This is a genomic window from Companilactobacillus formosensis (assembly GCF_005405305.1).
In the GTDB taxonomy this organism is placed as follows: domain Bacteria; phylum Bacillota; class Bacilli; order Lactobacillales; family Lactobacillaceae; genus Companilactobacillus; species Companilactobacillus formosensis.
Genome location: NZ_BJDU01000004.1, coordinates 57,672 through 115,342, shown reverse-complemented (window position 1 = coordinate 115,342; position 57,671 = coordinate 57,672). Strand labels below are relative to the sequence as shown.

General features: G+C 36.9%; 53 protein-coding genes, 4 tRNA genes and 1 riboswitch (2 of these 58 cut by a window edge). Of the genes, 14 read left to right on the top strand and 43 right to left on the bottom strand.

The genetic code is table 11. The annotated features are described in order from the left end of the window. Positions 1–316, top strand: the 3' portion of a protein-coding gene (pnuC, locus tag FFM65_RS05925; RefSeq protein ID WP_119318092.1) for a nicotinamide riboside transporter PnuC. Its footprint begins 473 nt before the window's first position; the window shows 316 of its 789 coding nt (coding positions 474–789); its start codon lies beyond the left edge, outside the window; the stop codon is at positions 314–316. A gap of 149 nt (positions 317–465) precedes the next feature. Here pnuC and FFM65_RS05920 read toward each other — a convergent pair. From FFM65_RS05920 to FFM65_RS05865, 13 genes are all read right to left on the bottom strand, one after another. Further along, positions 466–537: transfer RNA gene (locus FFM65_RS05920), tRNA-Gln, on the bottom strand. A 5-nt stretch (positions 538–542) separates the two neighbouring features. Beyond that, positions 543–625: transfer RNA gene (locus FFM65_RS05915), tRNA-Tyr, on the bottom strand. A gap of 111 nt (positions 626–736) precedes the next feature. After that, complete coding sequence (locus FFM65_RS05910) at positions 737–2,326, bottom strand: SLAP domain-containing protein (RefSeq protein WP_119318091.1); 1,590 nt, start codon at positions 2,324–2,326, stop codon at positions 737–739. A gap of 67 nt (positions 2,327–2,393) precedes the next feature. Next, positions 2,394–2,552 (bottom strand): hypothetical protein, encoded by a 159-nt coding sequence (locus FFM65_RS12145; RefSeq protein WP_162897940.1) that lies wholly within the window; start codon positions 2,550–2,552, stop codon positions 2,394–2,396. 128 nt (positions 2,553–2,680) lie between these two features. Then, entirely contained in the window at positions 2,681–4,156 is a 1,476-nt protein-coding gene (locus tag FFM65_RS05905) for a peptide MFS transporter (protein WP_119318090.1), read from the bottom strand. A gap of 143 nt (positions 4,157–4,299) precedes the next feature. Next, the gene (gene glpK, locus FFM65_RS05900) at positions 4,300–5,805 is read right to left on the bottom strand and encodes a glycerol kinase GlpK (protein WP_119318089.1); all 1,506 of its coding nucleotides are present in this window, start codon (positions 5,803–5,805) and stop codon (positions 4,300–4,302) included. Between the two features lie 299 nt (positions 5,806–6,104). Further along, positions 6,105–7,613 (bottom strand): glycerol kinase GlpK, encoded by a 1,509-nt coding sequence (gene glpK / locus FFM65_RS05895; protein WP_119318088.1) that lies wholly within the window; start codon positions 7,611–7,613, stop codon positions 6,105–6,107. A gap of 110 nt (positions 7,614–7,723) precedes the next feature. After that, on the bottom strand, positions 7,724–10,264 hold the full coding sequence (locus FFM65_RS05890) for a YfhO family protein (RefSeq protein WP_119318087.1): 2,541 nt from the start codon (positions 10,262–10,264) through the stop codon (positions 7,724–7,726). 414 nt (positions 10,265–10,678) lie between these two features. Next, positions 10,679–11,023 (bottom strand): hypothetical protein, encoded by a 345-nt coding sequence (locus FFM65_RS05885; RefSeq protein ID WP_119318086.1) that lies wholly within the window; start codon positions 11,021–11,023, stop codon positions 10,679–10,681. 107 nt (positions 11,024–11,130) lie between these two features. Further along, a complete protein-coding gene (locus tag FFM65_RS05880; protein ID WP_119318085.1) occupies positions 11,131–12,471 on the bottom strand; it encodes an FAD-dependent oxidoreductase in 1,341 nt (446 codons plus the stop codon). 1,383 nt (positions 12,472–13,854) lie between these two features. Continuing rightward, a complete protein-coding gene (locus FFM65_RS05875) occupies positions 13,855–15,120 on the bottom strand; it encodes an NAD(P)H-dependent oxidoreductase (RefSeq protein WP_119318084.1) in 1,266 nt (421 codons plus the stop codon). Positions 15,121–15,130: 10 nt separating this feature from the next. Further along, entirely contained in the window at positions 15,131–15,739 is a 609-nt protein-coding gene (locus FFM65_RS05870) for an NADPH-dependent FMN reductase (protein ID WP_119318083.1), read from the bottom strand. A 99-nt stretch (positions 15,740–15,838) separates the two neighbouring features. Next, a complete protein-coding gene (locus FFM65_RS05865; RefSeq protein ID WP_119318082.1) occupies positions 15,839–16,768 on the bottom strand; it encodes an FAD:protein FMN transferase in 930 nt (309 codons plus the stop codon). Positions 16,769–16,921: 153 nt separating this feature from the next. On the opposite strand from FFM65_RS05865, the gene FFM65_RS05860 reads away from it, so the two are divergent. After that, complete coding sequence (locus FFM65_RS05860) at positions 16,922–18,739, top strand: FAD-binding protein (RefSeq protein ID WP_119318081.1); 1,818 nt, start codon at positions 16,922–16,924, stop codon at positions 18,737–18,739. Positions 18,740–19,004: 265 nt separating this feature from the next. Here the strand turns inward: FFM65_RS05860 and FFM65_RS05855 are convergent, their stop codons facing one another. From FFM65_RS05855 to FFM65_RS05835, 5 genes are all read right to left on the bottom strand, one after another. Further along, entirely contained in the window at positions 19,005–19,904 is a 900-nt protein-coding gene (locus tag FFM65_RS05855; protein ID WP_119318080.1) for an LAPAL motif-containing putative phage structural protein, read from the bottom strand. A gap of 130 nt (positions 19,905–20,034) precedes the next feature. Next, positions 20,035–20,107, bottom strand: a tRNA-Thr gene (locus tag FFM65_RS05850). A 78-nt stretch (positions 20,108–20,185) separates the two neighbouring features. Next, positions 20,186–20,258, bottom strand: a tRNA-Asn gene (locus FFM65_RS05845). Positions 20,259–20,322: 64 nt separating this feature from the next. Next, positions 20,323–21,612, bottom strand: a complete 1,290-nt coding sequence (gene serS, locus FFM65_RS05840) for a serine--tRNA ligase (RefSeq protein WP_119318079.1) — start codon at positions 21,610–21,612, stop codon at positions 20,323–20,325. Between the two features lie 367 nt (positions 21,613–21,979). Next, positions 21,980–23,428 carry an amino acid permease gene (locus tag FFM65_RS05835; RefSeq protein ID WP_119318078.1) on the bottom strand — a complete coding sequence of 483 codons (1,449 nt, stop codon included), beginning with the start codon at positions 23,426–23,428 and terminating at the stop codon, positions 21,980–21,982. A gap of 182 nt (positions 23,429–23,610) precedes the next feature. Beyond that, positions 23,611–23,782: riboswitch (Lysine riboswitch) on the bottom strand. 91 nt (positions 23,783–23,873) lie between these two features. Here FFM65_RS05835 and FFM65_RS05830 point away from each other — a divergent pair. After that, a complete protein-coding gene (locus tag FFM65_RS05830; protein WP_119318077.1) occupies positions 23,874–25,391 on the top strand; it encodes a helix-turn-helix domain-containing protein in 1,518 nt (505 codons plus the stop codon). A 123-nt stretch (positions 25,392–25,514) separates the two neighbouring features. On the opposite strand, the gene FFM65_RS05825 is transcribed toward FFM65_RS05830, so the two are convergent. From FFM65_RS05825 to FFM65_RS05795, 7 genes are all read right to left on the bottom strand, one after another. Further along, positions 25,515–27,797: a hypothetical protein gene (locus FFM65_RS05825; protein WP_119318076.1), complete on the bottom strand. Its 2,283-nt coding sequence runs from the start codon at positions 27,795–27,797 to the stop codon at positions 25,515–25,517. Between the two features lie 171 nt (positions 27,798–27,968). Then, positions 27,969–29,084 (bottom strand): DUF916 domain-containing protein, encoded by a 1,116-nt coding sequence (locus tag FFM65_RS05820; RefSeq protein ID WP_119318075.1) that lies wholly within the window; start codon positions 29,082–29,084, stop codon positions 27,969–27,971. Positions 29,085–29,088: 4 nt separating this feature from the next. Further along, entirely contained in the window at positions 29,089–30,069 is a 981-nt protein-coding gene (locus tag FFM65_RS05815) for a WxL protein peptidoglycan domain-containing protein (RefSeq protein ID WP_119318074.1), read from the bottom strand. Positions 30,070–30,153: 84 nt separating this feature from the next. Beyond that, positions 30,154–31,248 carry a DUF3324 domain-containing protein gene (locus FFM65_RS05810; RefSeq protein ID WP_119318073.1) on the bottom strand — a complete coding sequence of 365 codons (1,095 nt, stop codon included), beginning with the start codon at positions 31,246–31,248 and terminating at the stop codon, positions 30,154–30,156. A gap of 114 nt (positions 31,249–31,362) precedes the next feature. Next, on the bottom strand, positions 31,363–32,193 hold the full coding sequence (locus tag FFM65_RS05805; RefSeq protein ID WP_119318072.1) for a WxL domain-containing protein: 831 nt from the start codon (positions 32,191–32,193) through the stop codon (positions 31,363–31,365). A 125-nt stretch (positions 32,194–32,318) separates the two neighbouring features. Beyond that, a complete protein-coding gene (locus FFM65_RS05800; protein WP_119318071.1) occupies positions 32,319–32,801 on the bottom strand; it encodes an LPXTG cell wall anchor domain-containing protein in 483 nt (160 codons plus the stop codon). A gap of 114 nt (positions 32,802–32,915) precedes the next feature. Then, positions 32,916–33,428, bottom strand: coding sequence for a GNAT family N-acetyltransferase (locus FFM65_RS05795; RefSeq protein ID WP_119318070.1), 513 nt, complete (start codon positions 33,426–33,428; stop codon positions 32,916–32,918). A 93-nt stretch (positions 33,429–33,521) separates the two neighbouring features. On the opposite strand from FFM65_RS05795, the gene tpx reads away from it, so the two are divergent. Continuing rightward, the gene (tpx, locus tag FFM65_RS05790; RefSeq protein ID WP_119318069.1) at positions 33,522–34,019 is read left to right on the top strand and encodes a thiol peroxidase; all 498 of its coding nucleotides are present in this window, start codon (positions 33,522–33,524) and stop codon (positions 34,017–34,019) included. Positions 34,020–34,063: 44 nt separating this feature from the next. Here tpx and FFM65_RS05785 read toward each other — a convergent pair whose 3' ends face one another. Next, the gene (locus tag FFM65_RS05785) at positions 34,064–34,825 is read right to left on the bottom strand and encodes a flavodoxin family protein (protein ID WP_119318068.1); all 762 of its coding nucleotides are present in this window, start codon (positions 34,823–34,825) and stop codon (positions 34,064–34,066) included. A 113-nt stretch (positions 34,826–34,938) separates the two neighbouring features. Between FFM65_RS05785 and FFM65_RS05780 the strand changes: the two genes are divergently transcribed. The 3 genes from FFM65_RS05780 to FFM65_RS12140 all read left to right on the top strand — a co-directional run bounded on the left by FFM65_RS05780 (position 34,939) and on the right by FFM65_RS12140 (position 37,345). After that, positions 34,939–35,580, top strand: coding sequence for an SDR family oxidoreductase (locus tag FFM65_RS05780; protein WP_119318067.1), 642 nt, complete (start codon positions 34,939–34,941; stop codon positions 35,578–35,580). Between the two features lie 181 nt (positions 35,581–35,761). Continuing rightward, positions 35,762–37,099: an NCS2 family permease gene (locus tag FFM65_RS05775; protein WP_119318066.1), complete on the top strand. Its 1,338-nt coding sequence runs from the start codon at positions 35,762–35,764 to the stop codon at positions 37,097–37,099. 87 nt (positions 37,100–37,186) lie between these two features. Next, entirely contained in the window at positions 37,187–37,345 is a 159-nt protein-coding gene (locus tag FFM65_RS12140; protein WP_161936670.1) for a hypothetical protein, read from the top strand. A gap of 445 nt (positions 37,346–37,790) precedes the next feature. Here FFM65_RS12140 and FFM65_RS05770 read toward each other — a convergent pair whose 3' ends face one another. The 3 genes from FFM65_RS05770 to FFM65_RS05760 are packed head-to-tail and all read right to left on the bottom strand — an operon-like array spanning position 37,791 to position 40,382. After that, positions 37,791–38,669 (bottom strand): shikimate dehydrogenase, encoded by an 879-nt coding sequence (locus FFM65_RS05770; RefSeq protein ID WP_119318065.1) that lies wholly within the window; start codon positions 38,667–38,669, stop codon positions 37,791–37,793. A 12-nt stretch (positions 38,670–38,681) separates the two neighbouring features. Continuing rightward, the gene (locus FFM65_RS05765) at positions 38,682–39,521 is read right to left on the bottom strand and encodes an SDR family NAD(P)-dependent oxidoreductase (protein ID WP_119318064.1); all 840 of its coding nucleotides are present in this window, start codon (positions 39,519–39,521) and stop codon (positions 38,682–38,684) included. 15 nt (positions 39,522–39,536) lie between these two features. Further along, positions 39,537–40,382 carry a sugar phosphate isomerase/epimerase family protein gene (locus FFM65_RS05760; RefSeq protein WP_119318063.1) on the bottom strand — a complete coding sequence of 282 codons (846 nt, stop codon included), beginning with the start codon at positions 40,380–40,382 and terminating at the stop codon, positions 39,537–39,539. 134 nt (positions 40,383–40,516) lie between these two features. Here FFM65_RS05760 and FFM65_RS05755 point away from each other — a divergent pair, with 134 nt between their 5' ends. Then, positions 40,517–41,422: a LysR family transcriptional regulator gene (locus FFM65_RS05755; protein ID WP_119318062.1), complete on the top strand. Its 906-nt coding sequence runs from the start codon at positions 40,517–40,519 to the stop codon at positions 41,420–41,422. A 467-nt stretch (positions 41,423–41,889) separates the two neighbouring features. After that, on the top strand, positions 41,890–42,258 hold the full coding sequence (locus tag FFM65_RS05750; protein ID WP_119318061.1) for a hypothetical protein: 369 nt from the start codon (positions 41,890–41,892) through the stop codon (positions 42,256–42,258). A gap of 77 nt (positions 42,259–42,335) precedes the next feature. On the opposite strand, the gene FFM65_RS05745 is transcribed toward FFM65_RS05750, so the two are convergent. Beyond that, entirely contained in the window at positions 42,336–44,255 is a 1,920-nt protein-coding gene (locus FFM65_RS05745) for a heavy metal translocating P-type ATPase (RefSeq protein ID WP_119318060.1), read from the bottom strand. A 122-nt stretch (positions 44,256–44,377) separates the two neighbouring features. On the opposite strand from FFM65_RS05745, the gene FFM65_RS05740 reads away from it, so the two are divergent. After that, positions 44,378–44,737: an ArsR/SmtB family transcription factor gene (locus FFM65_RS05740; RefSeq protein ID WP_010020872.1), complete on the top strand. Its 360-nt coding sequence runs from the start codon at positions 44,378–44,380 to the stop codon at positions 44,735–44,737. 314 nt (positions 44,738–45,051) lie between these two features. On the opposite strand, the gene FFM65_RS05735 is transcribed toward FFM65_RS05740, so the two are convergent. From FFM65_RS05735 to FFM65_RS05690, 10 genes are all read right to left on the bottom strand, one after another. Further along, positions 45,052–45,429 (bottom strand): hypothetical protein, encoded by a 378-nt coding sequence (locus FFM65_RS05735; RefSeq protein WP_119318059.1) that lies wholly within the window; start codon positions 45,427–45,429, stop codon positions 45,052–45,054. After that, complete coding sequence (locus tag FFM65_RS05730) at positions 45,422–45,757, bottom strand: acetyl-CoA carboxylase (protein ID WP_245954236.1); 336 nt, start codon at positions 45,755–45,757, stop codon at positions 45,422–45,424. Before FFM65_RS05730 ends, FFM65_RS05735 begins: the two co-directional genes overlap by 8 nt. After that, positions 45,735–47,033, bottom strand: coding sequence for a Y-family DNA polymerase (locus tag FFM65_RS05725; protein ID WP_119318057.1), 1,299 nt, complete (start codon positions 47,031–47,033; stop codon positions 45,735–45,737). Before FFM65_RS05725 ends, FFM65_RS05730 begins: the two co-directional genes overlap by 23 nt. A gap of 96 nt (positions 47,034–47,129) precedes the next feature. After that, a complete protein-coding gene (locus FFM65_RS05720) occupies positions 47,130–47,639 on the bottom strand; it encodes a PadR family transcriptional regulator (RefSeq protein ID WP_119318056.1) in 510 nt (169 codons plus the stop codon). 51 nt (positions 47,640–47,690) lie between these two features. Further along, positions 47,691–48,227, bottom strand: a complete 537-nt coding sequence (locus FFM65_RS05715) for a phenolic acid decarboxylase (RefSeq protein WP_119318055.1) — start codon at positions 48,225–48,227, stop codon at positions 47,691–47,693. 255 nt (positions 48,228–48,482) lie between these two features. Then, positions 48,483–48,716, bottom strand: coding sequence for an antitoxin of toxin-antitoxin stability system (locus tag FFM65_RS05710; RefSeq protein ID WP_119318054.1), 234 nt, complete (start codon positions 48,714–48,716; stop codon positions 48,483–48,485). A gap of 108 nt (positions 48,717–48,824) precedes the next feature. Then, a complete protein-coding gene (locus FFM65_RS05705) occupies positions 48,825–49,646 on the bottom strand; it encodes an SPFH domain-containing protein (RefSeq protein WP_057814322.1) in 822 nt (273 codons plus the stop codon). Positions 49,647–49,656: 10 nt separating this feature from the next. Further along, entirely contained in the window at positions 49,657–49,989 is a 333-nt protein-coding gene (locus FFM65_RS05700) for a HicB domain-containing protein (RefSeq protein WP_010020902.1), read from the bottom strand. A 71-nt stretch (positions 49,990–50,060) separates the two neighbouring features. Continuing rightward, entirely contained in the window at positions 50,061–50,870 is an 810-nt protein-coding gene (locus FFM65_RS05695) for a glycosyltransferase family 8 protein (RefSeq protein ID WP_119318053.1), read from the bottom strand. A gap of 255 nt (positions 50,871–51,125) precedes the next feature. Then, positions 51,126–52,100, bottom strand: coding sequence for a DUF3644 domain-containing protein (locus FFM65_RS05690; protein ID WP_119318052.1), 975 nt, complete (start codon positions 52,098–52,100; stop codon positions 51,126–51,128). 166 nt (positions 52,101–52,266) lie between these two features. Between FFM65_RS05690 and FFM65_RS05685 the strand changes: the two genes are divergently transcribed. Then, complete coding sequence (locus FFM65_RS05685) at positions 52,267–52,677, top strand: peptide deformylase (protein ID WP_119318051.1); 411 nt, start codon at positions 52,267–52,269, stop codon at positions 52,675–52,677. A 46-nt stretch (positions 52,678–52,723) separates the two neighbouring features. Here FFM65_RS05685 and FFM65_RS05680 read toward each other — a convergent pair whose 3' ends face one another. Both FFM65_RS05680 and FFM65_RS05675 read right to left on the bottom strand, forming a co-directional pair. Further along, complete coding sequence (locus tag FFM65_RS05680; RefSeq protein WP_119318050.1) at positions 52,724–54,379, bottom strand: Nramp family divalent metal transporter; 1,656 nt, start codon at positions 54,377–54,379, stop codon at positions 52,724–52,726. A gap of 38 nt (positions 54,380–54,417) precedes the next feature. Beyond that, positions 54,418–54,858 (bottom strand): universal stress protein, encoded by a 441-nt coding sequence (locus FFM65_RS05675; RefSeq protein ID WP_059075212.1) that lies wholly within the window; start codon positions 54,856–54,858, stop codon positions 54,418–54,420. A 414-nt stretch (positions 54,859–55,272) separates the two neighbouring features. On the opposite strand from FFM65_RS05675, the gene FFM65_RS12135 reads away from it, so the two are divergent. Next, the gene (locus FFM65_RS12135; RefSeq protein WP_161936678.1) at positions 55,273–55,422 is read left to right on the top strand and encodes a hypothetical protein; all 150 of its coding nucleotides are present in this window, start codon (positions 55,273–55,275) and stop codon (positions 55,420–55,422) included. A 67-nt stretch (positions 55,423–55,489) separates the two neighbouring features. Beyond that, positions 55,490–56,161 (top strand): metal-dependent transcriptional regulator, encoded by a 672-nt coding sequence (locus FFM65_RS05670; protein WP_119318049.1) that lies wholly within the window; start codon positions 55,490–55,492, stop codon positions 56,159–56,161. A 241-nt stretch (positions 56,162–56,402) separates the two neighbouring features. Here the strand turns inward: FFM65_RS05670 and FFM65_RS05665 are convergent, their stop codons facing one another. Then, complete coding sequence (locus FFM65_RS05665) at positions 56,403–56,828, bottom strand: MarR family winged helix-turn-helix transcriptional regulator (RefSeq protein WP_059075214.1); 426 nt, start codon at positions 56,826–56,828, stop codon at positions 56,403–56,405. A gap of 103 nt (positions 56,829–56,931) precedes the next feature. On the opposite strand from FFM65_RS05665, the gene alsS reads away from it, so the two are divergent. Then, positions 56,932–57,671 carry the start of an acetolactate synthase AlsS gene (gene alsS / locus FFM65_RS05660; protein ID WP_119318048.1) on the top strand. 940 nt of this gene lie beyond the right edge of the window, so only the first 740 of its 1,680 coding nucleotides appear in the window; it begins with the start codon at positions 56,932–56,934; its stop codon lies beyond the right edge, outside the window.

Below are 57,671 nucleotides of genomic sequence, written 5' to 3'. Positions count from 1 at the left end.
AGGAATCTTCTGGTTCTTGGCGACCTTTATTATTTATTTCATCGTTTTATTCTTCAGTAAACATTTGAATGGCGTCCAAGTTTACTTAGATGCTACTCTTTTGCCATTAGGAATTGTTGGACAAGTTCTAATGACTTATGGTTATCGTTCCCAGTGGATTGCTTGGATCACTCTAGATGTCATTAACGTCATCATCTGGTTCAACCAATTGCAAGTAGTTAGCCCTGCTTCCACTTCGATGTTCGTTCTACAAATAATTATGTTGATCAATGCCATTTATGGCGCTTATCTGTGGTTTAAACCTAGTGATCAATAAAATTATTTAAAACATTCAATATAACCGTCAAAAGCAATTATCCATCGTGTAGTCACTTAGGCATCGACAATCGTCGGTGTTTTTTCTTTGTGGAATAAAAAAAGCCGTCAAACAAGTTTATTCTTGTTGACGACTAACTGGTAAATAAATTGGGTTAGCTGGATTCGAACCAGCGCATGACGGGATCAAAACCCGTTGCCTTACCGCTTGGCTATAACCCAATGAATGGAGGGGAGTGGATTCGAACCACCGAACCCGAAGGAGCGGATTTACAGTCCGCCGCGTTTAGCCAGACTTCGCTACCCCTCCATGTGTTTACCACATGTCTTTATCCGACTTAATTATATTACCGAAAATAACAGACCATTTCAAGAGTTTTTTGCAAAAAAAGATGAATCATTTTCAGATTCATCCTTTTAACTATCTGATAACGTCGACATTATCGGCTTTGACGAACTCATTTGTCGCTACACGATAATAATCTTCATTATTAATTTTAATTACTTTATCAATCTTCCAATCAGTTTTGACAGCCAAAGCACGATTAGTTACTGTATCGCCGTGAGAATTATCTAGCGAAATGTAATCAGTACCACCATGAGTTCTGACTACTGAATCTTTATCCTTGTATAAGTAAATATCAGAAGCTTTGACGAATTCATTAGTTGCCACACGGTAGTACTTCTCGCCTTTGATAGTCATGTACTCGTCAGTTTGCCAATTTGAGTCTGGTGAAAGAGCAACAGTCTTACTTAAGTTGCCATCTTCATCGTAAATGTCGGCAGAATCTTGATCTGGGTATGTGGTTAAGGTTTGAAGTTTGTGTGTGAATTTGGAAGTTACTGTTGGTGTTGATGGATTTTTAGTGTAGTAAATTGTGTAATTATTTTCCATTCTATTCCCATTTTGAATAACCGCCAAAGATTTTTCACTTTCCGACACGTCTAGTTCATATGGACCATCCTCATTAGGATCACCATTAAATGTTTCTAATTTTACTTTGACTGTATTAGGATTTGCAGTATATCCAGAAACGGTTGGAGCTTGAAAAGTTAATATTTGACCTACATATGAAAAAGCATCCTCTTCAACTACTACTGCTTCTATAAAAAGCTTCTTTCCAGAAAAATCAGGAGCAAGCATAGAACTGTAATCTCCTGAGAGTGCATCATCGTACTCTAAGTGATTACCATTTGGCACAACATCCTTATTAGAATATACTCCGAAAGTCAAATTTGATTTTTTCAGATTTTTCTCTCTTATTTTCAAATTCCAAGTACTAATATCTGTTCCACCCTGTGGATATTCTGATTGATTTTCTTTTTCATCATTTGGGTTTATCCAAGAATCCGCATCAAGACCTGAACCCTTGGATAAATCCAAACCAGAAATCTTGATTTGATATAATCGATTAGTTTTATCAAATATATTCTCTATATTGTCATTTGAATTCGAAAAATTACTTATATCCACCTCATGTAAACAATAATCATCAGAAAACATTTTTGAAAGATTTAGCTCTTTTTCCTGATTAGGTTCAAAACTACTTAAATTCACATTAATAAGAGATTCATCTTTCGAAAACATCCCTTCAAAACTATCAACTTCAGACACATCCAACTTATTAAGCCCATCAATTTCAGTTACATTTGTCATATTTGCAAATAAATAACTAGAATCACTTGGAAGTAGTAATTTACTATTATTATTAGAGTTAATTACGACCTTATTAATTTGTTCATAATATTGAGCCCACGGAACCGTGAGACTTCCCTTTTCATCATCAGATATTTCAGTACCATTTAAATAAAGTACATTATCTTTAATCGACCAAGAAGCATTATCTCCCCATTTTTGTTCATCAACATTAAGAGATTTACTCTGTTCACCTGTTGTGGTTCCAGTAGAACTTTGATCAGAATCGTCAGCCAAAACATTCAACTGCCCCATGCCGAAAATCCCAATAAAAACAGCTAAACTATAAATTAAAGTTTTAACTAATTTCTTCATAAAATCACCCCTTCTATAATTGTTAACCTTTTCATTCAGATTATTATAGTCCTAAATAGAAGTATTTTTATATCAAAAATAAAAAAATTGCTACCTTATTTACTCTTAAGGTAACAACTTTTTGATCATTATTAATCTGTGCAGCTTTGGTAGTTTGAGCAATTCCCAAGACTATCGCTAGTGCTGCAATGAAACTAAGAATCAACAGCTCGATTTTCTTCCTCATGAACACTCGCTCCTCCACAAATGTTTATATTAATATTGTAAACGATTTCATAAGAAATTTTAAATATTTTTTATCAGAAAATAAAAAAGCCATAACCGAAGTTATGACTTAGTTTAATATACAAATTTTTAGTTAACACCGGCCATCAATTTCTTGATCTTAGGTACAAACATAATCAAGATAATTGCGGCAACTAATGTAACGATACCAGTTACACCAAAGAACATCATTTCGTTTTGTGGGTTTCCTGGTTCGAATAATTTAACTAATTGAGCATTGGCAGCTTGTCCAGCAGAATCAGCTAGGAACCACATACTCATCATTTGACCTCTGAAGGCCTTAGGAGCAAGTTTAGTTGTGGCTGACAAACCAACTGGAGAAATCAACATTTCACCAATTTCAATAATACCCCAACTTAGCACTAGCCATAGTGGACTAACTTTATCACCAGGAGTCAAGCCAATCAAAGGAATGATCAAAACAAAGTATGAAATAGCTGTAGCAACTAATCCCATCCAGAACTTAGATGGTGATGATGGTTGACGCTTAGCTAGTTTAATCCATAACCATGCAAAGAATGGTGTATAGATAATGATGAAGAATGGGTTAAGCATTTGGAATTGTGGAGCTGACAAATGCAAACCAGCAAAGTTTAATTGAGTTTGTTCAGCAGCGAAAAGTGCCAAAACAACAGAACCTTGTTCTTCAATTGCCCAGAAAATTGCAGCAGCGATGAACAATGGGATATAGGCAAATACACGTGATCTTTCGATCTTTGTAACCTTTTTACTTGTTAGCATCATTACGAAGTAACCAACAGGCAAAGCGATACCCAAGATACTCAAGATAGTGATGAAGTTATCAACTGTGAAAGCATTCATAGCCATCATAGCTACAACAATAATAACAAATGCAATTACACCAATGATGACACGCTTGTAGAATTTACTACGTTCAGCATCAGTAATTGGATCGGGAGCTTGTAAACTTTCTTTAGGAAGGTACTTACGACCATCCCACCAGTAAACTACTAATCCTAAGAACATACCAATAGCAGCTAATGAGAAACCAGCGTGGAAATTAAAGTGATTCCACATCGTTGTAACGGCTTGTGGAGCAATAAGTGAACCCAAGTTGATACCCATAACGTAAATACTGAAACCAGAATCACGTCTTGGATCTCCCTCAGTATACAATCCACCAACCATTTCAGATACGTTTGGCTTCAATAAACCAGTACCAATAACAATAAGTCCAATTGATACAAACAAACCAGTTTCGCCCATTGGGAGTGACAATACGATATGACCAAACATGATCAAGACACCACCCCAGAAGACAGTTCTTCTAGGTCCCAAAAGTCTATCACTGATAAATCCACCAAGCACACTAGACATATAAACTAGTGAACCGTAGATAGACATGACAGATGCTGCAGTGGTACGGTCCATACCAAGTCCGCCCTTTGTTACAGCATAGTACATGTAGAATAGCAAAATGGCACGCATACCATAGTAACTGAATCTTTCCCAAAATTCAGTTAGGAATAATGTACGTAAACCTATCGGTTGACCGAAGAATCCTCGGTCTTTCTTTTCGTCCATTAAAAAATTCTCCTCACATTACACAAATAATATATTTATATTAAACTTACAAATCAAAAGTGTCAAAGCATTTTTTAATAAACAGTTCTCAAATCCTTATATATCAATAAAAAAAAATAAGAGCCTTTTAATATAGGTTCTTATTATTTAGCATTATGTTTGAAGGCCATTGTTGCTTTAACAGCCTCTTTCCAACCATCATAAAGATCATTTCTAAGAGATTCTTTCATTTTTGGTTGATACATTTTCCCTGTTTGATAGTTCTTCTTAATATCATCGATATCTTTCCAGAAACCAATTCCTAAACCAGCCATAAAAGCTACTCCTAGTGAAGTAGTTTCCAATTCTGATGAACGTTGGAGAGAAATTCCTAAAATGTCAGCTTGAAATTGCATTAAATAATCATTGGCAGATGCTGCTCCATCGACTTTTAAGACTTCAATTGGCATCTTAGCATCAGAACTCATCGTTTCAATGATATCTTTTGTCTGATAAGCAATTGCCTGCAACGTGGCTTTGACTAAATCTTTATCAGTTGTACCTCGAGTAATCCCAAACATCGTACCGTGTGCTTGGTTATCCCAATAAGGTGCACCCAAACCGGCAAAAGCTGGAACAACATAGACTTCATCATGATCAGTTGAACTTTTGGCATAATCTGAAGTTTGTGGAGTATTGTTGATCAAACGCATATCATCACGCAACCACTGTAACGCCGCGCCAGCAACGAATACACTACCTTCTAGGGCATACTTGATTTCACCGTTGATACCGTAAGCTATCGTCGTCAACAAATTATTGTCAGACAAAGCCGGTTTATCTCCAGTATTCATAACAGCAAAAGCACCAGTTCCGTAAGTATTTTTGACCATACCTTTTTCAAAAGCCATCTGTCCAAAGAGTGACGCTTGTTGCGAACCAGTCATCCCTGAAATTGGAATCTCCGAACCATAAAATTGATAATTCTTCGTTATTCCAAATACTTCTGAATTCGATTTAACCTCTGGCAACATAGCCTTAGGAATATTAAAGAGCTTTAATAAATCTTCATCCCATTGCAAAGTGTTGATATTGAACAGCATCGTCCGACTAGCATTGGCATAATCGGTCATAAAGCTGGCTCCGTCAGTCAACTTCCACAATAACCACGTATTGATAGTTCCAAAGAGCAATTCACCTTTTTCAGCGCGTTCTTGAGCACCTTCAACGTGATTGAGAATCCAACGGATTTTAGTAGCTGAAAAATAAGGACTGATAATCAAACCAGTCTTTTTATGGATTTCATCTTTGAAACCAGCCTTGATCATGTCATTAGCCAAGTGAGCAGTTTGTCGACTTTGCCAAACAATAGCGTTATAAATTGGCAAACCAGTCTCCTTGTCCCAAACAACTGTTGTTTCTCTTTGGCTAGCAATCCCAATTGCTTTGATTTGATCAGGTTTAATACCTGAATCAATCAAAGCAGTAGCGATAGTCGTTTGTACGGCATTCCAAATCAGATTGGGATCATGTTCGACCCAACCGGGGTTCGGTAAAATTTGTTGAATTGGATGTCTGGCAACAGCTACCTTTTTACCACTGTGGTCAAAAATAATAGCCCGAGCCGTCGTTGTCCCTTCATCAATTGCTAAAATGTATTCTTTTTCCATTGTTAACTCCTAAACACGAAAAAAGGCGTCTCCGCCTTTATGATTCTTAAATAAACTAAGGTTAGCATTAATTTTTCGTCACTATCGACTAAATCATATTTTTTACTCTTTATCTCAAGAAATAAAAAATTGAATCACTTTTTAGTCCGGAATAGCAAAGAAAATTGGCTCAGTAGTGAAAGGTCGAGCTTGAAGACTTTGCCCGTACTTGGGCTTAGCAAAGGCTCCAAGTCGTGCCCACTACGTTCCAGCCAAATTTTCTTTGCTATGGAGGACGGAATACTACATTAACTAAATTTTTACTTTGTTGCCTTATATTTAAACTTTCTTGTTGCACTAACTGCTTCTTTCCAACCTTCATATAGATAATCAGCACGTTTAACATCCATTTCTGGTTCGAAAGTAGCACCTGTTGCGTACTGTTTCTTAATATCTTCTAGACTATCCCAATACCCTACTGCTAGTCCAGCTAAAAATGCGGCACCTAGAGCGGTTGTTTCCAAATCTTTGGCACGTTGAACGGGTGTCTGTAAAATATCAGCTTGGAATTGCATCAAATAACGATTATTTGCCGCACCACCGTCAACTTTAAGAGTTGGAATATCGATGCCGGTATCACGTTTCATTGTTTCAATTACATCACGACTTTGATAAGCCAACGATTGCAACGTTGCTTTGATGAAATCGTTCTTTGTCGTTCCTCTAGTCAAACCGAAGACTGCACCACGAGCATCAGCATCCCAATAAGGTGCACCCAATCCGGTAAAAGCTGGTACAACATAAACTTCATCGTCATCATGCGAACTCAAAGCAGCTTCTTCCGATTCCGGAGCTGAATCAACCAAATGCATTGCATCACGTAACCATTGAATGGCTGAACCGGCTACGAAGATACTACCTTCTAGAGCATAGTAAACTTTACCATTAATACCATAGCCAATTGTCGTTAACAAGTTGTTGTCAGATAATTGGGGCTTTTCACCGGTATTCATCACGATAAAAGCACCAGTTCCGTATGTATTTTTGACCATTCCTGGTTCAAAAGCCATTTGTCCAAACAATGCTGACTGTTGATCACCAATCATACCAGCAATTGGAACCTCTGACCCATAGAAATGATAATCTTTTGTTTTAGCGTAGACTTCGGAATTAGGATGAACCTCTGGCAACATTTCCTTAGGAATATTTAACACTTTCAGAATATCGTCATCCCACTTGAGGTCATGAATATTGAATAGCATCGTCCGACTAGCATTCGAGTAGTCCGTTACATGAGCGGCTCCACCAGACAATTTCCAAAGAATCCACGTGTCGATTGTTCCGAAGAGCAGCTCACCTTTTTCAGCGCGTTCTTGGGCTCCGTCAACATGATCTAGAATCCAACGAATCTTCGTAGCTGAGAAATAGGGATCAATCAATAAGCCAGTTTTTTCATGAATCATATCACCATAGCCATCTTTTTCCAATTTAGCGGCGATATCTGAAGTTTGTCGACTTTGCCAAACAATAGCGTTATAAATTGGCAAACCCGTCTTCTTATCCCAAATAATAGTAGTTTCACGTTGATTGGTAATTCCAATTCCCTTGATTTGTCTAGGTTTGATGCCGGATTCAATAAAGACATTGGCGATTGTCGATTGAACGGCATTCCAAATTTCATTAGCATCGTGCTCGACCCAACCAGGTTGTGGAAAATGTTGCGTAAATTCACGTTGGGCATCAGCAATTTTCGTCCCAGCTTTATCAAAAATAATTGCTCGGGTACTAGTAGTTCCTTCATCGATTGCCATAACATATTCACTTGACATTATTTCACCTCATTCATTAATGTAAACGCTTCATACCAAAATATTATAACATCTCCAGAATAATGCAAATAATTCTAGCTATTTTTCTAATATTTTGTTTTATAGGTCATTTAATTATATTTTTTAGTTCTATAATTTAACAATTCAAAGCCAACAAACAGAATAATCGATACAACTGAAACTATCCAACCAATTTTAAGCCCTGGCACTTGATAGTTCAATTCCACTTTATGTTGTCCTTTGGTTAAATTAATTGCCATTAAGTTATCGACTACTTGATGAATTTTGACCTTCTGACCGTCAACTGTGGCACTCCAACCGTCATCGTAAGGAATGCTGAACAACATTGGTCCTGCCTTTTTGACATTGATAGTTCCACGAACCGTATCGTGATTTAAGTCAGAGCTAATTTTCAAAGAATTATCTTGGAATTTGTACAAGGACTTTAAGAATTTCGGTTGATCCAATGACTGGAAATATTCAGGATTCAAATCAAAAGTCTTTTTCGTCAAAATTTTCACTTGGACTTTTTGATTCTTCTTAAAATGTCCTAAACGCAAAGTAGCTGCCTTGTAAACATTCATATTACTAGTTTTGACACGCTTGCCATCAACGTAAATCTTAGTTTTGTCGTAATTCAATGGTGCTTTATAAAAGTATAACGGTCCACTAGCGCGGGTAGTCATTTGATACGTATAAAGTGTCTTATCGTCAGTTGTCGTTTGTTTCATGCTATTGAGCGTAGCATTTTTTAAATATTCAGTACTATTGCCGTTCAAAGCTTGCCACAAACGATCTTGATTGTCCAAAGCATGACCATTCTTCATTTTATATCCATAAACATCCTTATCAACCATGAAGCCTAATGACGGCGCATTGTAATTCTCTTCAACGTAATAATGATTATCCCACTGACGAACTCGATAATAAACGCCCAACAAGGCATTGGTTAAATTTGTCCCACCGAAATAACTGATACGACGGACATTAATACTGTAGTAACCCAAATTATTCATTATTTCCAAAGTTTTTTGATTCAAAGTAGAGCTGTATAAGCTTAACCCATTGATATTGAATAAAATCGGATCATTATAATTGTTGTACTTTTCTGGAAAAGCCTTATTCAGACCTGATTTAGAAACAATTATTCGATGTCCCAAATGACTTCTTGCCTTCACATCAGCGAGGATATTATTTTCTTTCTTAAATTCTTCTCGATAAACTAGTTGATTGCCTAGTCCTGCAGTACTAATAACTGAATTAAAATTTGCCACAATTTCAAACATCATCATCAGCATCAACAAACCGAAGAATTTTTTATTACTATTAAGAACTAACAAGATTACACCGGAAATAATGATGCAAATAATACTTAACCAAAAGAAATAGCCATTGTAATTATTATCAGGAATCGCAAAGCCAAGTTTCTCAATAATCTTGGGCAACAACCACTCCGTCGAATAACCAATGCAAAGCAAAATTCCTGCTACACAAGTAGATTTGATGATTGTTGATTTATCTTTGAAAGCACCAGCTTCAAAAGCTTTATAAGCAATAAAAATACATACGAACGAGAAAATAAAGCTATTTCTAAATGGGAAGCCTGCTGGATTTTGAAACATGTGCCAAACTGTATTGAATGTCGTCACAAACATACTGATTAATAAAGTGCCTAATAAAAAAGTAGAATTTTGTTTATCCTTATTATTAACCCGAGAACTGAAGAAGTATGCTAACAACAAAATCAGAATTGTTGAGGTCATAAAAACTGACGGACCATGTTCCAATCGTTGCTCAAAAGTATTCCCACCAATTCCTAATTCCGTCAAGGCTTCCAGGCCAAATCTAGCTGATGGCAAATAATTCATAACATTAAAGGAAGTTTTGCCCGTCTTCATCATCCCAACTAGAGTTGGCAATAAGACCACCGCCGAACTCAAGCCAGCCAAAATTGAAGTGATCAAATAGTTACTAATAATCTTCCACTTATTATTTTGATGGAAGAGATTCGTCTCAAATCCTGTATAAATAAAGAAGCACAATGAAAAAATACAGAGCATGTATCCTAGGTAATAATTGAAAATAATTGCTAAAAGAATTGAACAATAATATAGGACATATTTTTGCTCTTTAATGACTCGCATAACGCCTATTGCTACCAAAGGTAACATTATCAAGGCATCCAGCCACATTAAATCATAAAAGTATGACGCTACGAATCCACAAAAACTATAAGCTAAAGTGAAAATATAGTTGGTAAACTTAATTTCTTTAGAGTATTCCTTCAAGAAATAAGCCATCGCCACACCCATTGAAGAAATCTTCAACATGATGATAATATTCGCTGCTGCAGGAATTCCCATTGGACTAAAGAAAACCAGTAACAAATTAAAAGGTGACAGCAAGTAGTAACTCATAACTGGGAAGAAATTATCTCCCAAAGACTGACTAAACAAATAAAAGTGCAGGTTACCAGAAGCTAACTGGCGCCGTAATTCAGTCAAGAAGGTCAGATATTGTGTTCCCAAATCACTACTCAAAAAATTATTGCTACCAAAAGGTACTAATTTAAAATACGCAAAAATAGCTGAAATAATAACAAGATTAAGAAAAAACGCTCCAAGATAATACCGGACATGACGTTTAAGCATATTTATATCTCCTTACTAACTATCCAAATAATATGGGATAAACTGAATAATTGCAAAAAAGATGCCAAACAAAAAAGGCTTGCTTGCGCAAGCCTGTCATCATATTATTTTTCATAATGTCTACCTCTTGATTTAACGTAATTTAAGTTTTGTTTTGAATGTGTGTGAATAGTTTTTAATTCTTGTATTTTTGTATTTTTGATTAGTATGATTCTAGTTTAAAAATTTCTTACCATTGTAATTTCTGATCATCTTAGTACAAACAGTTGCTAAGACGGAAACACCAGTAAGCACGAGCAAAGGATGTTTTTTCATAAAATTCACCTCGTTTTTTGTATAGCCATATTTGACTATGTATACATAGTACCGAGATATTATGAAAAAGTTTGTACTAAAATTTGAATTATTTGTGAATTAACTAAGAGGTGGTCGGTGCTTATCTATATTATTGCGAAATTCTTCCATCATAGCTTGATCGACTTCTGGTATGTCACTTAATTTTCTCAGCAGCCATTGCCCCAAGACGAAATATTGTCCTTCTTCTAGAGTGAACTTCTGGGCGTAAACGTACTGAATTGCTTGCTCGTATTTTTGGTGCATCAACAGTTCAGTTATATCACGATGGATCTTGTCACCTTGACCTTGTTGCTGTTCAAAAATCACTTCTGTCTTCTCGCCGTCTTTTTTACCGACCATATAACCAAAGCCTTCCGCAAACGACTTGATTTGACGCATGATGAGATCACTGTCTTCAGCCATAATATTCCCTCCACTTTACTCACAGTATAGGAAGAAATAGATTTTTTAGCCACAAAAATACCCGAATACCACATTTAATTTGTGATATTCGGGTATTTATAAATTAATTATTTATCAGCTTTTTCCACAGCAGCTCCAGCTAAGGCACTGACGTAGTTAACTGGCTTGTCAAAGTTAGGTTGGAACAAGAAGTCGACCATGGACAACTCATCAATCGTAACTTTCTTTTGGATAGCTAATGACAAGAGGTTAGCAGATTGTGATACATCATACATACTTGTCAAAGCGCCACCGAGGATTTCTCTTGTTTCTGGATCCCATACGAGGTTCATCAAAACAGGAGTAGTTGTCAACATAAATTCTGGACGATAATTGTCTTCTAGAGATACGCTATCAACTTTCTTACCTAGAACTTCAGCGTGTTCCTTAGTCAAACCACTAGCAGCGTAAGTTCTGCCAAATAGTTCAACCGCTGAACTAGCCTGTGTTCCCATGTAAGGTGCTGTGTCTTTTTCGATATTCTTACCAACTAAGATACCTTGACGAACTGAATTAGTTGCCAAAGGAATGTATTGGTTGTCACCAGTTGGATTATAGTGAACGGATGCAGCATCACCAGCTGAGAAGACGTCTTCTTTACTTGTGTGCATGTATTTATCCACAATTAAAGCACCATTTGGCAAAGTTTCGAATTCGTCAGCGAACATCTTTGTATTAGGACGGAAACCGACACACATAACAGCGATATCAGCTTCATAAGTATTTTTATCAGTTTTTACAATTACACTATGATCTGTTTCTTCAAATGATTGAACTTTTTCTCCCATACCGAGTTTTACACCATTATCAAGGTAATCTTTTTCGGCAACAGCTGACATGTTAGGGTCAAGGTTCTTACCTAAAACGTGTGGCAAAGCATCAATCAAAGTAGTTTCTTTACCAAGAGTAGCATAACCTTCAGCTAATTCAGCACCGATGTAACCGGCACCAATAACGATGGCACTCTTGATATCTTTAGCATTTTCTTTCAATTCATTAGCGTTAGTCCAATTCTTGCAAAGCATTACACGGCTTGAATCAATACCTGGAATTGGAGGGATAACTGGAGCTGAACCAGTAGTAATGACCAACTTGTCATAATCTTGCTCAAAAGTTTCCCCACTAACTAGATTTTTAACGGCTAGTTTCTTATTATCGAAGTCAATATTTGTAACATCGTGTTGCATGTGCATATGTGCACCAAGTTCTGTCAAAGCTTCGGGACTAGCATAAAACATCTTATTAGGATCTGAAACACGGTCACTTACCCAAAGTGCGATCCCACATGATAGGAAAGAAAGATTATCATTTCTTTCAAAAACAGAAACTTCCCAATCTGGGTGTTCTTTCAAAATATTCATTGCTGAAAAAGTTCCTGCATGTGTACAACCTACGATACTTACCTTCATAATAACTACCACCTTTTACGATTTAATATCATTATAGTTAATATTTTAACATAATTAAAGCGTTTACATACTATATTAAAAAATATATACAGAATATAAATAAATCTAATTAAAAGTATAAACCACCTCACTTACACCCCATAAAATGCTAAAGTGTCGTTTAATTCCTCTCAAAACGAAAAAATAAACTTAACATTATAATCACATAAATTAAAGTATTTGTGAAACTAAAAACAAATAATTATTTTTTTCTAAAATGAATTTAATTGTTTAAACACATGTGCTATATTATAACTGTGAAAGAGATAGAGATATGATCAATGCAATTCCTTCCTTTTTTAACTCTAAAGGTTGCGATACATCCTCATATCGTAACCGAATAGCTTACTCGCATTCAGGATAAAGTTGCCCCCCTCAATCAACTTTATCCTCCCCCTCAAATGCGTTATCCCATTACAATAATTTACTTTGAATGCTTTCATTAATTAATTACAAATCCCTCTCTATTTGACAAATATGGAAACCTCATAAGCATTCATACCTTTATCTCTGACACTACTGGTAATGCCGTTACACATTAGGTGTAACAAAAAAACAAGCCCGTCCCCCCAGATGAGCTGTTTTTTTTTGCTCTTTTTTCTAATAGATCACACAATAATTTTTATGGGTAATTCATTATATCAAAAAAATGGTCTATACATCGTGAAAAATTCCACAATGAACTAAATATAATAACACGTTATTTACATATTTATTTATTCAAAATCAAAAAATTATTTTTTCTAAAAGTGAATATACATGTTTAAACATATATGCTATATTATTAACTGTGAAAGGGGCAAAGATATGAAATGCAATTCTTCTTTTTTAACCAAAGAAGGTTGCGATACATCCTCATATCGTAGCCAAAAAAACTCATTCGCATTCAGAACAAGTTGCCCCCCTCAATCAACTTGTTCTCACCCTCAAATGCGTTTCCCATTACAATAATTTACTTTGAATGCTTTCATTAATTAATTACAAATCCCTCTCTATTTGACAAATATGGAACCCTCACAAGCATTCATAACTTTGTCCCTGACACTACTGGTAATGCAGAAAAAACAAGCCCGTCCCCCCAAGACGAGCTGTTTTTTTTTGCATTTTTTTATTCGAATAATAATTCTTGATTTATTCTATTAGATTTCATCTAAACGTTGTGCAGACAAACGTATTGGTTATATATGGTTAAACACATTTGGCCTATTTTGTGATAAGCTGCCGACTAGATTCCATATATATTTAGTTTTATCGCAATTATTTCATGCAGCGATACAAAAAGTCCCGTTAGATTGTAAGTAAATTACCTTCTAACGGGATATTTATTAATCAACTTATAAAAATTTAGTTCTTCGAAGCACTTGATGTAGCATCTACTTTTACTTCTGGTTTAACCGCGGGTTCTTCAGCTGATTCTGAAGCGCCGGAGTTTGCATCAACTGCTGGTTTATCTTCAGTTTTAGAAGCACCGGACGTAGCGTCCAATTTAGCATCTGGATCTGGAACTAGTTTTTGACCAGTTTGTTGCAAGTATTGGTCAACGATTGGCTTGATATCAACAGCCCATTCATTAACACCCTTGTAATTGTCATTTTCGTCATGCATTGCTTTGTAATAGTGCATTACGTGATGATCTGAATCACCACCAGGTACTGGCATTGAAACTAAATCAGTCTTGCCACTTCTCAAGTCATAGATAACTTGCTTAACGTGTTTCATAACGCGCTCGATATTAGGGTGAACCTTGTCTAAAGCATCCCCAACTTGAGCAGGAACACGTTTAGCCAACATGTCTTCAGCTTTGCCAACTTTGTTGTAATAAATAAATTGATTATTTTCATCAACGTAAGTCAATTCAACTGGCATAGTCTTTAAGAAATAGTTCAATTGATCAACTGTCAACAAACCACTGTCTAATTTGACATAAGTACCACCTTCAACAGCGTTGACTTTCTTAGCAGCTTTGTCCAACCAGTCGTCATCATTCATATCGATACCTTGAATAGTTGTATCGGTTCCCTTCTTAGCGGAAAGGTCTTCGTCTTGGTAGCCGTTTGATTGACTGATCAAGTTGATAACTTTGGCAAATTTGATAAAGTTTTGCAAAGTAGTTTGTAAGAAATCAACTGTTCTTTGATCCTTCAAATCGCCATTTTCGTCAAAAGCAGTCTTAACGTCGCCTAATAAGAATTCATTACCAGGCAAGACAACTGCATTAACACCAGGTGCTTCAAGGATTTGTCTCAAGTGTAGTTGGGCACGTGATGACCCTTGAGTATGGTATGAAGCTCCGACAATCATTACGGGTTTGCCATCGAAAGGATGTACTTCATAAGATAGCCATTCGATAACGTTCTTCAAGGCTGCAGGAACAGTGTGATTGTGCTCCGGAGTAGCAATGATAACCCCATCGGCAGCTGAAATTTTCTTGCAAAGATTTTGAATAACGGGGCTGTTTGTTTGGTCGTCATCTTGGTTGAACATTGGTACTTCATTGATATCCAAGACATCAACGTCGATTAGTCCTGTAAAATGTTTAGCGATAAAGTTTAATAATGTACGATTATATGATTGATCAGCAATTGATCCAGCAATTCCAACTAATTTCATACTATCCCTCCTAGTCTTTGTCCCATGAAAATGTGGCAGCTTTTTGCTTTGTAGCATCTTTTGCATTATTCAATTGTTTTGAAATATTAACGAATTGAAGAAAGTCTTGGAATAGGCCATCCAATTCTTTAACGATATCCTTATCCTTCAAGTTGCCATCATCATCAAAGGCTTGTAGTGAATGTCCCAAAAGAAATTCTGAGCTAGGCATAATTCTAGCTTTGATTTCTGGTGAATCGAGGATTTGGCGTAGTTGAGCTTGGGCACGTGATGACCCAAGAGATCCATAAGAAGCACCGGTAATCATAACAGGTTTGTCGACAAATGGATGGATTCCATATGAAAGCCAAGCTAAGGCACTCGACAAAACAGCCGTTACAGAGTGATCGTATTCAGGAGTAGCAATAATGACACCGTCAGCGTCCTCAATTTTCTTAGCGATGTCTTTAGCCAGTTGTGGCACGTACTTGTCTGCACTCTTCTTAAAGATTGGCAAATCCTTGATTTCAACTAATTCAATCTCAGCCAAATCTTGGAAATGTCTCTTCATATATTTCAATAATTCACGGTTGGTTGATTTTTGGGAATTTGATCCCACAATAGCGATAAATTTATTCATATCCTTAATCATCCCACTTCTATTTTATTGTCATGTTAATTGTAAAATGTTTCACTAGGTAAAGCAATATAATTATGTGATTGTTTTCATATAATATAGTTATATTTTTTTAAAATTATCTTTTAGACCACTCGTTACAAAGGTTTCTAAGTCTTTCGTAATGAAAACAGCTTCAATTCCTTCTTGTGCTTCAATCAAAGCCATTCCACGGTCGATGCCTTGATAAAAACCAATTGTCGACCAAATTTCACCATCGATTGACTTGTCGCTAATAATTGTCACACTAGCAAGGTTATTCTTGATTGGGTAACCGGTCTTTGAATCAAACATGTGGTGATATTCATGACCATCAATTACCAACTTGCGCTCATAAATGCCTGACGTACCAATTGATTTCTCAGGAATATGTACAACGCCTAAGGAAACATCTCTTGGTTTAACTGGATTTTGAATGCCGATATTCCATAACTTATCCTCATGCAAACTGTCGCCGACTAATAAAACATTGCCACCCAAATCAATAATTCCTGTCTGAACGCCACGCTTTTGCCAAAGTTTTTTGATTTCATCAGCGATATAGCCTTTAGCAATACCACCGAGATCAATCTCCATACCTTTTTCCTGCAAAAATACGCTCATATCGGCGTCGTCGAGGATTATTTTTTCTGGGTCGATAATTCGTAAGCGCTCCTTGATATCTTTGTCACAAGGCTTGTTAGCACCCTTAAAACCAATCTTCCACAATTTAACTAATGGCCCGATTGCCACGTTAAAGCCTAAGTGCTTACGACTAACTAAGACAGCCCTTTTAATTAAATTATACGTATCTTCTGGCACTTGAATCGGCTTGATACCAGCAAAATGATTGATCGACATGACTTCTGATTGTTCGCGATTGACGGTCAACTTATCTTCAAAGTTTTGAATCAACTTATAGCCAGCTTCTAAATCAGCCGTACTACTAGGTTCTGCCACTGACAGATTGATCACCGTTCCCAATGCATAATAGCTCTTGTTAATTAGCCCCATTGAACCTTCCTCAATTCATAAAAAAATAATTTACGATAGTGAACACCCTCTATCATAGTCTTTTGTGTCGTTTACGACAAAGGTAAGTTATTCACAATATCCATAAATAGAGTTATATTAATCCTAACATTTAGAGGAATTGGAGTGAATGAAATGTTTGAGGATTCAAAATTAAATTGGAACGCAACTTATGACGTAATTGTTTTAGGATTCGGTGGTGCTGGTGCCAGTGCTGCTAGATTTGCGGCTGACAACAACGCCAAAGTTTTGATTACTGACTCAGCTCCAGAGGGTCATGAGGGTGGCAATACTCGCTACGCTGGTCAAGTTATTTCATCAGGTGACAATTTAGATGATTTACGTAAATATTATGAAGATTTAGCTTTCCCATTGTCATATGACAAAGATTTGATGGAAACTTTTGTCAAAGGACTCTATGACATTCCTAATTACCTAGAAAATTATCTTGGTGTTAAACCTTTCATCATGGGCAAGCACCCAGAATCACCTGTTTCTAAAGCTTTGCACTTTATGGCTCATGAATATCCAGAATTCCGTGGTCAAGCTACTCACGAATTAGTTGCTGTTCACGAAGGTGTCGCTGATTCTGCTCTTTGGAAGAATCTCCGTCAACAAGTTTTAGACCGTGCTGACAAGATTGACGTCTTGTATCAAACACCTGCAAAACACTTGATTCAAGATCCAGCAACGAAAGCTATCGTCGGGGTTCAAATCGAACGCAACGGCAAACTTTTGAATGTCAAAGCTAACAACGGTGTCGTCATGGCTACTGGTGGTTTTGAAAACAATCCTGAAATGGTCGAAAATTATCTCGGCGAAACTAGTCTAAATCCAATCGGTTCTCTTTATAACAAAGGTATCGGTGTCACAATGGCTAGTGAAGTCGGCGCTAAGCTTTACAACATGAACAACTATGAATCTTATGGTATTTTCCATGGATTAACTCCTAAACCAGCTAAAGGTCAACGTTCACAATTCTTGCCATTTGATTGGCCTGCATTCCACCAAGGCAGTTTGATTGTTGTCGGCGATGATGGAACTCGTTACTTCGATGAAAATGAAATTCACCGTCACGGACACATCCAAGACCACGGCAATTGGAGAGTTCCTTTGGCTCAACGTCATCCATATGTTGTCTTTGACCAAAAGAAGTATGACGAATTAAAGAACGATAAAAATGCTCCTTATCCAGAATTTATGGAGTCAGTCGTTAAAGCTGATGATTTGAACAGTTTAGCTGAAGTAATGAACGTTGACGCAGACAAGTTGGCAAGCACTATCAAAGACTTCAATCACTTTGCAGAAATCAAACGTGACTATGCCTTTGATCGTGATGCTGATACTTTGACAGCCTTTGACGATGGTCCTTACTATTGCTTAGCCATGGTTCAAGGATTGTTGAATACTCAAGGTGGTCCTGTTCACAATTCCAACGCCGAAGTTGTTGACGTAAACGATGAAATCATCCCTCATCTATATGCTTGTGGTGAACTAGGAAGTTTGATGGGACGTCAATACAACGGTGGTAGCAATTTGGCTGAAAACTTAATTTTTGGTAAGATTGCCGGTGAAAATGCTGCTAAAGAAAAAGACGTTGAATCCGTCAAAGTTGACGCCAATACCTCAGCTAGCGTTCACGAAGAAGGCTTAGGATCAGATGTTGGCGAAGAACACTACGAAACTAACGACAACCAATACATCGGAAAATCTACTGCCGGTATGGGAAATGAAATCGTCGTACGTGTCACTGCCAATAGCAAAGATGATATTCAAGATATCGAAGTTTTGAAGCAAAGTGAATCTGACGATTACGGTCTCAAAGCTGTTAAAGAATTGCCAAAAGAAATCGTCGAAAAGAATACAGTCGACGTTGATACAATTTCTGGTGCTTCTGCTTCAAGTAAAGCTATTAAAGAAGCTGTTTCTGATGCTTTGAAACAAATTAAATAAATCTAAATGATTCAATTGCAATAATAAGTTTTGCTTGCTACTGTATTGTTAATGTAGTAGGTAGTGCACTACATTGCTAGATAGATGCTGAAATCTATCCCTAGTTCTAGTTGGAGACTGTTCCAACTCAGCATTATGACAATTGTGTCATTTTTGAAAGATGACCCTTTGTTTAAAAATAATCAAAATAAAACGTCCCTATAGAATGCAAGATTTCATTCTATAGGGACGTTTTAATATTTGTACCAATGGACTTATCAAAAAATTATTCATCTTCATCATCTGTAAATTTCAAATTTATTTGTTGAGCACCTTTTTTATGTTCTAGGACTTTTTTCACAGTGTACTTACTTTTTAAATTTCCTTCTTTGCTAATGTATTGCTGCGTTTGGAGTTCAACTTTCAATAAGTCAGTGGATCCAAACTGTTGGAAATTCTTTTGCACTGACTTTATAAATTCAGAATCATCAATATCAGCGAAAAATTGAGTATCACCGTTAGAAAATTTCCATTTTCCATGTTCAAAGGCAACATTAATTATTTGAAGATACGTTACATTTGTTGTAACGTCTAAATCTTCTCTTTCAGGATTAGGGACATCAAAAAATTCATAATCAGATTTACTTATAGTTATTTTATCTTGTTTATCATGGTAAAAATCAATTCCATCTATTCCACTTTTGCTAATTGGTTCAATAACTTCTTTGGTACTTTTTCTTATTTCAATATTCTTGTACGCATTTAAAGAGTCATTAGATATCTCCACTGAGGTCCCATCTTCAAAAGTTACACGAGTTTTATTTTCTCCGATGGTCTCTTGTTTCTTTAACCTTTTATCCTTCTTTTCTCTAATAAAACGCATGATTTCCATAAAAATAGCTACATATGAGGATAAATTAAGAATTGCGGTAGAACTATTACCAGTTAAAAAATCTACTGTTCTATTGAAAACATCTGTGGTCAAAACCATATCAACAATAAAGGAACCTTTTTCAGTAGCTTTTATGTCTAAAGAAATAGGTTTCTCTAAAGGATTTTTTAATTTCTGAATATCTGATAGTGCTTCGGAAAGTGCTAATAATGATGGTGCCAATTCACGTACGGGTATACTATTATTAGTTAATCCATTACCAAAATAACGTATAGAAAAGCCATAATCTTCCACTAATCATTCACTCCCTTTAATCTTAATAACACTAAGTAAGTTGATTATATTACAAAATTTCCGATAAATAAAAAAGGACGTTGATTTTCTTCAACATCCTTTCATGGGAGGTATTTCATAAAATTATCAATGCCGTGTGCAGGAGTCGAACCTGTGACCGCCGGTTTACGATACCGATGCTCTACCAACTGAGCTAACACGGCTTAAAAAAAAATACACCTAATTCCAATGAACTAGATGTAATATATTGAGACACCTAGGTATTTCCTAAGTATTTATAACTCCGGATGTCAGACTCGAACTGACGACACCCTGATTAACAGTCAGATGCTCTACCAACTGAGCTAATCCGGAATAATTCAATAGCTCTTTAACAGAACTATTAAATCTTATCAATTTATAAGCCTCAGGTCAATAACTATTTGGCATTTTCTTTAGTAATTTTTGTAACTCCACCCATATATGGCACTAAAACGTCTGGAATTGTTACAGAACCGTCTTCATTTTGGTAGTTTTCCAAAATAGCAGCAACTGTACGACCAGCAGCAAGTCCTGAACCATTCAATGTGTGAGCTAGTTTTGTCTTACCATTTTCGTCACGATATCTGATGTGAGCACGACGAGCTTGGAAGTCAAGACAGTTTGAACAACTTGAAACTTCACGATACTTGTCTTGAGCAGGCATCCAAACTTCAAGATCATAAGTCTTAGCAGAACTGAAACTAGCGTCCCCACTTGAAAGAACGATTACGTGATATGGAAGTCCTAGTTGTTTGAGGATATTTTCAGCATTAGCAGTCAATTTTTCTAGTTCGTTGTATGATTCTTCAGGCTTTGTAACCTTAACCATTTCGACCTTGTTAAATTGGTGCATACGAATCAATCCACGAGTATCACGACCGGCAGAACCAGCTTCAGAACGGAAACAAGGTGTCAAAGCTGTAACGTATTTAGGCAAGTCTTTTTCATCCAAAATCTTGTCAGCAAAGTAGTTTGTCAAAGGAACTTCAGCTGTAGGGATCAAAGTCAATGGGTTTTCATCAACCATAACCGTATAGACATCTTCTGTAAATTTAGGGAATTGACTAGTACCAAACATGGCATTGTTGTTAACCAAGTATGGAGGGATTACTTCTGTATAGCCTTCTTTTTGGTGTTGATCCAACATGAAGTTGTAAACAGCACGTTCAAGTCTAGCACCCATACCAATGTAATAAACAAAACGTGAGCCAGAAACTTTAGTAGCTTGTTCAAAGTCCAAAATTCCTAGTTCTTCACCAATATCCCAGTGGTGTCTTGGTTTGAAGTTTTCCTTAGGAACAGCACCGACTTTTCTGATTTCAACGTTAGTACTTTCGTCAGGACCAACGGGAACAGAATCGTCAGGAATGTTAGGTAGACGAACTAAGATGTAATTCATCTTGTTTTGTGTTTCTTCAAGGTCAGCATCGATCTTCTTGATATCGCCACCAACTTTTTTCATAGCAGCGATTTCTTCACTAGCATCTTCCTTGTTGCGTTTCTTGTTAGCAATTCCTTGAGAAACCTTATTTCTTTCTTCCTTCAAAGTTTCTGTCTTAACTAACAATTCACGACGCTTTTCATCGTATGAAAGCAATTCGTCGATTTCTTCACTAGTAACGCCACGTGAAGCTAATTTGTTTTTGATCCATTCAGGGTCTTTTCTGATTAGCTTAATGTCTAACATAAATTCATCCTCCATTATTTGTGAACTTGCACGATTAGCCTATGTAACTGTTTCCTGCAGTGTAGCGGAAACGAGCTACTCAAGAGCTAACCGTCCTTGTTCCGCTCTCTAATATAAAAAAAGGTCGAAACATCCCAATAAAGGGACGAATCGACCATTCGCGGTACCACCCAGTTTCAGAGTATACAATACCCTGCACTTTCAGATTTTATCGGATCAACCCGAACGGCATTACCCGTTGCCAGAATGCTGGAATAAAACCTTGACGATTTTCACCGACCATCGTCTCTCTGAAAGGTTTGTGAGTAGGCACTCTCTTAGCTTTATATTCATTGTTAATCATAATTTAAAATGTTCTAAATATCAACTAGTAATGACCACCATTTTTAGTAGCTTCAACATCGATATCTTCTAGCTTCAAGAACTTCGTCTTATGTTTGATCTTGTAGTAAGCCCAACATATGAACAAAATAATCAAACCACTGTAACTGATCAAGAGACGACCAATATTGAAGTCAACCATTGAACGCACATCTTGTCCAATAATAATAATGATACCTAAGATGATGGCTAAAATTGGTCCAAATGGGAACCACTTAGCTTTGTACTTCAAGTCATCTAGACTGTAACCCTTGAATAAGTATGCTTTTCTGAAACGATAATGAGAAAAGGCAATCCCGATCCAGGCGATGAATCCGGTCAAACCACTGGCTGCAACTAATAGTTCATAGAATGAATCTCCGTACAAACTAGTGAATAAGGCCGCCCCACCAACTAAAGCAGTTAGTAGAAGTGAGAAGACTGGTACACCACGACCGTTAGTTTTTTCAAAAACCTTTGGTGCCATGTTATTTTTACTCATTGACCAAAGCATCCGACTGGCAGCGTATAGTCCTGAGTTAGCAGCAGAAATTACTGAAGTCAAAATAACAGCGTTCATAACTCCGGCAGCTAATGGAATCCCAACTTTCTTGAAAACAATCGTAAAGGGACTGATAGCAATATCGCCAGCGTCTGATCCTAAAAGATTTGGACTAGTGTAAGGAATCAAAGCACCGATAATGGCGATAGACAAAATGTAAAACAATAAAATTCTCCAAAAGACTTGTTTGATAGCCTTAGGGATACTCTTTTCAGGAGTTGCTGATTCCCCAGCCGTGATACCGATCAACTCAGTACCTTGGAAGGAGAACCCGGCAACAACGAACACACTTAGAATCGCCGGAACGCCTCCAACGAAAGGTGCTTTCTTATATGTATAATTTGTCAATCCAACAAAGTTTTCATTTCCTAAAATTCCTAATATACTTAAGACACCAACAATCAAGAAAATGATAACGGCAGTAACTTTGATTGATGATAACCAGTATTCAGTTTCACCAAAAGAACTTACTGAGATAAAGTTGATTACCAAGAGCACAATCATGAAAGTCAAACTAATCTTCCACGAGGTCCAACTTGGGAACCAATATTTTACAACTATAGAGATTGTGGATAAATCGACCGCCAAAGTAATCGCCCAGTTGAACCAATAATTCCAACCTAAAGCAAAACCAAAAGCAGGATCGATAAATTTTGTAGCATATGTCGCAAATGAGCCGGAAACTGGCATGTAAGTTGCCATTTCTCCCAAACTAGTCATCAAGAAGTAAACCATAATACCAATAGCCACATAAGCTATCAAGGCACCTCCAGGACCAGCTGTTGAAATTGAGGAACCACTTGCCACAAACAAACCGGTTCCAATTGACCCACCAAGTGCGATCATCGACAAATGACGGGTCTTCAACGACCTATTCACATCATTATTTTCCATCTTTCATTCCCCTTTTTGGATATAAAAAAAATCCTTATTATCAGAGGAACTACCGACAATAAGGATTATAATTATCCCATTAATCAATAGCTCAACGAATTAGAGTGTGTCTTCGTTTGCCGGCAATATTGCGGAAACGAGTTGCGAACAGCATGTCCCTGTGCTTTTTGCTCAGAACCCAAGCGCCGTCCTCCACTCTCTAAAATCGACAGTCCACCACCTATTAAGCGGTAGCCCAATCAAATTACCAAGTAGGGATAATTGATTTCGGCAAACTTTCCTTTCATATCTTTTCAAAGTACCCTATCCATACTCCAAAATACTAATAATAAAGATTGCACCTCTATCTGATTACAAAACATTATAAATAAATGTTAAGATAGTAGCAAGTAGTGTTTCATTTATTATTAAAATATTTTAATTAAACGTTACCGGGGGAAGACAAATGTTGGAGCAAATTTTCTTAGTTAAGCAAGACGTAGAAAAATACAAAATGCTAACTGTTATAAAATCTTTACCTCCTCGTGAAGTAAACCTAAGCAACATTAGTAATCGACTACAATTCACCTACCAAAAAACATATAATATTTTTCAAGCATTACTGGAAGATTTAGCTGACGTCGCTCCCGACATTGACCCTAGCGATACAAAAATCGAGTCAATCGACTTCAGAAAAGTTTCCATTGATACTTACCGACTATTTTTGGTAAAAAACTCAGTCGTTTTCCAAGCTTTCAATTATGGCTTGACTAATGCTAATCCGTCATTTGAAAGTTTCAGTGATGAACACTTTACGAGCAAGTCCACTTTAAATCGTCGAATGTCCAAATTTAGAGCTTTTCTAAAAAATTTTGGTCTCAAAATTTCCAACTCGACACTTGAGATCAAGGGTAATGAGAAAAACATTCGTTGGATGGCATATTATGTTTATTGGTACACATATCATGGGCAAGAATGGCCATTTAGTTTGATTCAAGAAAATTCTATCGATCAAATTATCGGTCGAACTGATATTACTTTTGATAATCCAATCGTTCATTTCCAATTGAAATATTTTCTAGCAATTTCTAGAATTCGTTTGATCAAACGTCACTATATTGATGAATTACCATATTATAGCGATGTTTTTGGCACCCAAAGTCTAGGCGAAGATATTTTGACACAGGAAGATTATCCTATCGTGCCGGTAGTGGCCTTAGATAACGAAAATAAATTGATCAATCTCTTCAGAAGAACAGCGTTCCAACCTAGTGATACTTCATTTGAGCAACCAATCAATGCCAACGCTAGAATCAATCCGAAGTTCTATGCGCTCGTTTATCACTTTATAGATTTCTTGAAGGAACATTACCACGATGACATGTCGGTCTACCACAATCAGAAGACTTTGAAACATATTATGACTTATGTAACACGTGATATTGTCTTTTATTACATTATGGCGCCTTATTCCTTGATGCATCTGGACACGATGTACCCTAACGAAAATAATGAGAGAAGTTATACAGACTTATATAAAGATGTCTACACCTTCTTCTCTAACGTCGATCAGAATGAATTTCCAGGAATCTACAACGCTGCAGAATTGATTTCTAAAGATTTGTATCAAGTTTTGCCTAGTTATATCTCAACTATTCGTGCTGAAGATATTATCAAAGTCAAAGTCTTGATTGATCCTGGTAATCAAACTGCTGAAGTTGTTTTGAGAAATATCCGGACTTTGGACTTCGTTGAGATCGTTCCTAGCAACGTTTTCGATGACGTCGATGTATTGATCACTTCATTAGATGTGTTGCCTTTGGATATTGAACGGAAAAAGTATCCTGAGAATTTGAAAGTTATTCCTTGGGATATTTCTTCAACGCGCCCTGATTATATTTGGTTGTTGATTCAGTTGAACCAAGTTTACGTTAAGAAAATCAAGATTAAACAAGAGGAAGAAAAGAAGAAAAAGGCATTGTAGTATTTACGCTGCCGACTAGATAGTCCTTCTACTTCTTATTTATAAGAAAAAATTACGATAAAAAAATCAAAATAGCTCTATAAGAATGTTATAAACTACATTCTTATAGAGCTATTATTTTGTCTAATTTGTAATTGAATTGACTAAAGTCCAATTTAGAGTTCCTTGATATTTGCCTGCTGGTGATACTTGATCTTGATCTGGTTCTAGTAACAAGCCAGTATTTTTCGTCCAGGTAGCTGATAAATCACTAACGGTTTTGTCTTGATATGAATTCAAGTCTTGGGCTATCAATTCATCTGAACTGGTCAATGGTTCGGTAGTTGCTTGGTTCTTTTTGTAAACTAAACTACCGTGGAAAGACTTGCCGTTTAGTGATAGTCCGTTCGTGGACACATCTAATTTCCAAGGAGATCTGAGACTAGTTACGGTCAAGTCAAAATCATTTTTTCTTGTGATGTATTTTTTCGTTGCTTGATAATTGATGTCTTGGAAATTCAAATCCTTTGAAACAGTCAATTTCAAAATTTTATCAGGGACTTTGTTGCCTTCAATTTTGAATTGCGGTGTACTTGTTGTTTCAATCGCATTGTCGCCCTTGAATGTGGCCGGCGCTGGTGAAACGGTGATTTCTTGGCCAGTTGAATTAGTAGCGGTACCGTTTAAAACTATGTCAGCACTCGTATAACCATTATTAGTGTCGATTGTTCCGAGGTCTTTTGTCAAAGTGTAACCTAAAGTGCTATTAGTCATCCCTTTAGAATCGGAAATTGTAATTGGACTACTACTATTACCATTGGCATCTTTATAAGTGATTGTAGCTGAACGATAGGTAACATCAGTTGGCAAATTCAAATCAGAGACGATATTTTGCCAGTTTTCACGTGAGGTATTATCCCACTTCAAATTGTAGTCAAAGCTCAAATTATCGCCATTATTGACGGTATTGTCGGTTGAATCGTCAGTGATAGTTTTGTTCAAATCGTTATCAGTCAATGAAGCAGTCGCTGTGGCAGTGGCTAGTGCGGGGATTGATTCGAAAACGGCTAGTTTGCTGTAATTAGCTTTCTCATTATTGGCACCGGTCAAGCCCCAATAAACGTGTCCGTCAGTTGGATTACCGAGTTCGCTAGGATCGACTGGGATAGTTTCTTTAACTTCGTCATAATAATCACTCTGACCGGTATTAGTAGTTCCGTCAGGATATTTGTCATTGTAATCATAACTAATTGTAGCCGGATTCCCATTTTCAGCTGGATTCCAAGTAAAGGTCAAATGATGCCAATAAATTGGATTACCATTTTCATCGTCACCGTCAATCAAGTGAGTTTGAGTTGGTGCTGCTTGATAGGTCGACAAAGCCTTACCTTTATTGGAAACACCTGTGATATAAGCCCACAAGCTACCATTTCCAATCGTCGAAAGACTAGCTTTTAGTTGATCATCATTACGAATATTATTTAAATCCAATGACTTGTACGAAACTGAATTGCCAGGATAAGTCAAATTGATCAAGCCATAAGAACTACCCGTATTACCTAACTTCAATGAAGGAATGTAATTGCCAAAATCAACACTTAATAAATCATTATAGGCTGGAAAAGTAGCAGGTGGCGTATCCGTACCCTTTGGCGTATCAAAACTATTCAATGTGTAATACAAATATTTCTTCCCACCAGTATGTAGGACATTATCATAATCTATTGGAGTTTCGCCAATTTGAATAGGCTGTTGAAGTTTACTCCCCATCAAATTGTTATCTTCTGTTTTGAAATTCAAAGCAATACTGTTACCAACCGCAGTCTGGGCGGCCTGTTCCGGGGTATTGGTCGTGGCACCAGAACTAGAGTCTTTACTCCAATTCCAATTACCCAAAAGATTAGTACCAATAGCTTTCAATTTAGCTGTATCGGCTCCCATCGAACCTAGAGATTGCATTCCAGCTCCCATGGCAGAAGTTCCACGAGAATCATTTTGCAAAACTAACGACATCCCTTCACCATTGCTCAAAGGATCCGTATCTTCTCCAGAACCAAAATAAAGCCAAACCGAAACAGTTTGTTTTTTATTTATATCAATATAATTATCACTGCCACTGCCTATTTTTGACCAGGCAGCTCCGACACTCTTTTCATCACCACTCTTAGCCATATCCAAAACACGACCGTTGTGCTTATCAGATGAATCACTAGAATTGTTGTAAATAGTAGCCGAGTTAGTTTGATATGGATAATTGTCATCTTCAGTAGATGTCTTCTCAAAATTGCCAACATCAAAGTACTTTGAAATATCCAAACCAACTGGCGCATTGCTAATAGCATCACTGTCGGCGTCCGCAAAAACTACTTGAGTAGTAAACGGCATGAGAACAATAAATGTCAATAATACAGCTGATAGAACAGCCAATTTATTTTTATTATTGAACGTGATACGTCACTCCTTCAATTATCTCTATTCTTATAATAGTTCATAATTAAAGTGTTGAACGTTAATAAATAATAAAATTATTTTTGATTATTGAATTATGAGAGCAAAAAAATCGTCTTACCAATCAAAATTAGTAAGGCGATTTTATCTTTATTTCTTATGACGTTCTGAACGAGTACTACCTGATCTTGAATCTTTTGACTTGTCAGGTTTCTTGGTACTTCTCATATTGAGTTTGCCACGACCCTTAGTTGGACCGTTACCCTTATTACGTTGTGAATAGTAGAGGTACATCCAAACTACGACGGCAATCAAAACGATAATTCCGATAATGATTCCAATCCACTGTTTATTGTTGGATTCCTGCTTTGGTGAAGCCGCATCATTGACGTTATCAACTTGACGTTGTTTGACAGTGATATTGTAATTAAATGACTTTTCAAAACCAGAATCGTTCTTCAAAGTAATGTGTGCTTTGTAAGTTCCGGCATCTAACTTCTTCACTGGAATGAAGTAGTTGAATTGCGAATTAGGAGCGATTTGAAGGTTATCTGCACTGTAGTTAGTCTTCTTACTACCATTAGTGATTTCTGCCTTCAGAGACACTTTATTGATGTTTATCGGCGCTGTATTGTCCAAGGTGTAGGCAATTCCTGTTGAACCGGCTACAGCTTTTGGTGCCGCGGAAGTCAAATGCATATCAGGCATGACACCATCATCTTTGGAGCGCAAAACTACCCCTTTGACGTAGCGAACTTGATTCTTGATATTGATATTTTTAGATTTCGTTGGACTAACTGAAGCTGTAGTCGTAACACCACCCAAAATAATTCCCGCATATTCAGAATCAGGTGACTTTACTTTGAACTCGACCGTCTTATTCTCACCAGTAGCCAAGTGGACAGTTTGTTTACGTTTGCCCTCGACTAGAGATGTTAAGGATGGCAGTTTTGATTTGTACAATTGGGCGTTGTATTTATCGTAGCCAATCACACCAGAGTCCGCCGTATAAGCATTATTGACTTCAGCCGTGACCGTGATTGATTTACTACCAGTGTTGGCAATCAAAACTTTCAAAGTTTGGTCTTTATTAGGCTCAACTTTGAGATCAAAGAAAGATTCATCCTTGTTGATTTGATTGTCTGGTAAAATTGCCTGAATCGCATAGGACTTATCAGGCGCAGCTTTAACTGTTGTCGCGAAAGGTAAAAATGTTGCAATTAATAGTAATAATGTGGAAAAAAAGACAATTATTCGTTTCTTCATACTTTTAACTCCTACCTGAATGCCATATTGCCCAGAAAATTAGGAAAATCAACGATACTAAGACGCAGACGATTAAGATGTAAGTCGTTGTCTTATTATAGATCAGACCCTTACAACGTTTATTAATGTCATTAGCCTGATCTTGGGTGATGGTATAAGTTTTGTGGAACGTCCAAGTAGCCTTCCCACTTCGAGCTGCACCTTTGACGACATACTTCCCGGCTTGAATTGGGGTCGTATTTTGGTCAAAGTCAACTGGAATCCGAGAATTTGGGGCTACTTTAGGATACGTGAGATCCGCTGACATAGTTTTGGGACCTAGGTTGAATCTATCAAGCCAACTCTTGCGTTTGACTGTTACGTGGACGATAACATTTTTCATCATTCCTGGTTCTTTGTTTTGGAGATTTACTATTATGTGAGGCTTTTTGTTGATTACATCTAGAGATAAGTTGTGTAATGTAACAATACCACCAACTGGCTTATTAGAATCGGTAATCCAAACTGGAACATCGGCGTTACCTCCAACTGCATTACTTACATCATAAATATTAAATCCACCTAAAATAAGATTATCTATTTTTCCAGATGGTAGTTTCACTTTAAATGAAACATCTTTTGTTTTTCCAGCCTTAATTGAAATTGTTTGTGCTTTAGTCATATCGGCAAAGGCATATTTAAGGCCATATTGACCCGCTTTAACTTTATCAGTATAAACTATTTTACCATCCATTGAAGTAGTAGCATTAGTTGGTTCTACTTTTAAACGCAATTTTCGAATACCAAAATTAGAGATTGATATTGTTAATGTTCTAGTCGAATTAGGTTTACCAATTATTTGAAATCGATCACTGACATCTGAATCTCCAACAAGTGGGGTAACAGTCACACCACTTATGTCAGCTTTAGCATCCTGGGGAGACACTAAAAAAACAAAAAATGTAAAAAACAATAACGATAGTAGATATAGAATTTTCTTATTCATAATTATCCTCTGATTATTACTTCTAATATCTATGATACTAAAAAAGCTGTTCCAAGTCTTGGAACAGCTTAATTTAATTATTTATTAGCGACGACGTCTTCTTGTTGTATTACCACCATTACTATTGTTATTGTTCTTATTATTGTTTCTTCTACCTAGATAGATACCTAATCCCAAAATAATAGCTAAGGCAAGAATACCTAATAGAATATATAACCATAGATAATTTGGCTTAATACCTGCCAATTTATTATACTTAGCTGCATCATTATTAGTAATAGTAAAGTCTTTATTTAGAACCCAACTTTTAATACCACCAGCAGTCTTATAAGTTAATTTCAAATGGTAATCACCCGCTTGCAAACGTTTCTTACCCCAAGAAATTCCATAGTTGTAATTAGATGTTGGAGCTAACGACTGATTATCTGCATTTGATGTAATTTTAAAGCTTTTATCGCCTTTCTTTGTCACAACAGCTTTTGAAGATAAAGATCCAGCATAAGAATTAGTAGAATTATGAACATTTGCCTTTACGCCTGGTTGTTTTCCATCTGCCCCTGCAACAGTACCCGGTCTTACTGCCGTAATTGAATATTTTGCTTCTTCATTCTCAGTATTTTTTTGATGAATTTGAATAGGAATTGAATAACTAAATTTATTCTTAATTAGCGTACCATTGGAAGAAACTGTTCCTTTTGCTTTTTCCTTATAGGGATATACGGTTACTCCACCCATTAAGTAGCCTTTAAATGCCTTTTTAGGAATTGTTATTGTGAACTTTAAAGTAGCCGTAGTCTTTCCCGGAACTGAAAATACTTGCTTTTGAGGAGATGCGGTAGATTTTGTTTGAATTTTTAAAGAAGGATCAGTAACTTTAGACTTATCATATCTTAATTGTCCCGAATCGTTTGTATATGCGGTATTAACCATATACATAAATTTTCTTGTATTACTTGCCTTATTTAAAACCATCAATTGCAAATTAACAGTTTGGCCCGGATCACCTTCAATCACATAACTACCGGTTTCAACATTAACTGCTGTATCATCACTACCAACTGGTTTTAATGCATATTCACCAGAGGTTGCATTTACAGTTGTTCCACTAGAAAGAATACCCAACGTTATTGCAAATATAAAAAAGAAGAAAACAATTACCTTATTTTTTTTTCTAGTCATTACTCTATCCCTCCAAAAAGACTAATTGTCATACGGTTACATTATAAAATAAAAACCACTACACTAGTAGTGGTTTTTAGAATTACTATTTGTTTAATCTGAAATTTTGCTTTATTAACCTTGTGTTGTTGTCTTAGGTAGTGCTGTTAGAGTCCATGTAATAGGAGCATTCAATGAACTTACTTTTCCTTGAGATGCAGCAGGAATGTCACTAGGGATTACCAAGTTAGCTCCTGATTTACCGTCAGCTGATTCTCCTGATGATTTATATGTTGCTAGATATTCACCATCTTTGTATGATGTGCTATCTGGTGTAACACTCATAACAGTATTTGCAGCTCCACCTGAAGTTAATCCAACAGCGCTTGTATTTAAACCAGTAATAGGATTTTGACCGTCAGTAATACTTTGTGCAGCTAGATTCAATGTAAATGGACTTGTTGTCAAAGTTTGATCTTTGCCAGTAGATGCATCAACAAAGTTACCCAATTGAGCTTGTAGTTGGAAACCACCGGCTTTAGTCAAATCACGTGATTCAAGAACTGACAAGTTACCTTCACTGTTACCATCTGTTCCAACAGCATTTCCATCTTTTGTATTGTCTACCAAATTCTTTGTTTGTCCTGATACTGCATTACCAAAGTTGAAATCTGGAACTTCATTCAATACTAAGACACCACTTACAACCTTAACTGCTGCATTTGATGTAGCTGTTGCTTCTCCATCACCTTTGCCTGTTTCTGATTCATAAGCAATTGCTAATTGTCCATTATCTGGATTTGATAAGTTACCAATTTCTGTCTTATCAACATGTGTTACATTACCATCTTTGTCAATTGAACCTGTTGTTGTTGCAGCTTGTGCTGTAACTGCTGGTGCAACTGCTCCTAATACCATACCTACTGCTGCTAATGATCCTACTAAAACGTTTCTTGATAATTTCATGATATATCCTCCCTGATATAGAAAAATTATTTTTTGTTTTTCTCTTTCTTGATTACAATTAGATAATAACAAATTTTACATCTCGTACACTTCATAATTTGTAAAAGTTATTTATCTATTTTGAATCACTTTGAAACCTTTGAAACATGTAGAACGACCAAGCTTTTGCGGAGCTTGTAACCGTAAAAAGCGAATAGACCAATCAATATGGAAAAACCAGTAATGATTAATCCAGTATCATGTGCATCTCCCGTTTGTGGGTATGAAGACATGTTATTAATACTAACCGAAGGTGTATAGCCTGTATCCTTTATCTTCGATTCAGCACTAGTTCCAGTACTAGTACCTGTATTATCATCATTCAATAATACAGAACCATTACTACCGCCGCCACCACCGAGATCAGAAGTGTCATCTGACTTACTGGCGACAACCGCTACCGGTGCTGACCTGTCAGCGCCACCTCCTGTCGTGCTGTTGGATTCGGCAATTACATGTGTAAGGCCAAATCCTCCAATCACACCCAACAATATAACGGCAATTGCGAAGAAACCGACTACTCGCTTTTTGATATTGAGACTTTTTCTAGTTCTCATTCTTTTTTTCATATAAAAAACCTCTTCATCAAAAGTCTGTCTGTTTTCTCCTTACGCTTTGTATAGTACCATCTGTCTACCTCATAACTAGTCCGAAATTGTTAAGAATTTCTTACAAGAAGTGAATCATTTCTTTAAAAGATAGTATTTGACCAGATTCGACTGCATTGCGTATGGAAGCGTTTGATTGACTTCATAAATGTATTTAAACCCTAATAATTCCAATAATTTTTGTGGTGCCTGGTTATCTTTTTCACTTGATGCCCAAATCTCGGTCAAGTTCAACTCGTTGAATCCATACTCAATCAACAGTTGAACTGACTCTTTGGCGAAGCCTTGGTTGCGAAACTTCCTATTAATTACGAATCCTACTTCTCGTGTTAATAACAAATCGCCACTTTCGCCACGTTTATTCATCTCAATTATGCCGACCATCTGATCAGTCTCTTTTTGAGCAATGACGAAAGCGCCGTCCCTTCTTTGATACATTTCCAATAAATTGTGAGCAAAACTCTCATCAGCCGTATATTCTAAACCAGCTAAATCGTGATTAGTTTTGTCCTGTACCAATTCAAAGAATTCAGGAAAATCTTTTTTTTGAAAATCTCGAATAATTATTTTATTTCCTATTAAGTTCATGGCTATATTCCTTGTCTTTTCAGTCTAATTTCTAGGTTTTTGATTCACGGTCATTTATAATAAATTTAGTTCGAATAGAAAGGTGTGATTTGTATGGATTTAGATTTTAAGGGAAAAACAATTACTACTTATGGTGATCCTTTGACTGTAGGTGAAAAGTTCCCTGATTTTACTGTTCTAAATAAAGATAACAATGAGGTCAAGTTGAGCAGTTTCTTAGACAAGCCTCTACTTATCAGTGTTGTTCCAAATATCAATACTAGTGTCTGCAGCGTGCAAACTAAGCATTTCAATGAAGAAATTGACGGACATTCAGAAATCAATTTTGTGACTATTTCAACTAACACTCCGGAAGAACAATCTCACTGGTGTGCTGCTGAAGGCGTTAAGAATATGGTCATGTTATCCGATATCGACCATGACTTCGGTAAGAAATCAAAGATTTGGATCAGAGACATTAACATTTTAGCTCGTTCCGTTTGGGTCGTTGATAAGAATGGTGAAATCATCTATTCCGAAATCGTACCTGTTCAAACTGATGAACCTAGCTATGATAAGGTTCTCGGTCAACTAAATGAATTAGTAAAGTAAAAAAATTAAGGTAGCCGTTTGACTGCCTTTTTTTAATGCTTAATTTAACGCCGACGATGCTTTACAAAAGTTACAAAATGCAAGATACAAGCTAACAAGACAAAGAAGATCACTGTAAAACTGACATAGTTCAACCAGAAATTACCGCCAATCCAATTCCTTAGTGGTAGTTGAATCCCCATCGTAATCAGCGCCATTACCGCAATCATGAAGAATAATTGAATATATCTTTTCACAGTTGAATCATCCTTTCTCTTTTTGACAGATATCTTTTTGGCATACTTGTGACACAGTTCTTTCTTATTGTTAGGGATTTCTTTCATCCCAAAAGTATTTGGCAAAACTATCTCTCCGACCTTGATCACGCCAGCAGCTGACATCACTCGGTCAATCGTCTTGAAACTTTCGTCAGTGACACCGGTTAAAAAGTTCTCCAGGGTCGAGACGTAACAAGAACTGATACTCAAATAATGCTTATTCTTGAATTGTCCGGGGATCATGTCGCCATTTTCTTTGAAATAAACTAGTTTTGGTCGCATACAATCGAAGAAATTCTTCAAAACACCAGATAATTCGCGAAAATAAGTTGGTGCTGCAAAGACCCAGACGTCACTATCCATCAATTTTTGCGATAATTCATCCAAAACTGGATTTTTTTCATGATATTTATGTGGAGTTATTTCGTAATTTTCTAAATAGATAGTTTCAGTTTCGACACCAGGGTCAACATTATCCAAGACTTCAGACAGCATTTCAGCATTGAGTCCATGTTCCTGATGCGAGGCTAATATTCCTAATATCTTCATATATACCCTCCCCTTTTTATTAATTTTAGTATAGACACATATAAGATACAAAAGACTAGCATTATCAAAAAATTGTTGCTACAGTATGGTTAACTAAGGAGGTTTCGAATTTTATGAAAGTTCTTATCATTGGTGCTCACGGAAAAGTCGGACACCTATTAATTGGAGAATTACAATCAAGAAACATCGATTTTGTTGCTGGATTGCGTAGTCAAGAACAGATCAAGGCCTACAATGAAAACAACATTGAAACACAATACATTGATTTGACCGCATCTTTAGACGAAATCAGTGCATCTATTGAAGAAAGTGGTGCCGATGTCATCGTCTTCTCTGCCGGTGCTGGTGGTGCAAGCGATGCTTTAACTATGGAAATCGACCTCGACGGTGCTATCAAGACAATGATGGTCGCTGAAGCTAACGATATCAAACGTTATATTATGGTTAGCTCTTTGTTCAGTGACGACCGTGACAAATGGGACGCTACCGGCATCAGACCTTACATGACTGCTAAACACTACGCTGACGACCATTTGCGTGGCACGAGCCTAGATTACACGATCATTCATCCTGGTGCTTTAACTAATGATGATGGTACGGGCAAGATTCAATTATTAGGTCCAAATGAATCTGGTTCGATCCCACGTGCTGACGTTGCTAAAGCTCTAGCTTTGATTATTGAAAACCCAGCTACAATCAAGAAAGAATATACTTTTGCTAGTGGTGACACACCAGCTGAGGAAGTTTTTAGATAGTTTGTCTTTTAGAGAGGTATTTTACAATTTTGTTTGTGAGATACTTTTTTATTGGCTTGAATAAATATAAATCCGAACAATATTTGATATAATTTTATTATTAATCGTCTTTTAGTTGTAATTTCTCATAATATCTGTAATACTTATGAAGTAAACAATAAAACCTTAGGGGGTTAATATCATGGAATCAGATCCAAGTCTCAGTTTCATGGAAAAACTATTTCACCTTAAAGAGGCTAATACAACTGTTCGTCGTGAAGTGTTAGCTGGATTAACAACGTTCGTTTCAATGGCTTATATTTTATTCGTCAACCCACAAGTTTTAGGAACAGCGGGTATGGACAAAGGCGCCGTCTTCACTGCTACTGCTCTTTCCGCAATTTTAGGTTCCGTTTTGATGGCTCTACTTGCTAACTATCCAATCGCTATCGCTCCAGGTTTGGGTGACAATGCCTTCTTTACTTATTCAGTAGTTCTCGCTATGGGTATTCCTTGGCAGACAGCTATGGCCGGAGTATTCATGTCGAGTATTTTATTCCTATTGATCTCTGTATTAAAATTACGTGAATTAGTCATCGATTCTATTCCACATGACTTAAAATTAGCTATGGCTGCTGGTATCGGTTTGTTCATCGCTTTCGTTGGTCTACAAGGTGGTGGCTTAGTCACAGCAAGTAAGTCTACTTTGGTAGAAATGGGTTCTTTGACCGTTCCTACAACTTGGTTAACTATCTTTGGACTAGTCGCAACTGGTCTGTTGATGGCCAAAAAAGTTCCTGGTTCAATTTTCATCGGTATGGTTTTGACAACTATCGTCGGTTTAATTACGAAATTAATTCCACTTCCAAAACAAATCATCTCAACTATTCCTAGTATGAAACCAACTTTTGGTGTCGGTGTGGCTCACATGCCAGATCTCGCTAACCCACAACTTTGGGCGGTCGTCTTAGTCTTCTTGTTGGTAGCTTTCTTCGATACTGCCGGTACTTTGATTGGTTTGGCCGAACAAGCTGGTTTCATGAAAGACAACAAAATGCCTCGTATCGGTAAAGCTTTGATGGCTGACTCTATTTCAATGCTTGGTGGTGCTGTCATGGGTACTACTCCAACTGCTGCCTTCGTTGAATCTTCTGCCGGTATCGCTGTTGGTGGTCGTACTGGTCTAACAGCTTTAGTCGTCAGTGTAATGTTCGCTATCTCAATGTTCTTCTCACCACTCTTATCAATCGTAACTACTAACGTTACTGCACCAGTTTTGATCATCGTTGGTATTTTGATGGCTCAATCAATGAAACAAATTGATTGGACTAAGTTTGAAATTGCCATGCCGGCCTTTCTAACAATTGTTGGTATGCCTTTGACTTATAATATCTCTTACGGTTTCGCCTTTGGTATCTTGTTCTACCCTCTAACAATGTGGGCCGCTGGTCGCCGTAAGGAAGTTACTCCTATTATGTATATCCTGTTCTTTGTCTTTATCTTGTTGCTTTATATTATTAATATTTTGCCTGGGAAGTAAATTTGGAAAACACTATCTAAAACTTTCTTTCATTCCAAAAACGTGTTATTTTTATGATACTAACTTGGTGCGAAAGGTAGTGTAATCATGTCAGTCAAAGTTAAAGCAATCAATGGCGAGCAAGTAATAACCATTCCTAGTACCATCCACCCAATGGCAACAGAATATGATATGTATCAAGGCTACGACGGAACAATCGTCTGCCTTCCTAAAAATAATGACAACAAAAAATCCGAAGCTGAATAATTTTAGCTTCGGATCTTTATTTGATTGATAAAATTAATCCTTTTGGATATAATACCCTTGTAAACGAAAAGAAGCCATGAGAGTCGTGATCCCATGACTTCAACATCAGATGGAATAGATTTTTGTGATAGCTAACCTTCTCGGTTAGCTTTTTTGATTATCGCGATACCATTTGCAAAATGCTCAAAAGCAATTGCAAAGATATACACTACAAAAGCGGTTTGCACCACACACACTCCAAACTTTTCCGATTGACATAGCAGACACCTCCATCTTCCGGATTAAACGAGGGGCGTCGCTCTACTCAACATTCTGACTAAGCCAACTTGGGAGCTACCCAAGAGTGCATGACTATACAGTTAGTATATTTAATTTCTGATAGATTTCCTAATTTATATATTTATACTAAAAAACTGACTCCATAATATTGGAATCAGTTTTTTTATTACTTTTGAGCTAATTTCTTTTCATAAGCTTGATACTCTGCGGTTGGCATGTCTTTACCTGTGAATAATTTATAAGCAGCAGCTCCTTGCCACAACAACATCCCTTTACCTGGTGCTGTGGTGCAACCGATACTTTCAGCATCTAGAATCAATTTAGTCTTCAAAGGATTATAAACTGTATCCGCTACGACTAAATCGGGACGCAAGAATGACTTATCGACTAAGGATTTGCCGTCCAAAGGTTTCATTCCCACAATTGTAGCATTGACTAAAATATCAGCTCGAGCAATTTCTGCTTTCAATTTATTTTGGTCGTCCAAATCACAAACTTGAACTTTAACCTCAGGTTTAGCTTGCTGAATCTTTTGTTTAGTCTGCTCGGCACGTTGGTAAAATTCATCTTTTTTATTGAAGATAGTAATTTCTGCAGCTCCGTCTAAGGCTGATTGAACTTCAATGGCTGTGGCTGCTCCACCAGAACCGAGAACAACTAATTTCTTATTAGCAATGTCGACACCATGCTCTTTCAAATTACGTACAAACCCGATTCCGTCGGTAATGTGGCCAGTCAATTTACCATTATCATTCACGATAACGTTGATAGCTCCGATAATTTTGGCAGCTGGTGATAACTCATTGACTAAACTGGCAGCAACAGTCTTGCAAGGCATGGTAACGTTACTGCCACGGACTTTAAATAACTTCAATGCATCGATAGCTCTAGGCATGTCTGCTTTTTTCACGTCAAAAGCCAAATAGGCATAATCCAAGCCTTGTTTCTTAAAACTGTAATTAAACATAGCTGGAGAACCTGAATGACCGACTGGTGAACCTAACAAAGTGAATAAACCGGTAGTTCCTGAAATGTGTCTTTCCATAATGATATCCCTCTATTTCCTAGCAGGTTGATGATGATCGATAGCGTATTGACGACGACCACCTGGTTTTGGAATCTGATCCGACATCATAATTCCGATACCACCATCGACAGTTACTTCACCACCATTAGTGTAATCAGAACGGTCACTGCTCATGAATAAAACAGTGTTAGCAATATCATCTAGGGTTCCGATACGACGACTGGCAACTAACTTCTTACGACCATCTTCGACTTTAGGATCACTGTAGAAATTGGCTGACAAAGGAGTTTTGACTAAACATGGGAGAACGCAGTTGCTACGAACACCGAATTGACCCCATTCAGCAGCCATTTGTTTGGACATCATATCAACAGCAGCTTTAGTTGTACTGTAAGCCCCACTGTAAGTTTCTGGCGAATGTGATGCGACGGTTGAAATGTGAACTAAAGTACCATGCTTTTGTTTGATCATGACTTTTCCAAAACGTTGTGACATCAAGAAGTAACCAGTGATATTGACGTTTAGAGCGGTCTTCCATTCATCCAAACGCAAATCCTCAAGTGGTGAAAATCTCAAAATAGCAGCTGTATTAACTAACACATCAACACGGCCAAATTTATCAACTACAGCTTTTACGGCTGCATCGACTTGTTCTTCATTAGTTGTGTCGCAAGTTACTGGCAAAGTTTCGACATGATACTTGTCAGTTAACTCTTTGGCATACTTCTCAATCTTATCTTTGAGCAAATCGACTAAAACAATTTTTGAACCTTGTTTGGCAAATTCCTCACAAAATTTCGTACCCATGCCACCAACGGCACCAGTAATAACAACAACTTTATCGTTTAAACCTAACCAACTATCACTCATTTTTCTGCCCCCAAATTACTTATTCTCTTGCAAAATTTCTGGCCAAGCTGCTTGCAAAACCTTCACAGTATTCTTGTAAGTATAATCAGCCACAAAATCGATTCCTTTAGCTATGTAGTTATCAGAGATCACTTCCACACCGATAACTTTGGGATCGACACCAGCATCTTTAATCATTTTGACAAAGCCGACAGTATCCAATTCGCCAGTTCCCGGAGCCAAACGGTCATGCATCGATTCATCACGTAAAATCGATTTGGCATAAGGTCTAGCGTAGGCATCGTCTAATTGAATCGAAATAACTTTCTTAGCTTGTTCCTTCGTCAACAAATTATAAGATTGATTGCTTCTGACCCAGTGCCACATATCCAATAGCATATAAACGTTGTTGCAGTCGGCTTTTTGAATAATCTTCCAAGTTTTGTCGAAATTAGTTAAACCGCTGTATGGCATTGGTTCCAAAGCGATAATCAAATCACCAGCACGACTAGCCAAGGCTTGTAATTTTTTAGCTGTGTAATCGACTGAATAATCTTCCATCAAACCAGTGTTGATGTGCTTAACACCGAATAATTTGCACATATGGAAACACATTTGTTCTTTATATTTTTGTTCATACGAACGTGGCTCTTCACACCATTGGACGATATATTCGACTTCGGTGCATCTGAGATGATATTTAGTTAACATGTCCAAAATATCTTGATCAGATAAGCCTTCATTTAAAGCATCGACATAAGTTTCAGCTCGCAAACCGATTCCATCATAACCGGCTTGACTGGCAGCTTTACAACGATCCTCGAAGCTACATTTATCACCCAAAGTCCAAGAACTAATAGTAATTGGATGTTCTTTCGTCATAGAAATTCCCCCTCATTGCTCTATAACTTCAATGTAATCGTTTCATTTGGAGGCGTCCAATAGCTTTTATACTCGATGATTCATAGCTAAAAGTTATCGGTTTTGGTATATTGGCTATAGAGAGAAGGGGTTAGATGAACTTAGATCACTTAAGATATTTCGTAGCCTTATCAAGAACGCAAAATTACACCCAAACTGCTAAAACCTTGCACATTACCCAACCGAGTTTGACCAAAGCCATCCATTCATTGGAAAAAGAACTCAATCTAGAACTCTTTAGTCATCAAGGACGTAATGTAACTTTGACTCCAGCTGGTCGTGTTTTTGCCAATAGTGTTGAATCGACATTGAATTCACTGGACAAAAGCATCGCTACTGCTAAGAGTTTCAACAAAAAGAAAACGATTATCCGCCTAGCTTCATTACGCACGCTCAGTATCAAGTGGGTTCCCGATATGGCGCAGAATTTTTTGCATAGTAGTAGCGACCAAACTATCGATTTCCAATTCAACACCGACACCGGTTTATCTCCGGATATCTTGAATGGTTTGCGCGATAAAAAATACGATGTAGCTTTTTGCTCCAAAATGGACAATTATCCTGATTTGGATTTCTTTCCAGTCGCCGAACAGACAATGGTTTGCATCACCTCAGTCAATCATCCCTTAGCCAATCATTCCAGTATTGATTTGGCAGAAACTTTGAATTACCCGCAAGTTACTTTCGCAAAAAATAGTGGTCTGTATCCAATTATCAAAAAGTTATTTAATGACTGCGGTGGCCAACCTATCAGCGCTTATTCAGTCGAAGAAGATCAGGCAATTGCTGGATTAGTAGCGAATAATTTTGGTATCGCCATCGTTCCTAATATGTCGATTTTGCAAACTTTGCCAGTCAAGATTATTCCTATTTCTTACCCTAATTGGCAACGTATCCTCTACATGGCAACTTTGAAACAAGTTGAGAATCAGCCGGCGATTAAGAGTTTTACTGACTTTGTTAAATCACGTAGTGAACAGCTTTCTGTTAATAATATTTAGATTGATTGATAAGTAGAAAATTTTTGTATATAATACCTTTGTAAACGAAAAGAAGCCATGGGAGTCGTGATCCCATGACTTCAACATCAGATGGAATAGATTCGGAGATTAGCTAACCTTTTCGGTTAGCTTTTTTGATTGTCGTGATACCATTTGCAAAATGCTCGAAAGCAATTGCAAAGATATACACTACAAAAGCGGTTTGCACCACACACACTCCAAACTTTTCCGATTGACATAGCAGACACCTCCACCTTCTGGAATAAACGAGGGGCATTGCTCTACTCAACATTCTGATTAAGCCAACTTGGGAGCTACCCAAAAGTGCATGACTATACAGTTAGTATATTTAATTTTGGATGAATTCCCTAATTTATATATTTGTTTTTTAATAGAATTATCCTTTTATAAAACGTTGATATAACAATGATACAATGGTATCAACAAATTATAAATGAGGTTTTCTGATGCCCAAGAATAGAACTGGACATGGATCAATTTATGGTTCACCTTACGCTAAAGGTGAAGATATTTCTAAAGAAGCTGTCCACAGAAGATATGAAAGAGAAATTGCTAGAGTTACAAAAAAGAAAAATACAAAAGGATTTAAAAAATATATTAAAAAGAATGGTATACCCGTTAGTCCGGCTAACTATGAACGTTTAGTTGTTCTACTATTCAAGCAGCAAAATATTCCCGCAAGACTAAGTGATTTTAAATATAAAGACACACATCATGTTGAAGTAACGGCTTTTGATTCTAGATATAATAAACATATGCGCTGTAAAATTGATTTAAAACAAAATAAAATTGAGGTTATTAGTATACTTGATTAACATTATTAGGTTGCTACCACCTCATGCACATATTTATACCAAAAAAACTGACTCCGCAATTGGAATCAGTTTTTGTTTTACTTATCAAAATTTATTAATTGTAAACGAATGGCGTTTAATACAGCAATCAAAGTAACACCAACATCGGCGAAAACTGCTTGCCACATATCGACCATACCCAAAGCCCCCATTAATAAGAAAAGAACTTTAATTATTAACGCAAAGGAAATATTTTGGATGACAATTTGACGGGTACGTTTGGCAATTTTCATTGCTCTAGCGACTTTGGATGGTTCATCGCCCATAATGACGATATCTGCAGCTTCAACGGCCGCATCTGATCCTAATCCACCCATGGCAAATCCGATGTCAGCTGTTGCTAGGACTGGCGTATCATTGATTCCGTCACCAACGAAAGCTACTTTATGATTTGTCTGGTGGGACTTCTTCAACAATTTATTAACGATTGAAACTTTATTTTCTGGTAATAAATTAGTATAAACTCCACTCATTTTGAGCTTTTTAGCAATCGAATGACCGACTTTTTCATTATCCCCTGTCAACATGACCGTTTGCTTGATTCCACGGTTATGTAACAAGTGAATGGCTTTTTGAGCATCAGTCTTGAGTTCGTCCGCAATCACGATGTGACCCCAGAACTTCTTGCCAACTGCCACATAGACGATTGTTCCAACATCAGTCGATTCAACAAAATTGACCCCAGATTCACGCATTGATTTGGCATTACCAACGATAACTCTTTGATCATCCACTTCGGCAGTCAAACCATGACCAGCAGATTCGGTGGCATTTTCGATTGGTAAAACTTTACCTGTATAAGCGCTTTGAATCGAACTAGCAATCGGATGAGTTGAATTCTTCTCGACACTAGCGGCCATTTGTAACAGTTGATCTTTGGTAATATCAGCGACTGGAGTAACTTTGACTACGGCAAATTTTCCACGAGTTAGAGTTCCAGTTTTGTCAAAAGCGACGGTATCGACTTTGTTCAAGGCTTCTAGATAATTGCTACCTTTGACCAAGATTCCCTGCTTAGATGCGGCACCGATTCCACCGAAGAAACTCAATGGAACCGAGATTACCAAGGCACATGGACAAGAAATTACTAGGAAAATCAACGAACGATAAATCCAAGTGTTCCAAGCTCCTTGCATAACTAGTGGTGGGATCACAGCCAACATGACGGCCAAAGCTACGACGATTGGTGTGTAAACTTTGGCAAATTTAGTAATGAATTTTTCGGCACCGGCCTTTTTGCTGCTGGCGTTTTGTACTAAATCCAAAATCTTAGCAACGGTCGAGTCACTGTAAACCTTGGTAACTTTGATTTGTAGCGTTCCGTTCTGGTTGATTGATCCACTCAAGGCAGTGTCGCCAACTTGAATATTTTGGGGCATCGATTCCCCAGTCAAAGCTGACGTATCAACTGATGAGCTACCCAAAACTACTGTTCCATCCAAAGGGATTTTTTCCCCAGGACGAACGACGATAATTTGTCCGATTTGAACCGTATTAGGGTCGACTTTTTTCATTTTATTATCGATTTTTAACATCGCAAAATTAGGTTTAACTTCTAATAGTGCGGAAATTGACTTCTTGGAACGATTGACAGCAAGATCTTCGAAAACATTCCCTAATTCGTAAAACAACATGACGGCAATCGCTTCAGGATACTCTCCCAAAATGATGGCACCAATCGTGGCGATACTCATTAGGAAGTTCTCGTCAAAAATTTCACCGTGGAAAATATTGCGAATGGCTTTATAAACAATCCGACTACCGATGACTAAGTACGCAGCGACCAACAAAATAACATTAATCGGACTCGTTACCAGCGAACTTGAGCCTAATAGTAGTAAGATAAAAGATATTAACAAACGAATAATGGTAAACTTAGTTTCTTTGCTAAACTCATTTTTGATTCGTTTGGCTTTATTTTTTGCTTTGTAATCAGCTTGGACATCGTATGATTTCATCGATTTATCCTCCTTGAAAAGGTTTACATGTTCATTTGAATATATGAGCAATCATTCATATATAAATTATAATATAATAGGTTCTAATGAATTTCAACCTATTCAAATCAAGAGGACAACTTATGCCAGAACAAAATTTTGAAGTAGAGCACCAAAATGCGCTCCATAATTTAAAACAAAATATCCCTAACGACGACGATCTCGAAGCAATGGTCAACGTCTTCAAAGCCTTCGGTGACATGACGAGAGTAAAAATAATTCTTGCCTTGGCTGAAACACCATTAAGCGTTGGTGAGATTGCGGATACCCTTGATATGAGCCAATCTTCCATCTCACATCAATTGAGTATTTTAAAACAGCTCAATCTTGTTTCTAACGCGAGACGTGGACGTAACATCCATTATCGCTTGAGTGATCAGCATATTATTACTATTTTTAAGCAGACTAAAGAGCATATTATTGAGGATGAAAACGATTTTTAAGCCACTATTTTTTAGTGGTTTTTTCTTTGGGCAAAAATTGGCAGTTTTTTTCTAAGGATGCCGTCGTCCGCAAAAGCCCTGTGATTGGCTGGAGAATGTCGACACAACTTGGAGCCTTTGCTAAGCCCAGAACCGGGCAAAGTCTTCAAGATTGGTCTTCTACGTAAGCGATAAATCGCTAAGTAGAATTTGCCGGCTGAGCCATCACAGGGCTTTTGCTCCCGACTAGATATCTCTTTCTATTTAAATTCGTTTAAACCTTTAAAAGATAAAAGCCTAAAACATAAAAGATAAAAACATAAAGAACAAAAACACTAAGCTACCATAGCGACGTTTCTTACTTCACTTAGGTGGAACTTCTTGCCATTATCTAGATAGAACATGTCTTCATCATAGCCTTGTATTTCTCCAGTTAAATCATCTTTTACGTGATTATTTAGGTCGAAGACATTTAACTGTACTTTAACAATTTGATTGTAGGTGTACGACTGCATTAAGAACTTGGTTATTTCTGTGAGTTCTTGTTGTGGTCGTAAATTATTTTGGTGGGAAGATTTCTTGGCTTGCTTTTTTAAGGCAGCAGTATGATCTGATAAATAAAAACCTTGCCACTTGATTTTGCCACGGTCGTGGTAGTAATTATCGAAAAAAGTTTGAACCATTTCGGGGTCTGCTTGGTATTTACTATTCATCGTAATGTTTCCTTTTCTGAATTAATTCTTGTGTTGTGGGCCATTTCTGACCGGTGAAACCATCATACACAAAGGATAAATGGATATTTTTCTGGATTTCATTAATAATTTTTTCTAAATATGATAAATTATATTGTTCTACTGTATGAAGCGGAATAGAACGGACTCTTTGACCCTTTGGCTGGATGTTGATGAAGAAATTATACGTTTTGTCATATTGATCATTGACCACTTGCAGCCAATATCTTGTTTGATAGCGCCGAGTAAAATACTGCTCGATTCGTTCTAAGATTAATCTTAAATCGTCATTCATATGCATTGCCGCCATTGTGTCCGCCAACTAGGCTGGAGCGATTGATGGCTGTACCACCTTTTAGTAAGCTGTTGGCGTAAACGATGGATTTGAAACCATAACGAGCTCTGATTTGGTCGATGACAGCTAACCTATCTTCATTGGCACATTGAGTTTTTATCGGCGTGAAGAAGTCTAATTGTTGCGCTACTTTGGAGACTAGTTTGGACGAATAAACTGCCAGATTCCTGACCGGCTGTCCCTGCCAATAATTCTCGAACATGTAAATCAGAGTCTGGTTGATTTCCCAATCCTTATCAGTCACATCAATATTTCGAGCCACACTGAAGCCGCCACGTTCACTGTCATCTCCAGAATATGAATAAGTCACGGTCAAAGAAATACATCCAGCTTGCTTGTGGTGATGACGCAATCGAGAAGCAACTTGTTGGCCCATTTCCTTGATAACCGTCTCTATCTCCACTTGGTTAAAGTAATCTCTAGGTAAAACTTGAGAATTGCCGATACTGTGATTCTTAGGTTTGAGTTCATCAGACAAATTTGTTCGATCAATTCCCCAACTAATCGCAAACAACTGCTCGCCAATCAGGCCTAATTCCTGTTTTAAGTAAAAAGGATTAGTGTGGGCTAATTCATACATGTTATGGATTCCTAAACGATTAAGACGCTTTTTAGTCCGTTTAGCGATACTCCAGACATCAGTTAACTCATTGATCGTCCAGATTTTCTCCGGAACGGTTTGATAATGAATTTCAGCGATTAACTCAGGATTGTGCTTGGCATAAATATCTAGAGCAATTTTAGCTTGCAAAGGATTATCACCGATTCCAACTGTAGTGTACAATCCTAGTTCCTTTCTAACCTTGATTTGAATCAAACGAGCCACCTGCTTAGGAGAATCACCGAACAACTTCCAAGAATGCGTCATATCAATGATCGACTCATCAATCGAATAAGGCCAAACATCCTTTTCTGCCGCAAATTCACGAAAAATATTGTTAATTTGAAGATTGCGTTTGATGTAGAGATTCATTCGAGGTGGAACAACGATTAAACGTGGATCCTGGGGCAAATCGCGTTGACGGGAAACGTTAGCTTTCAGATGAAAAATCTTCTTTGCCATTGGAGACGTCGCCAGAATCAAGCCGCTACCCGCATTGTCAGCCTCACTCATCACCACCAACAACTCCTTGAGCGGATTCAAACCACGTAAAGTTGCCTCAACACTAGCGTAAAAAGATTTGTTATCAATCAGAAAGTAAACTCCATGGGGTTCCTTGCGATAATCCATTGTCCACACCTCTTTTTGTTTATATTTTTATTATACGAACATATGTTCTTTTTTGCAAATAAAAAATAGACTTCTGATTTAGAAGTCTTATTTGACTTACAGTCTATTTTTCAACCATTCGATATGATTTTTTTCACGTTCGATAGCGCGCGTTAAAATCAAATAATGACCAAAATTTGCTTTAATTTTTTTCTCGTCAGTGAAAACTTTACTCAAACGGCCTTGCAGGTACTCATACTTATCTTGTTTGAGTTTCAATTCTTGTTCCAGCAATTTTTTTAACAACGGATCAGTCGAATCATTTATAAAATATAGCTTTAAGGAAAACATTTCTTCGTTGCCATCGAGTGGTTCTTGCATCCAATTACGCAATACTTCGTGACCTGTTGTCGTCAATGTATAATAAGTAGCTTTGCCTTCTTCTTCGTCATTGACCCAGTTGTCTTCTTTCATTCGAGCGAGTTCTGGATAAATCTGACTGTGTGAGGCATGCCAAAAATCACCAACTTCGTGTTTGAACTCTTGGCTGATTTGATATCCTGACAATCTCTTCTTATTGTTGATCAATCCTAATAATACGTATGGTAAAATTCGTTTCTTCGGCATAATTTTCTCCACAAAAAAATGATATACAGCTTTGTATATCATTTTAACACGCTATTTATTGATACGACGGTAGTTTTCATCAAAGTATTTGCCATTTCTAATATCATCTGGCAAACCCTTGTAGGGTGCTTCGCTGATAACATCTTCGTTATCTTGTCCAGCATCGCCCATGTATGTGATGTTAGCAAATTCGGGAACGACCATTTTAGGATATGTTTCGTACTTTTCACGTGATTCTTCCATTAAGTCGATGTGTTCATTTTGGTAAGTAACGGTAATTTCGGGATGTTCTTGAACCCATTTAGGGAAGAAGATTGTTCCGTGAAGTTTCTTTTCGTTAGGCATGAAGTCTAAAGCAACGTCTGTACCAGTAGGTTCTGTCCAAGAAATCTTGTAGATACCTTCTGTAAGCATTACAATGTCAGCTTCTTGATCAGTTACCCAACGGCCACCAACCATACCACCATGGATACGGTAGTCAACAGTGTGGTCGTTTTTGGCGTACCATTCGTATTCCCAACCGTTATCGTAAGTGTAAATGAAATGTGTTCCTAAAAAATCTTCTAAAGTTTTAAATGTTTTTGTCATGTTTATAATTCTCCTTGTTTCTCATATGTCGTTATCGACAGTTAATAGTATATGTCGTTAATGACATATAGTCAAGGATTTGTTTTGAGGTTATATTATAAGTATCTATTATTCGTATGGAGATATTAATCACGGAAAATGCTGACCAACAGTTACTGGACGCTATTAAAGATTTACCAATTATTGATCTTACTGACAAACAAAAGCTAAAAAAATGGACACGAGCTGAAATAAACTCATGTCCATTTTTTTATTTTAAAGTTCCTTTCCGATTAAGGAATTACCAATTTCTTCTTTCTGATTGGAGCCCTGATATTTTTCAATTACCTTTGAATTTTTAAAGGGATTGTTTTTCTTCGGAACATAGATAATCATCCCTTCTTCATTTTGATAAACACTGTAAGAATCAGCTTGTAACTTTATTGATCCGGGAATAGGAAAAAAGTTCAATTCTCCCAATTTTCTTACCCTTATATTATTATCTGACATTTCGATAACCCACCTTTAGCTTAAAAAAATAGCCTAGGGCTCGTGAGCTACCTAGACTTGATCCTACGGTTATATATTAATTTCTACCAAATTCTTTTGCAATAATTATTACTTATCATTAGCCATCTGATTCATAACTTGTGCTGTCACAGGAATATCAGAATACTTCCCAATTTCATCTTTACTCATCACAACAGTGTTAGTTGGTGACTTAGCCAATTCGGAAAAGGCTTGGATTTGTTGTGCCGTAAAGTACTTATTATCAACTGAAGCCAACATGTCATTCAATTTCTTGATTTCATAGGCTTTGGCATCAGCTCTAGCAATTGTGGCAGCAGCTTCAGCTTTGGCGGTCGAAACCGTGGCGTCATTTTTAGCTTTAGTTTCGATTTCAATACTTCTAGCTTCACCATTTGCTTTGGCGATTGCGGCGGTCTTTTCACGGTCAGCTCTGATTTGTTTCTCCATTGATTCAGTGATGGATGCGGAAGGCTTCAACTCATCGATATTGACACGGTCGACTTTGATTCCATAGGTATTGGTCAAATCCCCGATTGCATTGGCCAGGTCAGCGTTGATCTTCGAAGTGGAACCTAGTGCTTCGTTCAAGTCGATTTTACCGATAATATCACGCAAGTGACCACGGACTAATTGAATCATTGACTCAACTGAATTGCTATTCTCGTATTCGAACTTTCTCGCATCAGTCACGTGATAATTCAAAGTTACGTTAGTCTGCACTTCAGCGTTATCTTTGGTAATAACTGAATAACCTTGCAAAGCCAACGGAATCATTGCCAAATCGACGATTCTGACTTTTTGAAAGATAGGAATGTAAAAATTTAACCCTGCCCTAACTTCTCGACTGTATTTCCCTAATGTTTCCACCAAACCAACATGATTTTGACGGACTACTTTTAACCCAAACATATATTTTCGCCTACTTTTCTGATTTTAGTTCTTGAATTGTTAAAATATTGCCATTTGCTTTGATAACTTGATAACTCTTTTTGCTATTAACGGAATCATTTGCCAACAAATCATAGCGATAGTAAATACCTTTGACCTCAATCAAGTCGTTTGCCATATTGATCTTGTCGCCCCCAACGACTGATCCTACTATTTGGCGCTGCTCAAGGTTGTTAGTTGGTACTGCTTCACTAAGTTTGGTGACAATATAGTTATTCACACTGCGATTTTCACGGTTAGCATCTTCCGTGATCCGTTCGTACAAATCTTTATCTAATCGTAATGCTATCATTTTATCTGCCATAACTTTATTATATCATTCCAATATCAAAGTGATATCGCAATGATATTGACATAGTGTAAAAAAAACCGAACCTAAATCGATTCAGCTTTGTGTTGATAATGCTTATATAATCCAGAATATCTTTCTTTGTAATCTAGCTTCCAAGGCTTATCCCGACCACAGAAATGCAAAATCACCGTATGATCAATCACCCAGTCGATATCCCATTTACCGTTACTCTTAGCAAAATACAGTGGATTCATTCGAGCGTCATAATTGTAAATCTCGTCTGGTATCATCATAATATTTTGGCCGTATAAACCATTGAGGATATCTTGATCGGGCAAAAGTAACGTCCGTCCCATTTTATTAATGTAATCAAAAATATCCTGAGCTTTGACATTCTTTCGGATAGCTTCCAAGTCCATCAACATGACACCTGAATTGTAGTAACTTTCCGTTTCATAATTTCCTAGTCTTAATTTATTCAAATTATCAGTCACATCTAAAGAGACGTGGCTGGCGGCCGCATACCAGTAATCTTTCAAATCCAGGTTATACAGTGGTTTCAAATCATTGATCACTAAAATATCAACATCCAAATAGAGAATTCTTTTGATATTTTTAGGCAAATACTTGTACGCCAACAAACGATAATAAATTGTCTTCGGATAACGGTCAGTCGTCGGTGCCTGGTCGAATTGGTCGTCTTTGATAATAATTGGATGATAGTGCATCCCTAGCTTTTGACAAAATTGCTTAATCCTGTCAGTTTCCTGCAATTTCTTATCTTGAATCACGTAAATCGAATATTTATCGATAGTAGAATTTTGTTTGATTGAATACAAAGTTGTCATTAATTGTTGTGTCACGTTGTCATCAATCGCAAATAGTAAATTCATCCTGCCCCTCCTGTGCAATCCTAGTTATTTCCATTATACTAAAGATTGAGGGTACAAAAATGAACCTTATCGTCTGAGGTCCATGACATACAATCTATCATATTTTCTTGACAAAAAGTGCAATGCGTGCGTTATTTACAAATAACGAAAATATTGTTATATTTTATGTACTTAAGATAACTTGTGAAGGAATAACGCTGGGTCCCATAATGGGGTAGGTACGTAAATGTACTGAGAATTCCTATGTGCCTGAGGTTATCTTTTTTTATTTGGCTTTTTTAAACTTTCAACAAAATTCTTAGGATCTTTTTTTATTTCATCCATAATAAAATCTATAAATTGTTGAGAGTATGTAAAATTATGCTGTTTGCCAATGATATGTTCATATGAATATTGGGGCATTCTTTTAATATCATAAAAATCTATGATTAGGCTAAGTACATACTGGTTAAATCCAGGGGTGTAGTTTAGTTTTAAATTTTGTTTATTTAGACGCTCGTTAACGGCAGTAATTACACTATTGTATGAATATTTATGAGTATCGGATGGATCTTTTAGTTCTTTGATGAAAGCAACTTTATTATCGGAAGTTTTGTCAACCTTAACTGTGAAATCGGCATCTGATTTTTTCTTAGTTATAAATAATTGTTGTTTAATATTTATAGAAAATTTATCAGAGTCATACTCCTTACTCAAAACGTCTATTTCATTGGCTTGTTTAATTAATCTTTCGGCAATTTCCGCAGGATATTTAAGCTTTATTTCTTCATTGGATAATGGTTCATATCTTGCTGAGATTGTAAGAAAGTTTTGTGGTATGTATTTAGTTATATCAACGTCGTGAAATCTTTGAATTTCATTTACAAAATTAATAGTGCAAGCTTGAAATAATGGTGCATATTTCACTTCATAATCTTCGGTTATAAAGTGTGTACTCGTATTTCTTAATTCAATTATTTTTTCCAGATTTAATCTAATACGGGTGTTCTTATCCGAATATATTTTTTTAATAACTTCACCTAGGCTTAATGTTCTTTCAGGCATATCTTTAAAATAGATGCTTTTACCTCTATTTAATAATTCTGCTTTTAACATCAATTCCCAGGCATTACAAATAAAAAAGCTGAATCCTTCTATTCTATACTTAATAGTTGGTTTATTATAAATTTCTATCCCCATGATAAAGGCCTCAACGCTCTTATCAACTAATCTCTTTTTAGTATTTTCCATTGGTTAATCACTCCATATCTATGTTGTATGTGTTGGATAACTCAGTAACTAGTACTAGTATAGTATAGAAATTTACACGTTACTTCAATAATATTGATGGTTGAAGTCTGTTTTCATACTTTCAACCTTTATACTAAAAACAATCAAACGAGACAGAGGCACACAAATGATAAAACCAATTAACCACGATACGACTTTTCTAGCTCAAAAAGCTGAACTAGCAACCAAAGCTGACCAAAATGTCGTGACTGACTTACTAGATACCCTAAAAGCTAACTCCGAAAATTGTGTTGGCATGGCAGCTAACATGATTGGCGTCAACAAGCGTATCATCGTCTTTTCCATGGGCATGATGAATGTTCCGATGATCAATCCAACTATTATTAGCAAATCTGGCAAGTACGAGACTGAAGAAGGTTGTCTTTCATTAATCGGTCAACGCAAGACTAGCCGTTATAATAGGATAAAAGTTAAATACTTGGATAGTAATTTCCAAACTCATACACAGGAATTCAGTGATTTCGTAGCTCAGATTATTCAGCATGAAATCGACCACTGTGACGGGATTTTGATATAACAAAAAAGGCGACTTCATTCAAAGTCGTCTTTTTGTTTACAAATTTTTATCTTTGTTCTGAATTTCTTTCAGCAGTAGCTTCTTTATCGAATTCTTCTTCAGAACCGGCTGTGGCTGATAATTTGGCTAGATGTTCATAAGTTGATGTAACATCTTCTTTTGCCAAGACGTTCTTAAGTCTTTCGTTACCTTTGTGCATATCGACAATTGTCCAAATCAATAGTGCTAGAACAGCAGCGATTAATACGTAAGCAATGATCGTAGCTTGTAATGATTGACCAGAAGTAATGTGATCACCGTAAAAGGCTTTGATTTGGTCTGGTAAACCAATTAAGTTTAGAACTGTCAAAGCAATAACTGATAACCAACCGAATCCTTTGATCCAAGTTGAGTTCTTAAATTTGTTACCCATTTCTGTAGCACTATCTGTCATTAATAGTAGTGGCAACATTGAGAATGGAAGTGCGAAGGCCAAGAAGACTTGTGAGTTATTCATCAAGGTATTCAAGGCTTCGTGCTCATCAATCGCACTCTTACCACTTGTTAACATAACACAGATAAGAACTGGGATAACTGAGATCAAACGTGTAACCAAACGACGTAACCATAGAGGCATTCTCATGTGAACGAAACCTTCCATGATAACTTGTCCAGTTAAAGTACCAGTAATAGTTGAATTTTGACCTGAAGCAAGCAAAGCAACGGCGAACAATGTTGAAAGTACACCTGACTTAGCAACGGCAATCAAAACACCATTACTCAAAGTTGATGTATCTGATAGAGCTTGATACAAACCGAAGAATGATGGATCTTCAACAGCGCCACTCTTGAATACGGCAACACCCATGATAAGTAGTAAAGCGTTAACGAAGAAGGCAGCTGTTAATTGGATATTTGAATCCCAAGCTGAGAAACGAACGTTTTGTGCAACTGATTTTTCATCAGCGTGGTTAACTTTTCTAGTTTGTGAAATAGCTGAGTGTAGGTACAAATTGTGAGGCATAACTGTGGCACCGATGATACCTAAGGCACCACTTAGAGGTGTTTGACCACCAATCTTAGGACTAGTAGCAAATGTTTTACCTGTTGGAATTAGACCTGAGAAAACGCCACCCCAATCAGGATTTGATAGAGCAACTTGATAAACGAAAACAAATAGAATAACAAGAATTAAACATACAACGATAGCTTCGATTTTTCTGAAACCAATCTTTGTCAATAATAGCAATACCAAAACATCACCAACAGTGATAAATACGGCAATTACTAGTGGAATATTAAATAGTAAGTACAAAGCGATAGCACCACCGATAACTTCGGCAATATCAGTCGCCATGATGGCTAACTCGGTTAGAATCCATAAAACGATTCCCAGTGATCTACTAGTTCTAGCACGAATGGCTTGCGCTAGATCCATCTTACTCACAATTCCTAGTTTAGCAGCCATATATTGCAGTAACATGGCAATTAAACTAGACATTAGAATAACTGACATTAATAGGTATTGGAAATTTTGACCACCGGTAATTGATGTTGACCAGTTACCTGGATCCATGTATCCAACAGCAACTAGTGCTCCTGGACCTGAGTATGCGAACAAAGTTTTGAAAAAGCCCTTGTCTCTTGGTACATCGACGGTTCCGTTAATCTCTTGTAGAGATGGACCGTTTGCGTATTCGATTAATTTATGCTTTTCAGCCATGATTAATCTCCCCTTATTATGATTTCTTTATAAATGTACTAGCGAATGATCATCACAGAAATTGGTGAATATTTCGCCATATATGCAGCTTGTGAACCAAAGTACTTTCTGATTCCCTTTTTGGAAAGTGACCCTATAACTAAAAGATCTGCATCACACGAAGGAATGACATCCTTAACGATTGTTTCACCAGGATCTCCTTCGGCTACCATGAGTTCAACATTCTTAACTCCAGCATCCAAAGCAACCTTGCGATATTCCTGCATGTGCTCTTCTAACTCTTTACGCTCACCATGAACGTAGTCTTTCGTGAGTGCTTGGTAAACATTCATATCACTATCTTCCAAAATAGAAGTAATGATCAACGTTGAGCCGTCCTTGATGCAACGGTGCATCGCATATCTAAATGCTAATTGGGCATCGGGTGAATCATCGACACCAACCAAAACACGTTCAAAAGTGTTGTTTTGATTCGACATTGGTTTGTCCTCCAATACATTTTTCTAAAAACAAGCAGTCCTGCTCGTCTTTCCAAAACCCATTCTACCCCAATTTAATTCGTTGTAAACTATTTTTTAAGGTTACCTAATAAAAAATATCTAAAATGTAATATTTTCAAAATATTTCAGAAAACGGTTACCTCCAACAGTAACAAGGGATTAACGAATTATTATGAGGTATATCAAGAAAATTTTACCCCCTACTTAACTATTTTGTTCAAAACAATTATGTTATATTAAAGTCGTTCGGGATAGGATTTATAGTAATTTTATATTGTTTTAATAAAAAATCTATATACATATAGTATAGTTAGGACTTTTCTTCGAAATTTGTAATAATATTATTAGGTCAAGCTAACTATTTGTTATAGGAATTATTTATAGGGGGTTAATATGAAATATCCAACTCAAATCCAAGATCAAACAAACATCAACTATCAGAAGTATCAAGCACATAGTTGGATTACTTCTGAATTGCTGATTGGTATGTACTCAAGGGTTTTTACCAATTTATTATTAGCTGACAACCAAATATTTAAATAAAGTTATATCGTTATTTTTTTCCGAATTATTTGTAACATCCCAAATTAAAAAAAGTGGTGAACGAATTGTGAATGATTTAAATTTTTTACGATTAATATTCGAATTAGGTGGAAGCTTTCAAAATGTTAACAATATCGATCTCGCTGTCAAAGCCAATGTCAGCAAGGCTTCTATTTCCGATCGTACGCAGCATTTATCAAAGTTAGGTTTAGTTAAATATACTAAATACTATGGAACTAAGTTGACGAAAAAGGGTTTGAACACCGTTATTCCTTTAATTCAACAACACAGCCTCTTAGAAATCTGGTTGTTAGACAAATTAAACATTCCTTTAGGCCAAGTTTATGAGAAAGCCAGTCAATTGTGTGAGAACCCTGATCCATTAGTGATTGACCGCTTAAATATTTATCTAGACTATCCAAAAACTTGCCCACATGGGAATATTATTCCTATTAACTGTCCTATTCCGGAATTTTCTGATTCTTCCTTATTATCTAAACAAGTTACTTCTGATAAGTATTGGAAAATTATCAACTTTGCGGAAGATAATTATCTCTTCCAGATTCTCAGTAACATCGATATCCAATTAGGTGATCAAATTCAGATCTTAAATATCAACGACTACGATCACTCAATGGTGGTTTTAAACTTGCGGAACAATATCAAACAGATTTTACCCAAAAATATCACTAAGATGATTCGGGTCGACAAAGTTACCGCAATGGAAAAGAGCGTTTGAAGACACATGATTTTTACAATCACGCGTTGTCAAACGCTCTTTTTTTAGTTTTATAAATTTTTAAAAAAATCTAAAAGTTACTATCTAGTCGGGAGTGAGAGCCTCGAAAAATGCCCAGCCGCCAAATTTACGTTAGCGATTTATCGCTTACTTAAAGACCAAGCTTGGAAACAACATGCCCTGTTTCAAGTTGCGTCAGCAGCGTCCCAGCATTTTTCAGGGCCGAACGGACGACGACATATTATTCTATTGGGTCAATAATAGTAGAAACTACGGCTTCAATGGAAGAAACTAGTGGACTGTCGGGAGTGATTCCGGATTTGGCGAAGCGGTCTTCCCACCATTGACTACGAATATGTTGGACAGTATCAACGACTTTGTTGCCAGTTTCGGTCAAATTCAAAATCTTCGTCTTACCTGCTCCATTCGACTTAGTTAAATAGTTGAGTTTTTCCATCTTATTGATTTCTCTGGTGGCTAAACCTTTGTCGATAACTAAAGATCTGGCAACTTGATTTTGACTAATATTTTCATAATCACTAACAGCTAACAAAATACAAGCGGCGGTCGGATTTAAGTTGATTTGGTTGAATTTTTCCCTCGTATCCTTGTAATATTGTCTGTGTAAGATAGAAATATCTTGTGCTAAATATCCAATGTTTTTCATTTGCTTTCACTCCACTGAAAAGTTTTCTGTGTTGACAAATCAACACGAATGTTTTAATTTTTATCTATATAATAATAGAAATTAGAAAAAGAGGCTAGATACAATGACAAAACAACCTAATGGTGCTCAAGCTTTGATCCAAAGTATGATCAACCAAAACGTTAAATATATTTTTGGATTGCCTGGGGCCAAGATTGACCAACTATTCGAGAATCTCGAACACAACGATAATCCCCAAACTCCTAAACTAATCATCACACGTCACGAACAAAATGCGGCTTTCATGGCTGCGGGTATCGGACGTTTGACTGGTAAACCTGGCGTTGTCGCTACTACTTCTGGACCTGGTGTTTCTAACTTAGCTACAGGATTGATCACGGCAACCGCTGAAGGGGATCCTGTTGTTGCCTTAGGTGGTCAAGTTCCACGAAACGATATTGCTAGATTAACGCACCAAAGCATCTCAAGTAAAGAGCTTTTGTCTGCAGCTACTAAGGATAGTGTCGAAGTCCAAGATGCTAACAATCTTTCGGAGTCTTTTGCAAACGCTTACCAAACGGCTGCTGCACCTAAAGCCGGAGCTACTTTCATGTCTATCCCTCAAGATGTTTTAAATGATGAAGTTACTCGCAATACTATTAAGAGTCTTTCCCCTGTTGAACAAGGTGGGGCTGACCAAGATACTGTTAATGAAATTATTGAAAAAATCAAAAACGCTAAATTACCAGTAATTTTAGCCGGTATGCGTTCTTCCACTAATGAAGTAACTCATAAGATTCACAAATTCTTACACAAGTTCTCAATTCCCGTTGTGGAAACTTTCCAGGGTGCTGGGGTTATCTC

Coding starts and splice junctions, on each gene's coding strand:
- FFM65_RS05910 (WP_119318091.1), bottom strand. CDS start 2,326: ATGAAGAAATTAGTTAAAACTTTAATTTATAGTTTAGCTGTTTTTATT.
- FFM65_RS12145 (WP_162897940.1), bottom strand. CDS start 2,552: ATGAGGAAGAAAATCGAGCTGTTGATTCTTAGTTTCATTGCAGCACTA.
- FFM65_RS05905 (WP_119318090.1), bottom strand. CDS start 4,156: ATGGACGAAAAGAAAGACCGAGGATTCTTCGGTCAACCGATAGGTTTA.
- glpK (WP_119318089.1), bottom strand. CDS start 5,805: ATGGAAAAAGAATACATTTTAGCAATTGATGAAGGGACAACGACGGCT.
- glpK (WP_119318088.1), bottom strand. CDS start 7,613: ATGTCAAGTGAATATGTTATGGCAATCGATGAAGGAACTACTAGTACC.
- FFM65_RS05890 (WP_119318087.1), bottom strand. CDS start 10,264: ATGCTTAAACGTCATGTCCGGTATTATCTTGGAGCGTTTTTTCTTAAT.
- FFM65_RS05885 (WP_119318086.1), bottom strand. CDS start 11,023: ATGGCTGAAGACAGTGATCTCATCATGCGTCAAATCAAGTCGTTTGCG.
- FFM65_RS05880 (WP_119318085.1), bottom strand. CDS start 12,471: ATGAAGGTAAGTATCGTAGGTTGTACACATGCAGGAACTTTTTCAGCA.
- FFM65_RS05875 (WP_119318084.1), bottom strand. CDS start 15,120: ATGAAATTAGTTGGAATTGCTGGATCAATTGCTGATCAATCATATAAT.
- FFM65_RS05870 (WP_119318083.1), bottom strand. CDS start 15,739: ATGAATAAATTTATCGCTATTGTGGGATCAAATTCCCAAAAATCAACC.
- FFM65_RS05865 (WP_119318082.1), bottom strand. CDS start 16,768: ATGGGGCTAATTAACAAGAGCTATTATGCATTGGGAACGGTGATCAAT.
- FFM65_RS05860 (WP_119318081.1), top strand. CDS start 16,922: ATGTTTGAGGATTCAAAATTAAATTGGAACGCAACTTATGACGTAATT.
- serS (WP_119318079.1), bottom strand. CDS start 21,612: ATGTTAGACATTAAGCTAATCAGAAAAGACCCTGAATGGATCAAAAAC.
- FFM65_RS05835 (WP_119318078.1), bottom strand. CDS start 23,428: ATGGAAAATAATGATGTGAATAGGTCGTTGAAGACCCGTCATTTGTCG.
- FFM65_RS05830 (WP_119318077.1), top strand. CDS start 23,874: ATGTTGGAGCAAATTTTCTTAGTTAAGCAAGACGTAGAAAAATACAAA.
- FFM65_RS05820 (WP_119318075.1), bottom strand. CDS start 29,084: ATGAAGAAACGAATAATTGTCTTTTTTTCCACATTATTACTATTAATT.
- FFM65_RS05815 (WP_119318074.1), bottom strand. CDS start 30,069: ATGAATAAGAAAATTCTATATCTACTATCGTTATTGTTTTTTACATTT.
- FFM65_RS05810 (WP_119318073.1), bottom strand. CDS start 31,248: ATGACTAGAAAAAAAAATAAGGTAATTGTTTTCTTCTTTTTTATATTT.
- FFM65_RS05805 (WP_119318072.1), bottom strand. CDS start 32,193: ATGAAATTATCAAGAAACGTTTTAGTAGGATCATTAGCAGCAGTAGGT.
- FFM65_RS05800 (WP_119318071.1), bottom strand. CDS start 32,801: ATGAAAAAAAGAATGAGAACTAGAAAAAGTCTCAATATCAAAAAGCGA.
- FFM65_RS05795 (WP_119318070.1), bottom strand. CDS start 33,428: ATGAACTTAATAGGAAATAAAATAATTATTCGAGATTTTCAAAAAAAA.
- tpx (WP_119318069.1), top strand. CDS start 33,522: ATGGATTTAGATTTTAAGGGAAAAACAATTACTACTTATGGTGATCCT.
- FFM65_RS05785 (WP_119318068.1), bottom strand. CDS start 34,825: ATGAAGATATTAGGAATATTAGCCTCGCATCAGGAACATGGACTCAAT.
- FFM65_RS05780 (WP_119318067.1), top strand. CDS start 34,939: ATGAAAGTTCTTATCATTGGTGCTCACGGAAAAGTCGGACACCTATTA.
- FFM65_RS05775 (WP_119318066.1), top strand. CDS start 35,762: ATGGAATCAGATCCAAGTCTCAGTTTCATGGAAAAACTATTTCACCTT.
- FFM65_RS12140 (WP_161936670.1), top strand. CDS start 37,187: ATGTCAGTCAAAGTTAAAGCAATCAATGGCGAGCAAGTAATAACCATT.
- FFM65_RS05770 (WP_119318065.1), bottom strand. CDS start 38,669: ATGGAAAGACACATTTCAGGAACTACCGGTTTATTCACTTTGTTAGGT.
- FFM65_RS05765 (WP_119318064.1), bottom strand. CDS start 39,521: ATGAGTGATAGTTGGTTAGGTTTAAACGATAAAGTTGTTGTTATTACT.
- FFM65_RS05760 (WP_119318063.1), bottom strand. CDS start 40,382: ATGACGAAAGAACATCCAATTACTATTAGTTCTTGGACTTTGGGTGAT.
- FFM65_RS05755 (WP_119318062.1), top strand. CDS start 40,517: ATGAACTTAGATCACTTAAGATATTTCGTAGCCTTATCAAGAACGCAA.
- FFM65_RS05750 (WP_119318061.1), top strand. CDS start 41,890: ATGCCCAAGAATAGAACTGGACATGGATCAATTTATGGTTCACCTTAC.
- FFM65_RS05745 (WP_119318060.1), bottom strand. CDS start 44,255: ATGAAATCATACGATGTCCAAGCTGATTACAAAGCAAAAAATAAAGCC.
- FFM65_RS05740 (WP_010020872.1), top strand. CDS start 44,378: ATGCCAGAACAAAATTTTGAAGTAGAGCACCAAAATGCGCTCCATAAT.
- FFM65_RS05735 (WP_119318059.1), bottom strand. CDS start 45,429: ATGAATAGTAAATACCAAGCAGACCCCGAAATGGTTCAAACTTTTTTC.
- FFM65_RS05730 (WP_245954236.1), bottom strand. CDS start 45,757: ATGGCGGCAATGCATATGAATGACGATTTAAGATTAATCTTAGAACGA.
- FFM65_RS05725 (WP_119318057.1), bottom strand. CDS start 47,033: ATGGATTATCGCAAGGAACCCCATGGAGTTTACTTTCTGATTGATAAC.
- FFM65_RS05720 (WP_119318056.1), bottom strand. CDS start 47,639: ATGCCGAAGAAACGAATTTTACCATACGTATTATTAGGATTGATCAAC.
- FFM65_RS05715 (WP_119318055.1), bottom strand. CDS start 48,227: ATGACAAAAACATTTAAAACTTTAGAAGATTTTTTAGGAACACATTTC.
- FFM65_RS05710 (WP_119318054.1), bottom strand. CDS start 48,716: ATGTCAGATAATAATATAAGGGTAAGAAAATTGGGAGAATTGAACTTT.
- FFM65_RS05705 (WP_057814322.1), bottom strand. CDS start 49,646: ATGTTTGGGTTAAAAGTAGTCCGTCAAAATCATGTTGGTTTGGTGGAA.
- FFM65_RS05700 (WP_010020902.1), bottom strand. CDS start 49,989: ATGGCAGATAAAATGATAGCATTACGATTAGATAAAGATTTGTACGAA.
- FFM65_RS05695 (WP_119318053.1), bottom strand. CDS start 50,870: ATGAATTTACTATTTGCGATTGATGACAACGTGACACAACAATTAATG.
- FFM65_RS05690 (WP_119318052.1), bottom strand. CDS start 52,100: ATGGAAAATACTAAAAAGAGATTAGTTGATAAGAGCGTTGAGGCCTTT.
- FFM65_RS05685 (WP_119318051.1), top strand. CDS start 52,267: ATGATAAAACCAATTAACCACGATACGACTTTTCTAGCTCAAAAAGCT.
- FFM65_RS05680 (WP_119318050.1), bottom strand. CDS start 54,379: ATGGCTGAAAAGCATAAATTAATCGAATACGCAAACGGTCCATCTCTA.
- FFM65_RS05675 (WP_059075212.1), bottom strand. CDS start 54,858: ATGTCGAATCAAAACAACACTTTTGAACGTGTTTTGGTTGGTGTCGAT.
- FFM65_RS12135 (WP_161936678.1), top strand. CDS start 55,273: ATGAAATATCCAACTCAAATCCAAGATCAAACAAACATCAACTATCAG.
- FFM65_RS05665 (WP_059075214.1), bottom strand. CDS start 56,828: ATGAAAAACATTGGATATTTAGCACAAGATATTTCTATCTTACACAGA.